This window comes from Nocardia sp. NPDC058058 (genome assembly GCF_042885355.1).
In the GTDB taxonomy this organism is placed as follows: Bacteria; Actinomycetota; Actinomycetes; order Mycobacteriales; family Mycobacteriaceae; genus Nocardia.
Genome location: NZ_JBHVSA010000002.1, coordinates 1,707,276 through 1,764,946, shown reverse-complemented (window position 1 = coordinate 1,764,946; position 57,671 = coordinate 1,707,276). Strand labels below are relative to the sequence as shown.

The 57,671-nt window shown below is 67.4% G+C and carries 47 protein-coding genes, 1 tRNA gene and 2 pseudogenes (1 of these 50 only partly in view); 23 read left to right on the top strand and 27 right to left on the bottom strand.

Annotated elements, in window-relative coordinates; all coding sequences use genetic code 11:
- Positions 1-383 precede the first annotated feature (383 nt).
- From ACFVUS_RS22770 to ACFVUS_RS22760, 3 genes and pseudogenes are all read right to left on the bottom strand, one after another.
- A pseudogene (locus ACFVUS_RS22770) lies at positions 384-1,652 on the bottom strand (YibE/F family protein); the annotation flags it as partial.
- A 403-nt stretch (positions 1,653-2,055) separates the two neighbouring features.
- A complete protein-coding gene (locus ACFVUS_RS22765; RefSeq protein ID WP_387770141.1) occupies positions 2,056-3,315 on the bottom strand; it encodes a pyridoxal phosphate-dependent aminotransferase in 1,260 nt (419 codons plus the stop codon).
- A 28-nt stretch (positions 3,316-3,343) separates the two neighbouring features.
- Positions 3,344-4,300: an XRE family transcriptional regulator gene (locus tag ACFVUS_RS22760; protein WP_387769457.1), complete on the bottom strand. Its 957-nt coding sequence runs from the start codon at positions 4,298-4,300 to the stop codon at positions 3,344-3,346.
- Positions 4,301-4,934: 634 nt separating this feature from the next.
- On the opposite strand from ACFVUS_RS22760, the gene ACFVUS_RS22755 reads away from it, so the two are divergent.
- Positions 4,935-5,384, top strand: coding sequence for a hypothetical protein (locus ACFVUS_RS22755; protein WP_387769454.1), 450 nt, complete (start codon positions 4,935-4,937; stop codon positions 5,382-5,384).
- A gap of 272 nt (positions 5,385-5,656) precedes the next feature.
- On the opposite strand, the gene ACFVUS_RS22750 is transcribed toward ACFVUS_RS22755, so the two are convergent.
- From ACFVUS_RS22750 to ctaD, 3 genes are all read right to left on the bottom strand, one after another.
- Entirely contained in the window at positions 5,657-6,997 is a 1,341-nt protein-coding gene (locus tag ACFVUS_RS22750) for an Hsp70 family protein (RefSeq protein WP_387769451.1), read from the bottom strand.
- A gap of 142 nt (positions 6,998-7,139) precedes the next feature.
- Positions 7,140-7,709, bottom strand: coding sequence for a dCTP deaminase (gene dcd / locus ACFVUS_RS22745; protein WP_387769449.1), 570 nt, complete (start codon positions 7,707-7,709; stop codon positions 7,140-7,142).
- Positions 7,710-7,718: 9 nt separating this feature from the next.
- On the bottom strand, positions 7,719-9,482 hold the full coding sequence (gene ctaD, locus ACFVUS_RS22740) for a cytochrome c oxidase subunit I (protein ID WP_387769446.1): 1,764 nt from the start codon (positions 9,480-9,482) through the stop codon (positions 7,719-7,721).
- Positions 9,483-9,716: 234 nt separating this feature from the next.
- Between ctaD and ACFVUS_RS22735 the strand changes: the two genes are divergently transcribed.
- Together ACFVUS_RS22735 and ACFVUS_RS22730 are read left to right on the top strand one after the other, a co-directional pair.
- Positions 9,717-9,787, top strand: a tRNA-Gly gene (locus tag ACFVUS_RS22735).
- A gap of 63 nt (positions 9,788-9,850) precedes the next feature.
- Positions 9,851-10,342: an NUDIX hydrolase gene (locus ACFVUS_RS22730; protein WP_387769443.1), complete on the top strand. Its 492-nt coding sequence runs from the start codon at positions 9,851-9,853 to the stop codon at positions 10,340-10,342.
- 20 nt (positions 10,343-10,362) lie between these two features.
- Here the strand turns inward: ACFVUS_RS22730 and ACFVUS_RS22725 are convergent, their stop codons facing one another.
- The 4 genes from ACFVUS_RS22725 to ACFVUS_RS22710 form a co-directional block, all read right to left on the bottom strand.
- Positions 10,363-10,812 carry a hypothetical protein gene (locus ACFVUS_RS22725; RefSeq protein ID WP_387769440.1) on the bottom strand — a complete coding sequence of 150 codons (450 nt, stop codon included), beginning with the start codon at positions 10,810-10,812 and terminating at the stop codon, positions 10,363-10,365.
- 97 nt (positions 10,813-10,909) lie between these two features.
- Positions 10,910-11,239 (bottom strand): hypothetical protein, encoded by a 330-nt coding sequence (locus tag ACFVUS_RS22720; RefSeq protein ID WP_387769437.1) that lies wholly within the window; start codon positions 11,237-11,239, stop codon positions 10,910-10,912.
- Positions 11,240-11,288: 49 nt separating this feature from the next.
- Positions 11,289-11,585, bottom strand: coding sequence for a hypothetical protein (locus ACFVUS_RS22715; RefSeq protein WP_387769434.1), 297 nt, complete (start codon positions 11,583-11,585; stop codon positions 11,289-11,291).
- The gene (locus tag ACFVUS_RS22710; protein WP_364636354.1) at positions 11,572-11,796 is read right to left on the bottom strand and encodes a hypothetical protein; all 225 of its coding nucleotides are present in this window, start codon (positions 11,794-11,796) and stop codon (positions 11,572-11,574) included. Before ACFVUS_RS22710 ends, ACFVUS_RS22715 begins: the two co-directional genes overlap by 14 nt.
- Positions 11,797-11,893: 97 nt before the next feature.
- Between ACFVUS_RS22710 and ACFVUS_RS22705 the strand changes: the two genes are divergently transcribed.
- Positions 11,894-12,673 (top strand): alpha/beta fold hydrolase, encoded by a 780-nt coding sequence (locus ACFVUS_RS22705; protein ID WP_387769431.1) that lies wholly within the window; start codon positions 11,894-11,896, stop codon positions 12,671-12,673.
- A 27-nt stretch (positions 12,674-12,700) separates the two neighbouring features.
- Positions 12,701-13,459, top strand: coding sequence for a crotonase/enoyl-CoA hydratase family protein (locus ACFVUS_RS22700; RefSeq protein WP_387769428.1), 759 nt, complete (start codon positions 12,701-12,703; stop codon positions 13,457-13,459).
- 4 nt (positions 13,460-13,463) lie between these two features.
- Here the strand turns inward: ACFVUS_RS22700 and ACFVUS_RS22695 are convergent, their stop codons facing one another.
- Positions 13,464-14,387: an NAD-dependent epimerase/dehydratase family protein gene (locus ACFVUS_RS22695; protein WP_387769425.1), complete on the bottom strand. Its 924-nt coding sequence runs from the start codon at positions 14,385-14,387 to the stop codon at positions 13,464-13,466.
- 109 nt (positions 14,388-14,496) lie between these two features.
- On the opposite strand from ACFVUS_RS22695, the gene ACFVUS_RS22690 reads away from it, so the two are divergent.
- The 3 genes from ACFVUS_RS22690 to ACFVUS_RS22680 all read left to right on the top strand — a co-directional run bounded on the left by ACFVUS_RS22690 (position 14,497) and on the right by ACFVUS_RS22680 (position 17,608).
- Positions 14,497-15,441: a GlxA family transcriptional regulator gene (locus tag ACFVUS_RS22690; RefSeq protein WP_387769422.1), complete on the top strand. Its 945-nt coding sequence runs from the start codon at positions 14,497-14,499 to the stop codon at positions 15,439-15,441.
- 226 nt (positions 15,442-15,667) lie between these two features.
- A complete protein-coding gene (locus tag ACFVUS_RS22685) occupies positions 15,668-16,777 on the top strand; it encodes a DUF4185 domain-containing protein (protein WP_387769419.1) in 1,110 nt (369 codons plus the stop codon).
- Between the two features lie 84 nt (positions 16,778-16,861).
- The gene (locus tag ACFVUS_RS22680) at positions 16,862-17,608 is read left to right on the top strand and encodes a class I SAM-dependent methyltransferase (RefSeq protein WP_387769416.1); all 747 of its coding nucleotides are present in this window, start codon (positions 16,862-16,864) and stop codon (positions 17,606-17,608) included.
- A 102-nt stretch (positions 17,609-17,710) separates the two neighbouring features.
- On the opposite strand, the gene ACFVUS_RS22675 is transcribed toward ACFVUS_RS22680, so the two are convergent.
- Positions 17,711-18,313, bottom strand: coding sequence for an alpha/beta family hydrolase (locus ACFVUS_RS22675; RefSeq protein WP_387769413.1), 603 nt, complete (start codon positions 18,311-18,313; stop codon positions 17,711-17,713).
- Positions 18,314-18,597: 284 nt separating this feature from the next.
- Here ACFVUS_RS22675 and ACFVUS_RS22670 point away from each other — a divergent pair, with 284 nt between their 5' ends.
- Entirely contained in the window at positions 18,598-20,424 is a 1,827-nt protein-coding gene (locus tag ACFVUS_RS22670) for an acyl-CoA dehydrogenase (protein ID WP_387770138.1), read from the top strand.
- 186 nt (positions 20,425-20,610) lie between these two features.
- Here the strand turns inward: ACFVUS_RS22670 and ACFVUS_RS22665 are convergent, their stop codons facing one another.
- Positions 20,611-22,359, bottom strand: a complete 1,749-nt coding sequence (locus ACFVUS_RS22665; protein WP_387769410.1) for a VanW family protein — start codon at positions 22,357-22,359, stop codon at positions 20,611-20,613.
- A 340-nt stretch (positions 22,360-22,699) separates the two neighbouring features.
- Here ACFVUS_RS22665 and gnd point away from each other — a divergent pair, with 340 nt between their 5' ends.
- Positions 22,700-23,728, top strand: coding sequence for a phosphogluconate dehydrogenase (NAD(+)-dependent, decarboxylating) (gnd, locus tag ACFVUS_RS22660; RefSeq protein ID WP_387769407.1), 1,029 nt, complete (start codon positions 22,700-22,702; stop codon positions 23,726-23,728).
- A 126-nt stretch (positions 23,729-23,854) separates the two neighbouring features.
- On the opposite strand, the gene ACFVUS_RS22655 is transcribed toward gnd, so the two are convergent.
- Positions 23,855-25,204: a lipase family protein gene (locus ACFVUS_RS22655; RefSeq protein ID WP_387769404.1), complete on the bottom strand. Its 1,350-nt coding sequence runs from the start codon at positions 25,202-25,204 to the stop codon at positions 23,855-23,857.
- Between the two features lie 3 nt (positions 25,205-25,207).
- Positions 25,208-26,497, bottom strand: a complete 1,290-nt coding sequence (locus tag ACFVUS_RS22650; RefSeq protein ID WP_387769401.1) for a hypothetical protein — start codon at positions 26,495-26,497, stop codon at positions 25,208-25,210.
- Between the two features lie 342 nt (positions 26,498-26,839).
- Between ACFVUS_RS22650 and ACFVUS_RS22645 the strand changes: the two genes are divergently transcribed.
- From ACFVUS_RS22645 to ACFVUS_RS22635, 3 genes are all read left to right on the top strand, one after another.
- Positions 26,840-28,003 carry a glycoside hydrolase family 3 N-terminal domain-containing protein gene (locus tag ACFVUS_RS22645; RefSeq protein ID WP_387769398.1) on the top strand — a complete coding sequence of 388 codons (1,164 nt, stop codon included), beginning with the start codon at positions 26,840-26,842 and terminating at the stop codon, positions 28,001-28,003.
- Between the two features lie 87 nt (positions 28,004-28,090).
- A complete protein-coding gene (locus ACFVUS_RS22640; protein WP_387769396.1) occupies positions 28,091-28,699 on the top strand; it encodes a TetR/AcrR family transcriptional regulator in 609 nt (202 codons plus the stop codon).
- 119 nt (positions 28,700-28,818) lie between these two features.
- Entirely contained in the window at positions 28,819-30,096 is a 1,278-nt protein-coding gene (locus ACFVUS_RS22635; protein ID WP_387769393.1) for a DUF5685 family protein, read from the top strand.
- 289 nt (positions 30,097-30,385) lie between these two features.
- Here ACFVUS_RS22635 and ACFVUS_RS22630 read toward each other — a convergent pair whose 3' ends face one another.
- The gene (locus ACFVUS_RS22630; protein ID WP_387769389.1) at positions 30,386-31,252 is read right to left on the bottom strand and encodes a MaoC/PaaZ C-terminal domain-containing protein; all 867 of its coding nucleotides are present in this window, start codon (positions 31,250-31,252) and stop codon (positions 30,386-30,388) included.
- Positions 31,252-32,658 carry a 3-oxoacyl-ACP reductase gene (locus tag ACFVUS_RS22625; protein WP_387769386.1) on the bottom strand — a complete coding sequence of 469 codons (1,407 nt, stop codon included), beginning with the start codon at positions 32,656-32,658 and terminating at the stop codon, positions 31,252-31,254. Before ACFVUS_RS22625 ends, ACFVUS_RS22630 begins: the two co-directional genes overlap by 1 nt.
- Positions 32,659-32,781: 123 nt before the next feature.
- Here ACFVUS_RS22625 and ACFVUS_RS22620 point away from each other — a divergent pair, with 123 nt between their 5' ends.
- Positions 32,782-34,104, top strand: coding sequence for an acetyl-CoA C-acetyltransferase (locus ACFVUS_RS22620; RefSeq protein WP_387769383.1), 1,323 nt, complete (start codon positions 32,782-32,784; stop codon positions 34,102-34,104).
- A gap of 132 nt (positions 34,105-34,236) precedes the next feature.
- Here ACFVUS_RS22620 and ACFVUS_RS22615 read toward each other — a convergent pair whose 3' ends face one another.
- Positions 34,237-35,448 carry an ADP-ribosylglycohydrolase family protein gene (locus ACFVUS_RS22615; RefSeq protein ID WP_387769380.1) on the bottom strand — a complete coding sequence of 404 codons (1,212 nt, stop codon included), beginning with the start codon at positions 35,446-35,448 and terminating at the stop codon, positions 34,237-34,239.
- 4 nt (positions 35,449-35,452) lie between these two features.
- Positions 35,453-35,893: a hypothetical protein gene (locus tag ACFVUS_RS22610; RefSeq protein WP_387769377.1), complete on the bottom strand. Its 441-nt coding sequence runs from the start codon at positions 35,891-35,893 to the stop codon at positions 35,453-35,455.
- A 260-nt stretch (positions 35,894-36,153) separates the two neighbouring features.
- Here ACFVUS_RS22610 and ACFVUS_RS22605 point away from each other — a divergent pair, with 260 nt between their 5' ends.
- From ACFVUS_RS22605 to ACFVUS_RS22590, 4 genes and pseudogenes are all read left to right on the top strand, one after another.
- Positions 36,154-36,627, top strand: coding sequence for a universal stress protein (locus tag ACFVUS_RS22605; RefSeq protein ID WP_387769374.1), 474 nt, complete (start codon positions 36,154-36,156; stop codon positions 36,625-36,627).
- Positions 36,628-36,745: 118 nt separating this feature from the next.
- Positions 36,746-37,837, top strand: coding sequence for an isochorismate synthase MenF (locus ACFVUS_RS22600; protein WP_387769371.1), 1,092 nt, complete (start codon positions 36,746-36,748; stop codon positions 37,835-37,837).
- Between the two features lie 208 nt (positions 37,838-38,045).
- Complete coding sequence (locus ACFVUS_RS22595) at positions 38,046-38,216, top strand: DUF2613 domain-containing protein (protein WP_364636404.1); 171 nt, start codon at positions 38,046-38,048, stop codon at positions 38,214-38,216.
- Between the two features lie 34 nt (positions 38,217-38,250).
- Positions 38,251-42,770 (top strand): annotated as a pseudogene (locus ACFVUS_RS22590) (alpha-(1->3)-arabinofuranosyltransferase).
- Here the strand turns inward: ACFVUS_RS22590 and ACFVUS_RS22585 are convergent.
- Complete coding sequence (locus ACFVUS_RS22585) at positions 42,671-43,732, bottom strand: acyltransferase family protein (RefSeq protein WP_387770134.1); 1,062 nt, start codon at positions 43,730-43,732, stop codon at positions 42,671-42,673. The pseudogene ACFVUS_RS22590 and the gene ACFVUS_RS22585 overlap by 100 nt on opposite strands.
- Before the next feature lie 312 nt (positions 43,733-44,044).
- Between ACFVUS_RS22585 and ACFVUS_RS22580 the strand changes: the two genes are divergently transcribed.
- Positions 44,045-45,223 carry a DUF3068 domain-containing protein gene (locus tag ACFVUS_RS22580; protein WP_387769367.1) on the top strand — a complete coding sequence of 393 codons (1,179 nt, stop codon included), beginning with the start codon at positions 44,045-44,047 and terminating at the stop codon, positions 45,221-45,223.
- A gap of 70 nt (positions 45,224-45,293) precedes the next feature.
- Here the strand turns inward: ACFVUS_RS22580 and ACFVUS_RS22575 are convergent, their stop codons facing one another.
- On the bottom strand, positions 45,294-45,707 hold the full coding sequence (locus ACFVUS_RS22575) for a nuclear transport factor 2 family protein (RefSeq protein WP_387769364.1): 414 nt from the start codon (positions 45,705-45,707) through the stop codon (positions 45,294-45,296).
- Positions 45,708-45,955: 248 nt separating this feature from the next.
- On the opposite strand from ACFVUS_RS22575, the gene ACFVUS_RS22570 reads away from it, so the two are divergent.
- Together ACFVUS_RS22570 and ACFVUS_RS22565 are read left to right on the top strand one after the other, a co-directional pair.
- Positions 45,956-47,233 (top strand): polysaccharide biosynthesis protein, encoded by a 1,278-nt coding sequence (locus tag ACFVUS_RS22570; RefSeq protein WP_387770131.1) that lies wholly within the window; start codon positions 45,956-45,958, stop codon positions 47,231-47,233.
- Positions 47,234-47,242: 9 nt separating this feature from the next.
- Complete coding sequence (locus tag ACFVUS_RS22565; RefSeq protein WP_387769361.1) at positions 47,243-49,024, top strand: hypothetical protein; 1,782 nt, start codon at positions 47,243-47,245, stop codon at positions 49,022-49,024.
- Between the two features lie 33 nt (positions 49,025-49,057).
- Here ACFVUS_RS22565 and ACFVUS_RS22560 read toward each other — a convergent pair whose 3' ends face one another.
- Positions 49,058-50,230 (bottom strand): glycosyltransferase family 4 protein, encoded by a 1,173-nt coding sequence (locus ACFVUS_RS22560; protein WP_387769358.1) that lies wholly within the window; start codon positions 50,228-50,230, stop codon positions 49,058-49,060.
- A gap of 260 nt (positions 50,231-50,490) precedes the next feature.
- Here ACFVUS_RS22560 and ACFVUS_RS22555 point away from each other — a divergent pair, with 260 nt between their 5' ends.
- Entirely contained in the window at positions 50,491-51,348 is an 858-nt protein-coding gene (locus ACFVUS_RS22555) for a methyltransferase domain-containing protein (protein ID WP_387769355.1), read from the top strand.
- Here the strand turns inward: ACFVUS_RS22555 and ACFVUS_RS22550 are convergent.
- Both ACFVUS_RS22550 and ACFVUS_RS22545 read right to left on the bottom strand, forming a co-directional pair.
- A complete protein-coding gene (locus tag ACFVUS_RS22550) occupies positions 51,310-51,609 on the bottom strand; it encodes a hypothetical protein (RefSeq protein ID WP_067571935.1) in 300 nt (99 codons plus the stop codon). The two genes, ACFVUS_RS22555 and ACFVUS_RS22550, sit on opposite strands and share 39 nt — an antisense overlap.
- A 158-nt stretch (positions 51,610-51,767) precedes the next feature.
- Positions 51,768-51,971 (bottom strand): hypothetical protein, encoded by a 204-nt coding sequence (locus ACFVUS_RS22545; RefSeq protein ID WP_387769352.1) that lies wholly within the window; start codon positions 51,969-51,971, stop codon positions 51,768-51,770.
- 287 nt (positions 51,972-52,258) lie between these two features.
- Between ACFVUS_RS22545 and ACFVUS_RS22540 the strand changes: the two genes are divergently transcribed.
- Entirely contained in the window at positions 52,259-53,698 is a 1,440-nt protein-coding gene (locus tag ACFVUS_RS22540) for an aldehyde dehydrogenase (protein ID WP_387769350.1), read from the top strand.
- 78 nt (positions 53,699-53,776) lie between these two features.
- Here ACFVUS_RS22540 and ACFVUS_RS22535 read toward each other — a convergent pair whose 3' ends face one another.
- From ACFVUS_RS22535 to ACFVUS_RS22525, 3 genes are all read right to left on the bottom strand, one after another.
- Complete coding sequence (locus ACFVUS_RS22535; protein WP_387769347.1) at positions 53,777-55,603, bottom strand: phosphoenolpyruvate carboxykinase (GTP); 1,827 nt, start codon at positions 55,601-55,603, stop codon at positions 53,777-53,779.
- A gap of 222 nt (positions 55,604-55,825) precedes the next feature.
- On the bottom strand, positions 55,826-57,283 hold the full coding sequence (locus tag ACFVUS_RS22530; RefSeq protein WP_387769345.1) for a hypothetical protein: 1,458 nt from the start codon (positions 57,281-57,283) through the stop codon (positions 55,826-55,828).
- A 150-nt stretch (positions 57,284-57,433) separates the two neighbouring features.
- Positions 57,434-57,671: the end of a hypothetical protein gene (locus tag ACFVUS_RS22525; RefSeq protein ID WP_387769342.1), read on the bottom strand. It continues 473 nt past the right edge of the window; only the last 238 of its 711 coding nucleotides appear in the window; its start codon lies off the right edge, out of view — the gene reads right to left on this strand; the stop codon is at positions 57,434-57,436.

The window sequence follows — 57,671 nt, the reverse complement described above, 5'->3', positions numbered from 1 at the left end:
CCGGTGCAGCTCCAGCAGAAGCTGTGGATCCCGGCCAAAAGCGCGCCGGGATGACGGGATCAGGGCTTGGAGTGACGACCTCCGCGCGGCGGATTCTGCGGCTTCGAGGGCGGGCGCGGCAGCGACGGATCCGTATCGCCGTAGGGCGAATCCTGTTGTTCCGAAGCGGCTCTCAGCGACCAGGGGGCGGGTGGCGCGTCCGGCCAGGGCTGTTGGTGCTGTTGCGGCGGCGGCGCATCCTGCCGCTGCGGTGGTGCGTCCTGCCTGCCCGGCGAGCTCACCGTCGGCGCCTGGCGCGGTCCGCGCGGCGGCGAGACCGGTTGTGCGGCATCACCTGTCGCGGTGGGACGGGGTCCGGCCGGGCGGGCGGCACGCTTGGCGGGGCGCGGGCGGTTGGCTCCGGTTCGCGCCGCCACCGGGGGCTTATGCCCGAACGGGCGGGCCAGGATGACCGCGATGGCGGTGGTCAGCGGCACCGAAAGGGCAAGGGCGATACCGCCGACCGCGGAGCGCGCGATCTCGATGCCGACCGCGTCACCGGTGAGCACATCGCGCATGGAGCGCCCCGCGACGCTGAACAGCAGCAGCAGTGGCAGCGCGCCACCGGCGTAGGCGAGCACCAGGGTGTAGACGGTACTGGCGATATGGTCCCGCCCGACCCGCATGGCGGCGGCGAAAATGCCGCGGCGGGAAGCCTTCTCGTCCAGGGCGGCCAGTTCGAAGGCGGCGGACGCCTGCGTGATGGTGACGTCGTTGAGCACACCGAGCGAGCCGATGATGAAGCCCGCCAACAACAATCCGGTGATGCTCACATGCTGGAGATAGGTCGCCACATTGGTGTTCTGCTCTTCGGACAGGCCCGTCAGATGCGTCATCTTCAGTGCGACCCAGGACAATACGGCCGCCAGCACCATGGAGGTGAGCGTGCCGAGCAGCGCCGAACTGGTGCGCAGATTCACCCCGTGCGCCAGATACAGCACCGAGTACAGGATCAGCGAGCCCGCGACCAGCGCCACCGGAATGGCCGGTTTCCCGTCCAGCAGCGCGGGCAGCATGAACCCCACCAGCACGACGAACGCGAAGCCGAGCCCGATCAGCGCCCGCAGTCCGCGCCAGCGCGCCACCACGATGATCACCAGCGCGAACGCTCCGACGATGAGGCTCAGCGGCAGCCCGCGCGCATAGTCGTCGAACGAGTACACGGTGGCGCCGTTGGTATCGCTCTGCCGCACGATGCGCAGGCTGTCGCCGACGCGCAGATCGGGTTGTCCCGGCCCGGGCGCGATCTCGAAGAGCGTCTTCTTGCCCTTGTCCGCTCCCGAGTCGATGGTGACGATGCTGCGCTGGCAGTTGTACGCATTGCTGCGCGGCGCCTGCGGCTTGTCCTCGAACGGCTTTCCCAGCGAAGGACTTCCGCACGGTCCGAGGTCCTGGCTGATCACCGTTCCGGCCTCGGTCACCAGTGCTCCGCCGCCGCCGTTCTGCATGGGCAGCGGAATGTCCACGTGCTGGCTGCTGGGCCAGAGCCAGATCGCCCCTCCCACCACCAGCACCCCGATGAAGGAGAGCAGTCCGATGACCACCCACTTGGCGGTGGCGCCGATGGCGATGGGTCCGGAGTGGTCATGATGGTGGTGATGGTGATCGCTCACTCAGGGAGCCTAAACGAAAACGGTTCCCGAAGCTGCCACCGCACCCTTGCTGGGAAAACACTGTGTGTCACCGGGTGCGGGCATGGAAAAAGGCCCGACGCGAAGATCGGGCCTTGATCAATTCCTGGAGGGGCGGCGGAGAGCAGGGGGATGTCTCCGCCGCCCGGGACGGCGGCCCAGGGGGGGTAGGCCAGCCAATCCAGGGCCAGACGTCCCAGGGGGGGTAGGAGGTCTGGCCGGGCACCTGAGTGCCAAGGACCACTGTACACAAAAGTCAGTTCTTTGCGCTAGCTAAGTCTCTAAAAACCGAACTTTTTCGTACTAGCGGTTTGTTTTTGGCTTTGTCGCAACCCAGACACTGGACAAACGCCCAGTTCACCGGACGTATGTCCCAATCCCCTACCTACTGACGGTAACTCGACAAAAAGTTGCCGAACCGCTCGATCGCCACCGACAGGTCCCGCGCCCACGGCAGCGTCACGATCCGGAGGTGGTCGTGGTGCGGCCAGTTGAACCCGGTCCCCTGCACCATGAGGATCTTCTCCTGCAGCAGCAGATCCAGCACCAGCTTCGAATCATCGTGGATCTCATGGACTTCCGGGTCCAGCCGCGGGAACGCGTACAGCGCGCCCTGCGGCTTCACGCAGGAGACGCCCGGAATCGTATTGAGCTTCTCCCACGCCACATCGCGCTGTTCGAGTAGTCGCCCGCCCGGCAGAATCAGATCCTCGATGCTCTGATGCCCGCCGAGCGCCACCTGAATGGCATGCTGCGCGGGCACATTCGGGCACAGCCGCGAGGACGCCAGCAGCGAGATGCCCTCCAGGAACCCCTCGGCATGCTCCTTGGGCCCGGTGATCACCAGCCAGCCGGAGCGGTACCCCGCCACCCGGTACGCCTTGGACAGCCCGTTGAAGGTCAGGCACAGCAGATCCGGCGCGAGCGAGGCCAGCGAGATGTGCTTGGCGTCGTCGTACAGGATCTTGTCGTAGATCTCATCGGCCAGGAGCAGCAGTTGATGCTTGCGCGCCAGATCCACGATCTGCTGCAGCACCTCGGTCGAATAGACCGCACCCGTCGGATTGTTCGGGTTGATCACGACAATGGCCTTGGTCTTGTCGGTGATCTTGGATTCCATATCGGCGATATCCGGCTGCCAGCCATTGGACTCATCGCACAGGTAGTGCACCGGGGTGCCGCCCGCGAGGCTGGTCATGGCCGTCCACAGCGGATAGTCCGGCGCGGGCAACAGCACCTCGTCGCCATTGTTCAACAGCGCCTGCATGGTGATGGTGATCAGCTCGGAGACGCCGTTGCCCAGGTAGACATCGTCCACATCGAACTTCGGGAAGCCCGGCACCACCTCGTAGCGGGTCACGATGGCCCGGCGCGCGGGCAGGATGCCCTTGGACTCGGAGTAGCCCTGCGCGTACGGCAGCGCGGCGATCATGTCGCGCATGATCACATCCGGGGCGTCGAAACCGAACGGCGCCGGATTGCCGATATTGAGCTTGAGGATGCGGTGGCCCTCGGATTCCAGTCGTGCCGCGTGTGCGTGCACCGGCCCCCGGATCTCGTAGACCACGTTCTGGAGTTTGGTGGACTGCTCCAGGACGCGCGGGGACCGATGCGGTAGGTGACTGGAAGGACTCACCCGTCCAATGGTGCCATCCGCCCGCAACCAGCTTTTTTCACCGCACGGAATCGGGCGGCAACATGCCCTTGGCGGCCGTGGTGCCGCAGAACTCCTCGATCCGCTCGTCCAGTTGCCGCGCCTCGACGGCCTCGCGGAACCCGGGCCGGATCAGGCGCTGCCGCAGCCCGCCGAGCCGCTCCTCCAATTGCGCGATGCGCTTGTCCTCATCGAGTTGCAGCACCGGTTGCAGGGCTTCGGCGGCCCCGTCCAGGCTGCCGTTGATCAGGTGCGCGGCCGCGCTGTCCACCCGCGCCAGCGATTCCGCGCCGTACGAGCGCTGTTCGATGGGCCCGTTCGAGTACAGCTCGATGGCGCGCCGGGTCGCCTCCAGCGCGGGCTCGGCCTGACCGAGATGGATGTAGGTCGCGCCCGCGTAGTACTGCGCCTTGGGCTGGTTGAAACCGAAGACGCCGCCGACCTCGTCGTGCAGCGTGTCACTGGAATTGCCGTCGCGGGCGTCGTCGGCGGCGTGGATACAGCGTTCGGTATCGGCGGGTGCGCCCAGCCGGGACCAGATGCGCGCCTCGATATTGTGCAACCGCACCTGCGAGGTCGCCGATTCCGCGTACTGCTGTCCGCTCTGCGCCAGCAGCACCGCGCGGCGCGGGCGGTCGGACCAGTATTCGATCAGCGCCTGCATACCGCGTGTCCAGGCCCGTAAACCGTTGTGCCCACACAACTCCGCGTAAGCCCAAGCGGCCCTTGCCTGTTCGCCCGCGGCGTCGACATAACCGAGATCGGTGCTGGCATTGGCCAACAATCCGGACAAAGTTCCCGCGAGCAGGTAGAGGTGACCGGTATCGGCCGGGCGCTGATGCCCCTCCAGCAGGCGGTAGACGCGGCGGCGCACCCGCAGCATCTCCACCATCATGGGCACCGGCGGGACATGCACGTAATCATTGGCGATTCGCGTGACATCGGCATCGAGCTGCTCCAACGTGGTGGCACCCACATTGGAACTCTCCGCCCTCCCGGCGTGCTCGCTTGCTTCATGGGCAGCCGCCATGATCAGATCCCTCTCCGAAATAGCCGCTAACGCATCGCCCCTCATCGCACCCGTATCGACGAGTGCCAGCAGTTCCGCGTCGCTGGAATAACTGGCCTGCGCCGGAACATCCTGGCGCGCATCGAAACCCGGTGCGGGACGGTCGATCAGTGGCTGGTCGATCAAAGCCGCGAACCGGGCCCGCACAATATCGTCGGACCTGGCGAGAGAGGTATCGAGAGCGGCCTGATTGACGGGGCGGGGGTGGACGCGATCGCCACCGGCCTCCCACTTGGAAACCAGACGTTCGTGAACGCCCAAATGCGCCGCGAACTCTCGGATACTCATCCGTTTGGCATCGCGGAGGGCACGGGCCTCTTTACCTGACCACTGCCGGACCACGACGTCATCCTTCCGAACGAACTCCGATGTCCAGGGTACGAGCGCATCGTGACCACGGCCACAGCCGAAACATAGCTGGTATGACCAAATTACGCGCGAGTAGCAGTGGCAGTGCTTGGGCAGCGCAAGGAGGGCATGCGGGCATTACGACACGGGCCGCCCGGTCGCACCCTGGAATCGGGAGGCAAGGAGTCGGGTGGTGAACACGGACAAGCTTCGGACGGTGCAGGACTGGGTGTCCTTCTACCGGCACGAATTCGGACTACCGGTGGCCGAACGGGGCGGCTTCGTCATGCTTCCGGTCACCGGCAAGGTCGGCGTGCTGCACCTGCCCGTGGCGCGCGCCGAAATGGTCCGCGATGCCCTGCGACAGCAGCGGCGCAGCGGTCCCATGCTGGCACGGCAGATTCGCTGGAGCTTTCTCGTCGAACCCGATTCCCGTCCGGGCGAACAGATCTTGACCGCGCTCAATCGCCTGGACATCGGCATACCCGCGATCGGCAGCGCCGTCATGCTGCCCACCGGCCTCGGCCGCTGGACGCGCGAGGGCTGTCACTGGGTGGTGCCACCCGCCCGCGAACTCCAACTCCCACCCCTGTCGATGCTCGTGACGACGGCGCTGGCGGTGGGAAATATGAGCGAGGACTGAACGCAGCCGGCCCTCGCATCCGGCGCGGAGCGCGCCGGGCCCACCGGGTCCGCCCCTTTTCCGGCAGTCGACGGGGCGGACCCGGCGGGTGGGAGCGCGGCGTCAGTGGCAGCGGAATGGCTGTGCAACGCCGAGGATTTCCGACATTTCAGACCGAGTTCGATCCGGACACAACCGCTTTCCTGCCCGATTCGACCGAATCCGTGCAGGTGCGGGGCAATTCGACCCCGCGCTGGTGCGAATAATTCAGCCGCCGCGCGGGTACAGAGAACTCAGCCGCCGGGCGGCGGAAACAGCGGGGGCAGCGTGGGAACGATCACCGGCGGCAGGCCGGGAATGATCGTGATGGTGTTCGGGCCCGGCGGCGGCGGGGCCTCGGTGGTGGTGGTCGCCTCGCGGCGCGGCGGCGGCGCGGCCAGCGACTCATTGGTGGCATCGGTGGTGGTCGGCACGACCGTGGTGGTCTCGATCACCGGCTTCGTGGTGGTCGGCGCGGCCGACGTGGTCCCGGCATCCGAACTCTGCGAATCGTGTTCCAGTACTTGCGGACCCCAGCCCAGCGAGACGCCGATCGCGGCGACCACGACCAGTGCGCCCACCGCCACCCCGGCGATGCTGATCTCCCGGCGGCGGCTGAACTTCTCCGCACCGGCGCTCGATAGCAGTGGCGGCACCGATTCATGCTGCGGCGGAAGCGAATTCTCGAAGGCGGCGGTGAACGGCGCGGGCGCGGGCCGCTGCCGCACCGGTCGGGCCAGGATCGCGGCGCCTCTGGTGGCGACCGTCTCCGGGTTGGCGGGCACCAGTACCGGCACCCCCAGCCAGCGCCGCAAAACTCTTGCCACCAGCGGAATCTGGGCGCAGCCGCCGATCAGCGCGACCGCCTGCACCGGCTGCTCGGATCTCAGGATCACATCGCGCGCCATCCGCGCCGACGATTCCACCGCCAGCATGATCAGCGCTTCGAAGTTCTCCTGGGACAGCAGCACCAGGCCCTCGGTGGACGGTAGCGCGACCGCACTGCTCTCGGAGAGCTGTTCTTTCGCGGTGCGGCACAGCGCGTCCAGCGCGGCCAGCCCGGCCGCGTCCGGCGGATGCGCGATGCGCCCGGAGGCGATCTGCTGTTCGCGGATCAGCGAATCCAGATAATCGCCGCTGATATCGCTGGTGCGCTCGCTGTAACTCACCTGCCGGGTACCGGTGTCGACCACGGTCACCGAAAGTCCGGACGCACCCAGGTCATAGAGCGCGACGGTGCTGTAACCCTGCAGCTCACCGGAGAATTCGAGGAATTCCAGCGCGGCGGCCACATCGGGCACGAGTTCGTAATCGGTGAACTGGCGGCGAGCCAGCTCGGCCCGAATCGCGCGGGCGTGCTGTTCGTCCCGGAATGCGATGGCGGTGGCGGTGATCCGCTGATCGGAGTTCAGCACCGCGCCGATGGCGTCCGCGGCCAACTCCTCGACCCGGCGGTCATCGACCGGAACGGTCTGCACATCGAAGGCGTCGGCGGATTGCGGTTGAACGGTGCCGCGCCGGGCGGAATTCCCCGCGAGCGGGCGTGCGACGCGAACCGCGCCCGCCCCCACGGAAACTCCCAGTACCGAACTCATTCGCTGCCCATTCGTTGCCACACTGATCACGCTCGCGCACTGATGAAGTGCGAGCGGTGCATATTACGGTCGGGTCACTTTACCTGTCGCCGCCACCTTACGACGCCCGAAGCCGTACGTACACCCACAGAGCTCAGTTGCCTTATGGCGTTTGGAAGTTCAGGTAGGCGCGGGACGGGGTCGGACCGCGCTGACCCTGATATTTGGAGCCGACGGCGGCGCTGCCGTACGGATTCTCGGCGGGTGAACTCAATCGGAACAGACAGAGCTGACCGATTTTCATGCCCGGCCACAGGGTGATCGGCAGGTTCGCCACATTCGACAGTTCCAGGGTGATGTGACCGCTGAAACCCGGATCGATGAAACCCGCGGTGGAATGGGTGAGCAGGCCGAGGCGGCCCAGACTCGACTTGCCCTCCAGGCGGCCCGCCAGATCGTCGGGCAGGCTGCACACCTCGAGGGTGGAGCCCAGCACGAACTCACCCGGATGCAGCACGAACGGCTCGCCGGCGGTCGGTTCCACCAGCGAGGTCAGCTCGTCCTGCCGTTGCGCGGGATCGATATGGGTGTAACGGGTGTTGTTGAACACCCGGAACAGGCTGTCCAGCCGCACATCGATACTCGACGGCTGCACCAGCTTCTCGTCGTACGGGTCGAGCCCGAGACGCCCTTCGGCGATCTCCTTACGGATGTCGCGATCGGAAAGCAGCACGCCAAGAGACTAGTTGTCGCTGTCCCGCACCTCGTCCGTCGGGGTCTCGGCGAGTTCGACGACGTGCTGCCGGGCGGGTAGCGGCCAGCTCGAATGCGCCTCGGCCCGCATGCGCTCCACCATGTGCGGATAGTGCAGTTCGAAGGCGGGTCGTTCCGAGCGCACGCGCGGTAGTTCGTAGAAGTTGTGCCGGGGCGGCGGGCAGGTGGTCGCCCATTCCAGGGAATTGCCGTAGCCCCACGGATCATCGACGGTCGCCACCTCGCCGAAGCGATAGCTCTTGAAGACATTCCAGACGAACGTGATCATCGACAGCCCGAGGATGAAGGAGCCGATGGTCGAGATGGTGTTCAGCGTGGTGAAGCCGTCGCTCGGCAGATAGTCGGCGTAGCGGCGCGGCATGCCCTCGTTGCCCAGCCAGTGCTGCACCAGGAAGGTGGTATGGAAACCGATGAACGTGGTCCAGAAATGCAGTTTGCCCAGGCGCTCGTCCATCATGCGGCCGGTCATCTTCGGGAACCAGAAGTAGATACCCGCGAAGGTGGCGAACACGATGGTGCCGAACAGCACGTAATGGAAGTGCGCCACAACGAAATACGAGTCCGACACGTGGAAGTCCAGCGGCGGGCTGGCCAGCACGACACCCGACAGACCGCCGAACAGGAACGTCACCAGGAAGCCGATGGACCACAGCATGGGTGTCTCGAAGGTCAATTGCCCGCGCCACATGGTGCCGATCCAATTGAAGAACTTCACGCCCGTCGGCACCGCGATCAGGAAGGTCATCGCGGAGAAGAACGGCAGCAGCACCGATCCGGTCGCGTACATGTGATGCGCCCACACCGCCACCGACAGCGCCGCGATGGCCAGTGTCGCGTAAACCAGTGTGGTGTAACCGAACAGCGGTTTGCGGCTGAACACCGGGAAGATCTCGGTGACGATGCCGAAGAACGGCAGCGCGATGATGTACACCTCGGGATGGCCGAAGAACCAGAACAGGTGCTGCCACAGGATCGCACCGCCATTGGCCGGATCGTAGATGTGCGCACCCAGGTGCCGGTCCACCTCGAGCGCCATCAGCGCCGCGGTGAGAATCGGAAAGGCAAGCAGCACAAGCACACTCGTCACCAGAATGTTCCAGGTGAAGATGGGCATGCGAAACATGGTCATCCCCGGGCAGCGCAGGCAGACCACCGTGGTGATCATATTGACGCCGCCCAGAATGGTGCCGACACCCGAGACCGCCAGGCCCATGATCCACAGGTCCGCGCCGACGCCCGGCGCGTGCACGATGTCCGAGAGCGGCGTGTACGCCGTCCAGCCGAAGTCCGCCGCGCCGCCCGGGGTGATGAATCCGGCCGTCGCCATGGTCGCGCCGAACAGGTACAGCCAGTAGCTGAGCGCGTTCAACCGCGGGAACGCCACATCGGGCGCGCCGATCTGCAGCGGCAGCACCGCGTTCGCGAACCCGAACACGATCGGGGTCGCGTAGAACAGCAGCATGATGGTGCCGTGCATGGTGAACAGCTGGTTGAACTGTTCCGGCGAGAGGAATTGCAGTCCGGGCCGCGCCAGCTCCGCCCGCATCAGCAGCGCCATCACGCCCGCGATCAGGAAGAACGACATGGCCGAGAACAGATAGAGGATCCCGAGCACCTTGGGATCGGTGGTCGTGAGCGCTTTCCAGAGGAATGATCCCTTGGGCTCGCGCCGCCGGGTGGAAGGCCGCACGGCCTCCAGTTGCGAGATATCCCGCGATGGCACCGTGGTCATACGTCACCCCCATGGGAGCACGGACGCACGCGCCAGCAAACGTTCAGCGCAACCCAAAGTCACTGTGGTGGACAGGCTTTCGACCCTGCGAGACAGTCTACGACCGCCCCCGTACAAAACCCTGCGGTTCGCGCAAAACGATCACCCACCCCGGCGCGCCGCCCCCGGACACGGCCCCGACTCCCAGGGTTGGCTGTGGCCGGGAGGGGTCTGATAGAGTCGCGAAAGCATCATGCCGATGTAGTTCAATGGTAGAACTCCTGCTTCCCAAGCAGGTAGCGCGGGTTCGATTCCCGTCATCGGCTCAAATGAAGATCCCCCGCCGAAATCCTTTGGCGGGGGATCTTTCTCATTCCTAGGATCTGATCATGGGAATCCCACGGGCCACCGCGCGAGTCATCCTGCTCGATCCCGACGACCGGGTGCTGCTGTTCCGTTTCGCCCCACCCGAACCGTTCGAGGAGAAGGTCGGCTGGCTCACCCCCGGCGGCGGACTCGACCCGGGCGAATCGCTCCCCGACGGTGCGATTCGCGAACTGTTCGAGGAAACCGGGCAGCGCATCGACCCCACCCGCCTGAGCCCGGTGGTGGCGGTCTCCGCCGGACAGTGGACCTCGTCCGAGGGTGTGGTCTACGACGCCGTCGATTCCTATTTCCTGGTTCGCACCGCGTCCACCAGCGTGGACATCTCCGGACATCAGGAGGTCGAGCGCACCGCGCTGTCCGGGCACCGCTGGTGGCCGCTGGCCGAACTCGAACGGACCCCGGACCGAGTGTTCCCACTCGGTCTGGCGGCCCTGCTCACCCGGCTGCTGGCCGGGGACCTGCCCGGCGAACCCGTCGAACTGCCCTGGCGCTGAGGGTTATTCGCCGTTGACGACTACTTCACGCATTCGGTGGTGATGCGTTTGACGGCGGTGCCGGCCTTGCGGAAGTCCTCGGAGGTGAGGTTGAGGGTGGCCGGGTTGGTGTAGCCGTGGTCGATGAGTTTCTGGATGCCGCTGTCGGACAGGCCGGTATCGACGTAGACGCCGGCGATGCAGTCGGCGGTCTTGGTGTCCAGGCCGCCCTTGTCCTGCAGGGACTTCGAGATCTGCGCGGCGGTCAGGCCGGAGCCGCCGGGGGTGGCCGCACCCGAGGTGGTGGGCGCGCCCGACTTGGCGGGTGAGGTGGTCGCGGTGGTGCTGCCGCCGGGGGCCGCGGTGGTGGTCACCGCTGCCGCGGGGGCGGAGCTGGCGGTCACCAGATTGGCGGAGGTGCTGTCGTTGGTGCTGCACGCGGCGAGCAGGGGCAGCGCGAGCAGCGCTGCCGCGATTACGGATTTCCTCATCGCATTCCTCGATCTCTCGGGCGGCGGGGGGTTCGCCGTCACCCGAGAGTGCGCGCAGGCGCTTACGATCGGCTAGCGAAACGCCAAAAACGCAGGACTAGTTGCTCTTCAGGCACTCGCTGACGATTTTATTGGTGGCCGAGCGCGCCTTATCGGCGTCCGCGCCGGACATGCCGAGCGATTCCGGGTCGGTGCCGGTGGCGCTCTTACTGTCGCTCTTGATCATGAGCCGCAGACCGTCCTGCGAAATCCCCTCGTTCACAAAGAGTTTCGCCGCGCAGTCGGCCAGCTTGGCATCCTTGAGGCCGCCGTTCTGCAGCGACTTGGAGATGTCGTCCTGGGTGACTGCCGCAGGCTTGTCATCACTACCGCAGCCCGCCAGCAGCGGCAGGGCGACGAGCGCGGCGGCGATCAGGGAAATCCGCACGGGTTCCTCACTTCTCACGAATCAATGTGGTTGGACCGCAGGAACGATCTCACAGATCCATGGCGGCGCGCAGCGCTGTGTCGATTCGCTCGGCGGTCTCGGTATCCACGGCATCCACCCGCTGTTCCAGCCAGCCCCGGTAGATGCGACCGAGATTGCCCGCGTGCACCCAGCCGTACCCGGGAATCGGCACCGCGAGGATGTCGCGCGGGTCCTCGTCCATCACCTCGGCCGCGATCAGCCACGGCCGCGGCGATTCATTGATGCCGTCGCTGCTGATCAGCAGGATATTGCGAACTCGTTCGGAACCGTGCGGGTGATAAACCCAGAGTTCACCCCTGCGCACGCAGCTCCTTCTCGGCGGCGGCCAATTCCGCTTCGTCGTCGACGGCCTGCTGCACCGGATCGAAACCGGGACCGCAGCCGGTGCGCACGGCCTCCCGGCGCGCGGCGCGCGATATCCATGCGGAGGGCGATATACCCGCGCGGGCCGCGGCCTGCTCGGCATACGCCCAGGACGCCTCATCGAGTGAGAGGGTCACCTTACGGGTTGCCATACCTTTTATCGTACCGTCGCCCGACCGGGAAGGAAGGGCTGTTCGAGGGCCGAAAAGCTCAATTGGCACACGGTCAACGACTGTTAGGGTCGGGTGCATGACCAAGCTGAACCACCACCGCGCGGGCAGCGGCGACCCGCTGGTCCTCGTGCACGGCGTCGGCAGCCGCTGGCAGGTGTGGGAACCGATCATCGAGACCCTCGCGGAATCCTTCGATGTGATCGCGGTGGATCTGCCCGGATTCGGCGGCAGCGCACCGCTCGCGGACACCACGGTCTCCACCCTCGCCGACGCCCTGGTCGAATTCCTCGCCGCCGAAGGCATCGAAAACCCGCACCTGGCAGGCAATTCCATGGGCGGCGGCATCATTCTCGACCTGGCCGCGCGCGGACTGGCCCGCTCGGTCACCGCCTACTCCCCCATCGGATTCTGGGACACCGTCGGCCGCGTCTGGTGTCAGCAGGCGCTCGGTCGCGCCAAACAGCTCACCAAGGTGCTGGGTCCGGCGGTCCCGGCCCTGCTCGGCAATGCCGCGGGCCGGACCACCTTCCTGAGCCTGGTGTTCGGTAAGCCGTGGGCACTGGACCCGGCAATTGCCCTCGGCACCGTCGAGGGCCTGCTCGGCGCGGGCGGCTTCGACGCCGCGCTGGCCTCGTTCACCGATTTCCGGCTGCCCGACCGCACCCGGCTGGACAGCATCCCGGTCACCATCGCCTGGGGCAATCGTGACATTCTGCTCACGTACGCCACCCAGGCCCGGCGCGCCCGCGAGGTACTGCCGGGCGCGCGGCATGTCACGTTGCACGGCAGCGGACATACCCCGTTCTACGACGATCCGGCCGGCTGCGCCCGGCTCCTGCTGGATCAGCTGGACTGACCAACGAGCAGCCGAAGAGGAAAGACCATGAGCAACAACGTCTCCCTGCGTTTCGAAGGCGACCGCGCCTACGTCGCCCTGGACCGGCCGGACAAGCACAATGGCCTCACCATCGATATGCTCCGCGAACTCGCCCGCGTCGCCCGCACCATCGGCGGGCGCGAGGATATTCGCGCGGTCATCCTCTCCGGCAACGGCCCGAGCTTCTCCTCCGGTCTGGACGTCGCCAAGGCCATGAGCAATCCGCTGGAGGTGGTGCGCTCATTCGTACCGCTGCCGTGGACCGGCACCAATGACTTCCAGGAAGCCTGCTGGGCGTGGCGACGCCTGCCGCAGCCGGTCATCGCCGTCGTGCACGGCCGCTGCTACGGCGGCGGATTGCAGATCGCGCTGGCCGCCGACTTCCGTTTCGTCACACCGGATTCCGAGTTCTCGGTGATGGAGGCCAAGCACGGTCTCATCCCGGATATGACCGGTGCGGCCACCCTGTCCCGCCTGATCGGCATCGACAAGGCGCTGCTGCTCACCATGACCGCCGATCCGGTCGACGCCGCCTACGCCGAACGCATCGGCCTGGTCACCGAGGTGAGCGCGGATCCGCTGGCCGCCGCCGAGAAGCTCGCCGACCGCATCGCCACCCGCTCCCCGCACGCCGTCGCGAGCGCCAAGAAGCTCTTCGACCGCAGCTGGCAGTCCTCGGTGCGGCGCACCCTGGCCATCGAGCGCGCCACCCAGCTGCCCTTGATCATCCGCCAGGCCCTCGGCAGGAGCGGTAAGGCCGAATAGCGACTCAGGCGGCGATCGGCAGGGTGATCGTTTCGGCGATCACCGCCTCGATCGGGGTGACGGTGAGCCCCAGCGCGCGCTCCGTCACCGTCGCGTCCAGTACGTCGGGATGTTCCAGGGCGTAATACATCTCGATCATCTCGGCGACGATCGGATTCTCCAGCCCGGCCCAGGCCAGCTCGTGCCGGGTCATCGGCACGAATTCCGGGATTCCGGTCCCGGCCGCCGCGGCGATCCGAGTGGTCAACTCGCGCACCGATATCCGGTTGGACGGCACATGCCAGGCCCGACCCCAGGCGATCTCGGAACGAGCGGCCGCGGCCAGCGTCCGGGCCACATCCCCCACGTACGACCAGGATTTCGCGACATCGAGATCGCCGGGGTACGAAACCGGCTCACCGGCAAGCAGTTTCGGCACCACGAACATGTTGTACACCGAGGTGGCGGCCTCGCGGCCCAGGAACGCGGCCGCCCGCACCTCGGTCACCCGCGCCCGGCCCGCCGCGTGCGCGTCCAGTGCGTCCAGCCACATCCGCGCTCGCACAGCGCCTTTCACCGCGATCGGGGCCATCGGCAGGTCCTCGGTGAACGGGCCGTCCACCCGCCCGTAGCCGTAGGTGTTGCTCAGTGCCACATAACCCGCGCCGGTCCGCTCGGCGGCGGTGAGCAGCGCCGCGCCGATCGGCGGGAATTCGGCGGGCCAGCGATCGTAGGCGGGCCAGGTGGTGTTGATCAGACTCACCGCGCCCGTGGCCAATTCGGTCATCCGGTCCGCGTCGGTGGTGTCGCCCACCGCCAATTCGATGCGCGGATGCGCCGGTCCGAGGCCGCGGCGGCTCACCAGCCGGACCCGTTCCCCCGCCGCGGCGAGTTCCAGCGCGGTACGGCCTCCGGTACCCCCGGCACCTGCGACGACATGCAGTGACATCGGAATTCCTCTCCCGTCGGCCACCCGTGCGGCGGCCCGGAATCCACTGTGCCGAGCCGGATCCGGGTACGGTAGTGGCCGGAATGCCAGATATCCCAAGGATCGAGCCATGCACAGGATCGCGGTTCTCGCCGTACCCCCGGTGACCACTTTCGACCTGTCGATTCCGGAAGTGGTCTTCCCCGCCACCGTGATCGACGGCGCGCCCGGATACGAGGTGACGCTGTGCACGCCCGATCCGGGCATTGTGCCCGGCTACAACGGCACACCCGTGGTGATCGAGCGGGGATTGGACGCGGCGGCGACGGCGGACACCCTCATCGTGACCGGGACCGGAGCCCGCGCCGAAGGCGATCCGCGCGTCCTGGAAGTGCTCGGAACCGCTGCGCGCCAAGGCAAACGCATCGCCTCCATCTGCACGGGCGCGTTCGTGCTGGCCCAGGCCGGACTGCTGGACGGCCGCCCCGCCACCACCTACTGGCTGTTCTCCGATGAGCTGCGCGAACGCTTTCCCGCGGTGGATCTGCGACCCGATGTGCTGTTCGTCGACGACGGCCTGATCCTCACCTCCGCCGGACTCGCCGCCGGAATCGACCTGTGCCTGCACATGATTCGCGCCGACTACGGTGCGGTCGCCGCCAACGCGGTCGCCCGGCTCGCCGTGACGGCGCCCTTCCGGCCGGGTGGCCAAGCCCAATTCATCGAGACGCCACTGCCGCCCGAGACCGGCACTTCCCTTGCCGCGACCCGGGAATGGGCGCTGGGGCGATTGGAGCAGCGGCTCGCGCTGCGCGACCTCGCGGCGCACGCGAATGTCAGCACCCGCACCCTCACCCGGCGGTTCCGGGAGGAGACCGGCGCGAGCCCATTGCAGTGGCTGCTGCACCAGCGGGTGGATCGTGCCAGAGAGTTGCTGGAGGCGACCGGGCTGTCCATCGAGGAGGTCGCACGGCAGTCCGGGCTCGGCACGGCCGAGTCGTTGCGCCAACATTTGCTCCGCCGGAATGGGCTGACACCGAGCGGCTATCGCGTTGCGTTCAGCCGCAATCGGTAGCTGCGACGACGCGCCGGTATCCACATCTGCGCAGTTCAAACCCAAATCGATGCTCTAATCAAGACTGGTAAGCCAATTCACGGCAAACAATCCCGATAGCTGTCCCGCAAGCCCCAGTTCCGCTGTTAGCATTTTCACACTTTGCCAGCGAGCCGAACAACTTGTGCGGTCCGTCACATATCGTGTGGTCGCGCATGATTTTCGGCGAGAACCGGAGGACCACGCATTGACCAAGTCCGCCTCCGTGCTGCTGTCCGCGATAGCAGGTGCTTCGGCCTTGCTCCTGACCGTGACCGGCCCGGCCGCAGCCAATCCCAATGCCATCAATCCGATTCCGGTGCTCAACGGCACCAATGGGCTACCCCAGCTGCCGGGCCGGACCAAAGCGGTCTTCCAGGTCACCGGTATGCAGAGCCCCAACAACACCCAGTCCTACAACGTGCTCGGCACCGACCTCGGCATCATGTGGGACAACGGCGGCGGCGAAATGCTCACCACCTTCGGTGACACCGCCGGGCTCGGCTTCCCCAATCTGCTGGTCGGCAGCACCTGGGCCTGGCGCTCCAATATTCTGGTCCGCTCGCATACGCAGAATCCCGCGAACGGCATCTACTTCGACAGCGTCGTGCGCGATATCTTCGGCCAGGCACGCGATCTCATCCCCAGCCCGAAGATCCCGTTCCTGGAGATCAGCCGCATCCCCACCGCCGCGATCTCGGTCGGCGGCACCCAGTTCATGAGCCTGATGTCCGTGCAGAGCTGGGACGACGTCGGCCAGTGGACCACCAACTTCTCCGGTCTCGCGGTCTCCGGCGACAACGGCGAGAACTGGGTGGAACTGCCCGCCACCCGCCGCCCGGACGATCACGGCAACGCCAACTTCCAGATGAACTCGTTCGTCAAGAACGGCGGCTTCGTCTACGAATACGGCACCGCGTCGGGTCGCAATAATCCGGCATTCGTGGCACGCGTGCCCGAGGCGGCCATCGGCGACCTCGGCGCATACGAATACTGGGTCGGCGACCAGTGGAAGCGCGGTGACGTCGACGGGGCCACGCCGGTCATCGGCGGCGGCATCGCCGAGATGTCGGTGCAGTGGAACGACTATCTCGGGCAATACATCATGCTCACCACGGACCCGTGGAATTCGGTGGTCATGTACCGGGCGCCGAATCCGGAAGGCCCGTGGAGCGGACCCGAGATCCTGATCGACACCCGCGAACTCCCCACCGCGTACGCGCCGTCGATCTTCCCGTACCAAACCGGGCGCGATCTCTACTTCCTCACCACCGTGCACAGCCAGTACAACGTGATCCTCATGCACACCACCCTCTAGCGAGGGGCAGCTGAAAACTCGGCCGCGAACACAGCAGTGTTCGCGGCCGAGGTGTGTTTCGGGTCAGCTTCTAGACTCTGGGGCATGGATGCCGACGGCTGGGACAGGCACTACTCGACCACCGAGTTGGTGTGGGGCGCACCGCCGAACGACACCGTGGTCGAGCAGGTGTTCGGGCTGGAACGGCGACTGCCGCTGACCGGATTCGGGGTCGGCGAGCCGCGGCCCGAACTGCCCCGGGTGCTGGACCTGGGCTGTGGCGAGGGGCGCAACGCGCTGTGGCTGGCCACGCACGGGTGGCAGGTCGACGCCGTCGATTTCGCGCAGGCAGGAATCGACAAGGGGCGCACGGTGGCCTCGCGACTTTCGCGCTCGGTGCGCGGGCGTATCGCCTGGCATTTCGCCGATGTGACCGAACTCCGCGCCGCCGGACTCACCGGACCGTACGAGCTGATCCTGCTGGCCTTCGTGCACCTGCCCGCCGCCGACCGCCGCGCCCTGCTGCTGAGCGCCGCCGACCTGCTCTCCCCCGGCGGCACGCTGCTCGTACTCGGCAATGACACCCTCAACCTCACCGAAGGCTATGGCGGCGAGCAGGATCCGGCCCTGACCTTCACCCCGAACGATATCGTCGACGATCTCGCCCCCACCGCCGACGAACTGCGCATCCGGGTGGCGGACCGCGTGCACCGCCCCACCGAGGAACGCGACGCCATCGACGCCCTGGTGGTGGCCACCAAACCCATTCCGGAAGAACCGGCCCCGGCCCTGTCCGCCGATGGGGTCGCGGAAACACTCGCGCTCGAAGCGCCTACACCGGCCGACGACTGACCTTCTCCGTCATTCCGGCGTGCTTTTGGCCGGAATCCACTGAACTGGCTGCGGCAACCCCGAGTGTGGATCCCGGCCAAAAACATGCCGGGATGACTGGGGCTATGCGGTCCAGCGCAGCAGCCACGGGGTGACTGTACCGGCGATTTCGTCGAAGCCCGCGCGGTAGGAATGCGCCTGTCCGGGAATCACTTTCACCTCGGTGGCATCGGCGGGATCGGGGATGCCGAAGGGGTCGCGGGCTCCATTGACGACCACCACCGGGATATTGCCGACGTCGAGGAGTTCCTCGCGGCGGGACTTCTCCGGCTTACCGGGTGGGTGCAGCGGAAATGACAGTGCGACAACGCCCTTGGCCTTCGCCTCGCGGGCGGTGCGGCAGGCGACGCGCGCACCATTGCTGCGGCCGCCCTGGATCAGCGGGACGCCGCGGAACTTCTTGCGCACCGCGGCGATGATTTCCAGCCAGGCGGTGTCCTGTACTTCGGCCTTGCCCGGGGCGCGTCGGCCCGCCACCCGATAGGGCTGGGTCACCAGCACCACCGCGCCATTCGCCTCCAGAGCCGAATCACGCACGGCAAGGAGGTCTTTCGCGTCGACGCCGCCGCCGGAGCCGTGCGTCAGCACCAGCAGGAACACGGGCGGTTTCCGCGCGGGTCGCGCGATGTCGATCTCGGCGGGACCGGCACTGGTTTCGATGCGCACCGCCTCACGCTAGCGATTCGGCGGCTGTGAATTCGCGCGGCGCTCCGGGCGCTGATCAGCGGGTTCGGCTGTACCGCCGGTTCGGCCGGGATGCGGCCCCTGAGCGGCGCGGGTGCCTTTCATCACATTGGCCTCGATCGTCTTGAGACGCCCCTTACCGATGGGTAACATGGCGCTTAAGTTACCCGTCAGTAGCGCTAGCTTTACGGTGTCTACTCGGTGGACCAACGGGCGGGAACGGCATAACCGAACCGCACCCATCTCAATGGAGAGTGAGTACGACCATGGGTCACTACAAGAGCAATGTCCGCGACCTCGAGTTCAACCTCTTCGAGGTGCTCGGCCTCGGTTCCCTCCTGGACGGCGGCGCCTACGGCGACCTCGACACCGAGACCGCCAAGGAAATGCTGAACGAGGTCCGTCGCCTGGCCGAGGGCCCGCTCGCCGACTCCTTCGAGGACGGCGACCGCAACCCGCCGACCTTCGACCCGGCCACCCACACGGTCACTCTCCCCGAATCCTTCAAGAAGTCCTACCGCGCCCTCGAGGACGGCGGCTGGGCCAAGGTCGGCGTCCGCGAGGAGCTCGGTGGCCTCGGCGCCCCGTCCGCCCTCACCTGGGCGCTCGGCGAAATGATCCTCGGCGCCAACCCCCCGGCCCAGATGTACGCCGCCGGTGCGGGTTTCGCGCAGGTCTTCTACAACAACGGCACCGATGAGCAGAAGAAGTGGGCTCAGGCGATCGCCGACCGCAACTGGGGCGCCACCATGGTGCTCACCGAGCCGGACGCCGGTTCCGATGTCGGCGCGGGCCGCACCAAGGCCGTCAAGCAGGAAGACGGCACCTGGCACATCGAGGGCGTGAAGCGCTTCATCACCTCGGGCGACTCCGACGACCTGTTCGAGAACATCATGCACCTGGTGCTGGCTCGCCCCGAGGGCGCCGGACCGGGCACCAAGGGCCTGTCCCTGTTCTACGTACCGAAGTTCCACTTCGACTTCGAGACCGAGACCCTCGGCGAGCGCAACGGCGTCTTCGTGACGAACGTCGAGCACAAGATGGGCATCAAGGTTTCGGCCACCTGTGAGGTCACCTTCGGCGGCCACGGCGTGCCCGCCAAGGGCTGGCTGGTCGGCGAGGTGCACAACGGCATCGCGCAGATGTTCGACGTCATCGAGAACGCTCGAATGATGGTGGGCACCAAGGCCATCGCGACCCTGTCGACCGGTTACCTGAACGCGCTGGACTACGCCAAGATCCGCGTCCAGGGCGCCGACCTGACCCAGATGACCGATAAGGCCGCGCCCCGCGTGACCATCACCCACCACCCGGACGTGCGTCGCTCGCTGGCCATGCAGAAGGCGTACGCCGAGGGCCTGCGCGCCATCTACCTGTACACCGCCGCGCACCAGAACGCCGATGTGGCCGAACTGGTTTCGGGCGCGGACAAGGATCTGGCGTTCCGCGTCAACGATCTGCTGCTGCCGATCGTCAAGGGTGTCGGTTCCGAGCGCGCCTACCAGTACCTGACCGATTCGCTGCAGACCTTCGGTGGCTCCGGCTTCCTGCAGGACTACCCGATCGAGCAGTACATCCGCGACGCCAAGATCGACTCGCTGTACGAGGGCACCACCGCCATCCAGGCGCAGGACTTCTTCTTCCGCAAGATCGCCCGCGACCGCGGTGTGGCGCTGGCCCACGTGGCCGGCCAGGTGCAGAAGTTCATCGAGCGCGAGGGCGGCAACGGCCGGCTCAAGGCCGAGCGCAAGCTGCTCGCCACCGCCCTCGAGGATGTGCAGGCCATGGCCGCCACCCTGACCGGGCACCTGATGGGCGCCCAGCAGGACCCGAAGGAGCTGTACAAGGTCGGCCTGGGTTCGGTCCGCTTCCTGATGGCCGTCGGCGATCTGCTCATCGGCTGGCAGCTGCTGCACCACGCCGAGGTCGCCATCAAGGCCCTGGACAACGGTTCCACCGAGGCGTTCTACACCGGCAAGGTCGCCACCGCGCAGTTCTTCGCGCGCAACGTGCTGCCGGAGCTGACCGCCACCCGCGCCATCCTGTCGAACCTGGACAACGACATCATGGAGCTGGACGAGGCCGCGTTCTGATCTGAGCCCGCGGCTCGATAGCAACCGGTGCGCCCCTGGGATATCCCCCAGGGGCGCACCGCTGTCTGTGGATAAAGGTTGGGGCCCGGAGGATTCCGGGCCCCAACTCCTGTTTGTGATCTATCCCAAGTCATCCCAAGGGTTATCCACAGGCGGTGGATAACCTGTGTGCGAAGGGATCTCGGATCACTCGCACTTCACGACGGGGATGGGGTCGTACTTCACCGTGCGGGTGTGGCGGTAGGTTTCCTTGCCGGACTTGGCATCCCGGATGATTCGGGTATCCGAGGTGGTGAAACCGGGTGCGCCGTCCGAGGCGATGCAGTTCTTGCCCTTGGGGAGGGTGACCGTATTCGGTTCGGTCGGCTTCACCCGATCACCGGTGATCGATTCCACCTCAACGGTTTTGGTACTCCACAGCCGGACCGTCAGCTCCGAGTCGCCGCCGACGGTTTCGATGTAGATGCCGTACGGGGTGTTGTTGCGGAACTTCAGATCGATCGCGCCGTCGAAGACCGTGGCCTCGCGGGCGGCGGGGTACCGGGAGATGTAGTAGCTGTGCTCGGTGTGGTCGACATCTTCCAGCCCCGCGAAGTAGGCCGCGTTGTAGAGCGTGGTCGCGAACTGGCTGATACCGCCGCCGACCGCGGTGCTGGGACGGCCGTGGTCGATGATGCCGGACTCGACATAACCCTCCGCCACGCCTCGGGTACCGGTGAAGTCGTTGAGCGAGAACACATCCCCGGGCCGGATCACCGCACCGTCCACCTTGCGCGCCACGGTGCGGATATTCACGCCGGACGGACCGCTGAAACCGCCGGTGGTGAAGGAACCGACGGGCTGCACGACACCGAACTTCTCGGCGTCGGCGGTGGTCAGCTTGGGTTGCACCTGCTCGTAGACAACGGCTTTGACGTGGTCGCCCGGTGAAACCAGCAGGGCCGGAAGACCTTCGAAGGTCTTGTCCCAGTTGACGGCGTCGCCGACCACCGCGGGCACCAGGGTGGCGCGGCTGCCGGACAGCGTCCAGGTGGCATCCTTGGGTTCCACCACGGTGGGCTTCAACTGTGGTTCCAGCGCCGCGATCAGCGCATCCCGGTTGTACGAGAGTTCCAGTGCGCCTTGTTCGTTCGGCTGGAAGACGAGTGCGCCCGCGAGCTGCGCGGGATCGAGCGCGGCATTGCCGCCCTTACCGGTGAAGGTGATCGGCACCCGCACCGCGGGCTGGGCGATCTCGCGCAGCGCCCTGTCCACCGCCGCGGAGCTGACCTTCGCCTGCTTCTCGACGGCGGGCAGATCCAGCACCGAACCGTCGGCCCAGTGATCGGTGAGCTGTGCGCGCGCGGCGACCACATCGAGCACTCGCCCGGGCACCGGCCGCACCGGCACCGGTCTGCCCTGATCGAAGACGATGCCGCCCTCGACCGGCTGGCGGTCGTTGGCGCGCAGCGCGTCGAGCTGCTTGGTCATGGCGGTCTCGTCGACCAGGCTCGCGGGTTCCACCCGCCGGGTCGCGAACAGCGACCACACCCGGGTGAAGGGGTTCAACGGCTGACCGCCGATGCGGTCCCAGGTGCCGTCCCAATCCACCGACAGGCCCGCCGTGCGCGGCACCAGATCGGCGCGCACATCGCCGATCTCGACCGTGAGCGGTTGTGCGACACGCTTATCGAGTTCCAGCTCCAGCCGGGTCTGCGCCTGGGCGCGCTGCAACCCGCCGATATCGATGCCCGCTACCTGCACGCCGCGTGGCGTCTGCCCGGACGAGAGCGTCCAGTCCACCGCGAAAGCGATACCGCCCGCGGCCATCAGCACACCCGCCGCGATCCCGGCCCGGCGGGCCATGGCCGAGTTCAGGAACTGGCGTCCGGGCGTCGGTGGTTCGGCCGGGGCCTGCCGCGCACGCGCGTGCCGCCCGGGACTTCCGCTGGTCACGAACCATCCTCCCAAATGGTTGAATCCGGACTCGCGCACGCGAGCCCGCCACCCACCATAGTGGGCGGCTCCGACACGGGGGTTTGTCCAGGCTCGCAGCAACTTCTGCGCAATACGGCACCGGAAACGAAGAGAGGCTCCGTGCGGTTGCCGGGTCGGGGGTCTGGCAACAGCACGGAGCCACCCCTTTATCGACACCCGCTCGGGGGCGTTACACACCTTCCCGAGGAGACCGGAAAAAACTTCCGGCAACCGGAACTGGGACAATCAAGACGATCGCACCGGAACAGTCAGTAGAACCCGGGGCCGCCCGTGGTTCGGGACGACTCGAGGAGATGACATGCAGCTCGGAATGATCGGCCTGGGCCGGATGGGCGCCAATATCGTGCGGCGCATCGTCCGGGACGGGCACACCGCCGTCGGCTTCGAACGCAAGAGCTCGCATATCGACGAACTCACCGCCGAACTCGGCGACAGCTTCTCCGGCAGCACCGAACTGAGCAAGTTCGTCGCCATGCTGGAGACGCCCCGGGTGGTGTGGGTGATGATTCCGGCGGGCGCGACCGGCGCGGTCATCGATCAGGTCGCCGAACTGCTGGAACCCGGTGACATCATCATCGACGGCGGCAACAGCCGCTACCACGAGGACATCAAGCGTGCGAAGGCGCTGACGCCCAAGGGCATTCATTACCTCGACATCGGAACATCCGGCGGCGTCTTCGGTTTGGAACGCGGCTTCTGCCTGATGATCGGCGGCGAGACCGAGACGGTCGCACATGTCGAACCGCTGCTGAAATCCATTGCCCCGGGCGTGGATACGGCACCGCGCACGCCCGGGCGCACGGGCACGCCGTCCACCGCGGAGGAGGGTTACCTGCACTGCGGGCCCGCGGGCGCGGGACACTTCGTGAAGATGGTGCACAACGGCATCGAATACGGTGCCATGGCAGCGTATTCCGAGGGGATGAACATCCTGCACAGGGCGAATGTCGGCAATGCGCAGGACACCGAGCATTCGGCCGAGGTCACGCCGCTGGAGAATCCGGAGCTCTACCGCTACGACATCGATGTCCCCGAGGTCACCGAGGTGTGGCGGCGCGGCTCGGTGGTGGCGTCCTGGCTGCTCGATCTCACCGCGGCCGCGCTCTACGCCGATCCGAACCTGGATTCGTTCGGCGGCAATGTCTCGGACTCCGGTGAGGGCCGCTGGACGCTGGACGCCGCCATCGACGAGGGCGTGCCCGCGCCGGTGCTGTCCGCGGCCCTGTTCCAGCGTTTCTCCTCACGCGGTGAATCGCTGTACGCCGACAAGGTGCTGTCGGCCATGCGCCAGGCCTTCGGCGGCCACCACGAGCTACCGAAGGCCTAGCGCATCGGATATCAGAGGCCCAGCGCCTGCGCGAGCATCTTCGCGACCGCGAGCGGTCCGAAGGTGAGCAGGTAAACCACACCGTCCACGATGGCCATCATCGGGCGGCTCCTTTCGATAGTGCTGTCATTCGAAGTTGCCGTCGATCCAGTCGATGGTCTGCATGCCGAAAAGGTCGACGCCCCAGCCGTACATATCGGTGATGAAGCGTTCCATGCTGCAATCGGTCGGGGCGTAGGTGACGTCGGCGCCCTGACCGCGATAGGTCTCGGCGAGATTCCTGGCGTCCGCGGCGGGCACCAGCGACATCGGCGAATCATCCTTGGCGCACGAGGAGATCATGATCTTCGACGTCGGAGTTCCATTGCGCCCCAGCACATTGTTCGCGAACGCGCGCTGGAAATCCGGCTCGTCGGCCGGATTGCGGCCCGAGGTGAACAGCGCCTCCATCGGCACGAACGGCAGCCCGAAATAGGCGGGCACCTGGCACTGCGTGCGATAGAAGTTCGCCAGCGCCTGTCCGGCGGGATTGAGCTTGTCGTTCACCCGCATCTCCGGGTACCAGGGCTCCAATCCGAGCAGCGTCGCGAGCGCGAAGCCCGAACCGATCGAACCGCTGGTGACGCGCATGAAATTGGCGGGATCGACGACCATGCCCTCCAGCAGCGTGGACTTGATGTCCAGCTCCGGTGCGTACGTCGGAGCCATTTCCGCCGAGAAGGCCGCTCCCACACCGCCGCCCGCGATACCGAACAGGGCGATCTGGGTGTCATTGCTCAACCCCGACTCCGGAAGCCGCAATGCCGCACGCGCGCCGTCCAATTGGGCGTGCCCGGAGTAGGTGCCGACGAAGACGCCGTGCGGATCACGATCCGCGTCATTGCCGACGTCGGAGATCATCACCGCGTAGCCCTTGTCGAACATGAGCGCCAGCGGGCCGAGCGCGGACCAGGACGAACCGTCCAGGGGCGCACCACCGGTCCACTGCGTGCTCGGATGGCACGACCAGCCGACGCTGTCGTTCGCCTCCTGATACGAGATGAGGCGGCGTTCGGCGGCGGGCTTGCCGTCCTTGGGGATCATCAGGATGCCGGTGCTGATGACCGGGGTGACGCCGTCGGGGGCGGTGGTGACGTACATCAGCTTGTGCGCGTCGACGGTGGTCGGCTTCACGCCCAGGAACATCACGTCGACCGGCTTGGATTTCAGTACGGTGCCGGGCTTCTCGGAACCGGTGAGCGCAGGCTCCTCGTAGAAGGGGTCATTCGCGAGCAGTGCCTCGAATTTCTCTTCCGGCGAGGCGTTTTCGGCGGTGTTCAGCGTGCCGATGACGAATCCGTTGAAGACCCGGTCGATTCCGGGCACCGGATTCACCGGGGCCACCGGGGTCACCGGCTCCGGTGCGGCGGTCGCCACGGCGGTGCCCGACAGCAGCACGGCCGCGGCGAACAGTACGGCGGGAAGGGTGCGTCGCATGATTTATCGCACCGCCATTTCCGTACCCGCGGTGACCGGGCTCGCGGGAGTCACCTGTAGTTGGCGCACAGCGGAATCCAGCAGCTGCGGAATGTTCAGCAGCGGGCGTTTCGATTCCATCTGCACCTCGTAGGGCGTGCGCATGGTGGCCTCCAGCGCGGGCCAGTTGTTCTCGACCTGATCGCGGTACTTGGGCAGCAGTTCGTCGGTGATGTACTCCCAGCGCGAGTCCAGCACCGACCAATTCCATTCCGGCAGCGGCAGAGTCAGCAGTGCGGGGGTGCCGTCGGCCGCGGTGAAAGAGATCCGGATGGGATGGAACTGGCGGGGCGGCACCACACCCGCGACCGACGGGGAACCCGCCGCGCCACTGAGATAGGTGATGGCCTCGCCGACATCGCCCTTGTACGAACGCACTTCGTCCCACTGCCGGGCGATGGCCCACTGCTGTTCGCGGCGCAGCAGGGCGCGATTGCCGGCGGCGACGCGTGCACCGTTCCCGGAGGCGACATCGCGCCACGCGGCCATGATGTCGTCGCCGAAGAGTCCGGCGGCCTGGAATTCCTGAAGTGCTGGCAGCCCGCCGGTGACATACGCGTCGTGCATGGGCATGAGGTCGGAGAAGATGTTCTTCTGCATCACCAGGATCGCGGCGATGACGTGGTCGACGTCCTCGGGGGTGATGCGCGGGGCGGCCGCGGCGAGGGCGCGCAGACCGGCGGGCAGGCGTTCCACGGCCTGCGGTCCGGCGGCCCGCTGTACGGCCGCGAGCACCGCTCCGGCCGACTCCGAAAGTCCGGGCAGCCCATAGAGATCGGAGCCCATCAGCTCGAAATCGATGAGTCCACCGCCGAAGTCGGCGCCGACCTGGCCGCCCATTCCGGCCCACTGCAATTCGCGGTGCGCGAGTTGCAGGTCTTCGTAGTAGCGGTATGACCTGATGAGGTTGTCGCGATTGGCGCGCACCCCGTCGCGCGGATTCCAGGCCCGCAGGTCGATGCCCGCCTTGCCGGTGGCGTCGACCAGCCAGTACTGGTAGAGCAGGGCGGCGTAGCGCTGCGGCGGAACGTCCTGTGCGCGAGCCTGTTCGAGCAGTCTGCCGAGTTCGGGGCCGTCGTACGGCAGGTCCGGGTGGACACCACCGGGACCGGCGGCCGCGTCCCGGTTGATCAGCGGCAGATCGAGATAGCGGTCCACTTCACTCGCCGAGGCCGGTGCCGCGGCGGCCATTCCCACTCCCACCGCGGCGGCGACTCCCAGGGCGGCCGTGCGCAGCATTGCGCCGATTCGCATATGTCAGTCCTCCATCAGGTTCGTCCCATAGAACCGGCCCGGCAGGTTTGCCACAACACTGCCGATGGCCGATCTGAGACAACTTCCCCTTGGCGCACATCCGCCGGGTTCGACTCGATTCCCCCGCGCGAATCCGCAGATGTGCGTATTTATGCAGCTAGATCTGTTATCCAGCACGCGAACGAGACCTTACTGGACGTATGTCCGAGTCACTTAATTGCCTCATGTGTCGATCGCCACACGTTTGCCAAATCCGCTCGTACAGCGGTCGGGCTACAAACGGGACCGAAACACCGGTGTCCGAATAGGCGCGAACCCCGGCGGCGGCTACCGTCGGATGCCATGCGCAACGCTCCTGGGATCGTGATCGCACTCACCGCCCTCGTATTGGCCGGCTGCTCCGGCAGCGGGTCCGATCAGTCGACCCAATCGACCACCAGCACAACGGGATCCAGCGAAACCACGCCGCCGCCGAGCAGCTCCGCACCGCAACAGGACTGCGCGGCCGGATATTTGGCGAACTTCACGCTGCGACAGAAGCTGGCGCAATTGCTCACCGTCGGCGTCACCGGCGAGGCCGATGCCGAGAACGTGGTGAAGACCGAGCAGATCGGCGGCATCTTCGTCGGCAGCTGGACCGATAAGGCGATGCTGGCCCAGCATCAGATCGACAAGGTGCAGGCCGCGTCCCGCACCCCGCTCATGGTCACCATCGACGAAGAAGGCGGCCGGGTATCGCGGGCCAAGGACCTGATCGGGGTCGCGCCGTCCGCGCGCGCCACCGTCGGCCAGATGAGCCCGGACGAGTTCTACACCTTCACCCTGGATCGCTCCAAGAAGCTGAAGGCACTCGGCGTCACCGTCGATTTCGCGCCGGATGTGGATGTGAGCAGCCAGCCCGACGATTCGGTGATCGGCGACCGCTCCTTCTCCGATGATCCGAATGTGGTGGTGCAGTACGCCGATGCCTACATTCGCGCCGCGCACGATGCCGGTCTGGGCACCGTCATGAAGCACTTCCCGGGCCACGGTTCGGGTTCGGGCGATTCGCACACCGGCGCGGTGAAGACCCCGCCGCTGGAGCAGTTGCAGACCTCGGATCTGGTCCCGTATCGCAAGCTCGTCGATTCCGGTTCGGCCGTCATGGTCGGACACCTGGACGTGCCCGGACTGACCGAACCGGGTAAGCCCGCCAGCATCAGCAAGGAAGCCATGGATTTGCTGCGGCAGGGCACCGGCTATAACGCGGCCCCGTTCGACGGCGTGATCTTCACCGATGACCTCGGCGGTATGGCCGCCATCACCGCACGCATGAGCATCGAGGACGCGGTCGAGGCCGCCCTGGTCGCGGGTGCCGACAATGCGCTGTGGATTACCACGGACGCGGTCCCGCAGGTGCTGGACCGGCTGGTACAGGCCGTGCAGGCCAACCGCCTACCGGGAAGCCAGGTAGATGCCTCGGTCCTTCGGATGGCAAAGTACAAGGGCACCGCTCCACACTGCTGACGCCCGATGGCGAATCACCGGCAATTCGCACTCGCGGAACTTACCTTGGAGTAAGATAGGGGCTTCGATATGTCCTAGGAGATGTGGATGGCAGGCGGAACGAAACGACTTCCCCGCGCGGTGCGCGAGCAGCAGATGCTCGACGCCGCGGTGGAGGTCTTCTCGCGCAAGGGTTATCACGACACCTCCATGGATGCCATCGCCGCCGAGGCGAAGATCTCCAAACCCATGCTCTACCTGTACTACGGCTCCAAGGACGAACTGTTCCGCGCCTGTATCCATCGCGAGAGCATGCGGTTCATCGAAGCCGTCGCGGTCGCGGGCAACCCCAAGCTCACCCCGCACGAACAGCTGCGGGCGGGCCTGGAGGCCTTCCTGTCCTATGTCGACCACAACCGGCTGTCCTGGCAGGTGCTCTATAGACAGGCACTCGGCCAGCAACCCTTCGCCTCGGAGATCTCCAACAGCCGGGACCGGGTCATAGAGCTCACCGCGAAACTGCTCGAATCCAGCGCCAAATACGCCGAACCCGGCACCAATTTCGAAGTGGTGTCGGTCGCGGTGATCGGCGCGGGCGAGGCCATCGCCGACCGGGTCGCCAGCGGCACCGTCGATATGGCCGAGGCCGTCGACCTGCTCGACAACCTCGCCTGGCGCGGTCTGTCCGGTAAGAAGAAGGAAATCGAACCCGCCTGACGGGACGAATCTCCCGCAGCGCTTGCCAGTCCCGTTAACGCCTGCCACAGTCGCTCGGATTGTGTTGTTGGACGGCCGGTGCGCACCGGCCCGGGAAACGGGGACTCGCATTGTTCGGAATGCTCAAGCCGTGCGCGCACAGTGCCGCCAAATACGGTATGGAAGCGACCGCCTGGCAAACCCAGCTGTGCGGACTCTGCCTCGGTCTGCGGGACGGGCACGGGCAGCTCGCGCGGGCCGCCACCAATACCGATGCCATCGTGCTGGGCGTACTCACCGAGGCACAGCAGACGCGCACCCTCGAACGCACCGCGGCGGGCCCCTGCCCACTGCGCGGTATGCGCACGGCCAGCGTCGCGCCCGCCGACTCCCCCGGCGTCCAATTGGCCGCCACCGCCTCACTGCTGCTGGGCGCGGCCAAGATTCGCGATCACATCGACGACGGTGACACCCGCCGCCTGAGCAAGCGGCCGATGGCGCACGTCGCCAACCGCTGGCACACCCGGGCGCGCGCGGCCGCCGCACCCATCGGCCTGGATATCGACCCCCTCATCACCGCGATCGAATCGCAAGTGGCGCTGGAGGAATCCGGTGCCACACTGGCCGAGCTGACCGCGCCAACCCAGCTGTGCGCGGCGGAGTTGTTCGCGCACACCGCGATTCTGGCCGGACGCCCCGAAAACGCCGACGCGCTACGGGAAGCGGGCTGGCATTTCGGCCGCATCGCCCATCTCGCCGACGCCATCGAGGACATCGACGAGGATCGCGAAGCGGGCCGCTTCAATCCGCTGACCGCCACCGGAACCAGCACCACCGACGCGCACGCCCTACTGCGCGAATCGAATTCGCTGCTCAAAGCCGCCCTGGTCACGGTGGGCCTGGACCGCACCGCCTCCATCCGCTGGATGCTGCTGGACCCACTGCACGGTGTCGTCCGCAAACTGGGCCGGGCCGCCGGAACCGTGCACGCCTGCGCCACGCACGCCTGCGGCACCGCCCGGCACAGCGCCGAAACCGTCATCCCCGCAGCGGATCTCCGTCATCCCGGCATGTTTGTGGCCGGGATTCACACGACGGCTGTGGATCCCGGCCAAAAGCGCGCCGGGATGACGGGGGATGGCACCGCGAACGGACCGCACGCGGTGTTCGGCACCGAACCGCCGCGCACACCGTTCCGCAGGCCCGGGTTCTGGGAGGGCGTCGGAATCGGGTTGTCCCAGTACTGCACCGGGTACGCCTGCTGCGCCGAGCACACCAGCCCGTGCAGCGGCGAGCGCAAGGACTCGTGGATCAATCGGGGATGCTGCGATTGCAGCGACTGCTGTGACTGCGGCGATTGCTGTAGCGGCTGCGACTGCTGCGATTGTGACTGCTGCGGCTGCGATTGCAACTGCTGAGCGCCGAAAACGTAAAAGCCGCACACCGATTACCCCTCCGGATGTCGAAACCCCTGCGTGGCGACATACGGTGTTGAATCGGTGCGCGGCTCTCGCCCCGCCCCTGCGGGGCCGACGCTGTCGGCGGCCCGACCATACCTGTGATGGCCGGACCCCGTGGTGGTTCGGAAACCACCGAATCGGCGTGACCCCGGGTCTTCGGATGAACTGTCACCAATTTGCCACACTCGGTGCGACATTGCTGGCTTCGGTGCGCCACGGTCTCAGCCGAGACCGTGGCAGAACCGACTCAGCGAATGGTGGCGGTCAGGTGGGGGTAACCCTTCTTCGGGTTCTTCAGGGCGAGATCCCAGCCGCCCTCGACCTTGTCGGCGTAGACGTTGATCGTCGACGGCAACAGGATCGGCTTCCCGAATTTGACCGCGTACGTGGTCTTTTCGGGAATGCGACCCTCGAGGTTGGACAGGATGTTGGCCGCGGACCACATACCGTGCGCGATCGGCTTCGGGAAACCGAAGGCCTTGGCGCCCAACGCCGAGGTGTGAATCGGGTTGTGGTCACCGGACGCGTTGGCGTACCGGCTGATGGTCTGCTGATCCACCCGCAGCGTGCGCAGCGGCGGCGGCGGAACCTCATCCGGCTTGGGCTCGGGCTTGGGACCGCCGGACAACGAGGTGCGCTGCTGGTGCAGGAAGGTGGTGACCTGACGCCACACCAGCTCCCGGCCCACGCTCACCTCGGTGATGGCGTCCACGAGCAGGCCCTTCGGGTGCTCGCGCAGATTCTCGATATGGGTGTCGAAATCCAGCGGTTCGGCGACCGAGATCTCCCGGGTCCGCTCGATCACGTTCTCCGCGTGCACCGCGCCGACCGCCACGAACGGGAAGTCGCGGGCGACGACCAGCTGCATGGCGAGCGGGAAGCTGAGCACGAACGGGTAGGTCAGCGGCAGGGCGTCGCTGAACCGCAGCCCGGTGGCGCGGCAGTACGCGGCCAGGTGATTCGGATCGACCTTGAAGCCTTCGAGCCGCACGGTGCGGTCCGGCAGCTTCGACGGGCGGTTCGACAGTCCGGGCACCGGCAGTGCGCCGAGCGCGGCCTTGACGAACAGGCCGGAGTTCTTCGGCACCTCGCCGAGCTTGATGGTCTGGCTCATCATGCTCCGATCAGGCTCTGGCCGCAGACGCGAACGATGTTGCCGGACACCGCGTTCGACGCCGGGGAGGCGAAGTAGGCGATGGTCTCGGCGACGTCGATGGTCTGACCGCCCTGCAGCAGCGAGCTCATCAGGCGACCGGCCTCACGGGTGGTCAGCGGGATGGCCGCGGTCATGGCGGTCTCGATGAAGCCCGGCGCGACGGCGTTGATGGTGATGCCCTTTTCGGCCAGCTTCGGCGCTTCGGCGTTGACCATGCCGATGACACCGGCCTTGGACGCGCCGTAGTTGGTCTGGCCGCGGTTGCCCGCGATACCGGCGATGGAGGACACGTCGATGACGCGGCCACCGGACTTGAGCGCACCGGCAGCGACCAGGCCCTCGGTAATGCGGTGCGGGGCAGCCAGGTTCACGTTGATGACCGAGTTCCAGCGACCCTCGTCCATGTTCGCGAGCAGCTTGTCGCGGGTGATGCCGGCGTTGTGCACGACGATGTCGACGCCACCGAAGCGCTCGGTCGCGAACGCGGCCAGCTTCTCGGCGGCATCGGCGGCGGTCACGTCCAGGGCGAGCGCGGTCGCGCCGACCTTGTTGGCGGTCTCGGACAGCGCCTCACCGGCGGCCGGGATATCGGCGACGATCACGGTGGCGCCGTCGCGAGCGAACACCTCCGCGATGGTCGCGCCGATACCGCGCGCCGCACCGGTCACCACCGCGACCTTGCCCGCGAGCGGCTTGTCCCAGCTGGCCGGGGCGGTGGAGTCATCCTTGCCGACGCGGAACACCTGGCCGTCGACGAAGGCCGACTTGCCCGAAAGGATGAAGCGCAGCGTGGATTCCAGGCCGGTGGCGGTGGCGGCGGCCTCCGGGTGCAGGTACACCAGGTTGCCGGTGGAGCCGCGCAGCAGTTCCTTGGCGACCGAGCGGCTGAAGCCCTCCAGCGCGCGCTGGGCGATCTGCTCGTCGACGGACGCGGTCAGCTCGGGGGTGGTGCCGATGACCAGGATGCGGCCGGACGCGGCGAGGCTGCGCATGGCGGGCTGGAAGAACTCGAACAGCTGCTGCAGCTCTTCGATGGTGCGAATGCCGGTGGCGTCGAAGACCAGCGCGCCGAGCTTGGTGCCCGGGGTGACCGAATCCACAAAGCTGTAGTCGGACAGCAGGTTACGGGCGGCATCGGCGACCCGGCCCTTACCGCCGAGCAGCACCGGACCGGCGAGCGCGGGCTGACCGGCGACGTAGCGGCGCAGGTTCTCCGGCTGCGGCAGACCCAGCTTGCTCGCCAGGAACGCGCCCGGAGCAGAGTGGATGAAAGATCCGTACAGGTTGGGAGCGCCCTTGCTCTTGCTGGCTGCCACTGTTCCTACCTTCTCTTGTCTAGGCCCCGCGGGCGGTGTTGGGCACATTCGCGGGGTACGGTGTCGACAAATGAACTTACTCCAGAGTAAGTTTAATGTAAACCGACCAATGCCGGTCCCGCGGGACCGTGCGAGTACGGAAATCCACCCGACGAGACACTGGAGACTCGAGTGACCACCAAAGCCCGTTCGGCGAAGCCCGCGGCCAAGACCGCCAAGCAGGCCAAGCCTGTCGCGATCCTCGGCGGCAACCGGATTCCGTTCGCCCGCTCCGACGGCAAGTACGCGCACGCCTCCAACCAGGACATGTTCACCGCCGCGCTGAACGGTCTGGTCAGCCGCTTCGGGCTGCAGGGCGAACGCCTCGGCATGGTCGTCGGCGGCGCGGTCCTCAAGCGCGTCGGCGAGCACGGCATGATCCGCGAGAGCGTGCTCGGCTCCACCCTGTCCCCGTACACCCCGGCCCACGACCTGCAGCTCGCCTGCGGCACCGGCCTGCAGGCCATCCAGACCGTGGCCGACGGAATCGCGCTGGGCCGCTTCGAAGCCGGTATCGGCGGCGGTACGGACACCACCTCCGACGCGCCGATCGGCGTCAGCGAGTCGATGCGCGAGTGGATGCTCGACGCCAACCGCGCCAAGAACAACAAGGACTACGCCAAGCTGGTCGGCCGCCTGCGCCCGTCCATGGTCGGCATCGAGATCCCGCGCAATGCCGAACCGCGCACCGGACTCTCGATGGGCGAGCACGCCGCCATCACCGCCAAGGAATTCGGCGTCGCCCGCGAGGCCCAGGACGAGCTGGCCTACCTGTCGCACAAGAACATGGCGGCCGCCTACGACCGCGGTTTCTTCGACGACCTGATCACCCCGTTCCTCGGGCTGACCCGCGACGACAACCTGCGTCCGGGCTCGACCATCGAGAAGCTGGCCACCCTGAAGCCGGTCTTCGGCGTCAAGGCGGGCGACGCCACCATGACCGCGGGTAACTCCACCCCGCTCACCGACGGCGCGTCCACCGTGCTGCTGTCCACCGACGAGTGGGCCGCCGCGCACAACATCTCGCCGCTGGCCTACCTGGTCGATTCCGAGGTCGCCGCCGTCGATTACATCCACGGCCCGGACGGCCTGCTGATGGCCCCCACCTACGCGGTGCCGCGCCTGCTGGCCCGAAACGGCCTGACGCTGCAGGACTTCGACTACTACGAGATCCACGAGGCCTTCGCCTCCGTGGTGCTCGCCACCCTGCAGGGCTGGGAGTCGGACCAGTACTGCAAGGAGCGCCTGGGCCTGGACGGCGCGCTCGGTTCCATCGACCGCAGCAAGCTGAACGTGAACGGCTCCTCGCTCGCCGCGGGCCACCCGTTCGCCGCCACCGGTGGGCGCATCATCGCCTCCACCGCCAAGATGCTGGCCGAGAACGGCGGCGGGCGCGCGCTCGTCTCCATCTGTGCCGCGGGCGGCCAGGGCGTCGTCGCCATCGTGGAGCGCTAGGAATACTCCGCTAGCGCGAAAGCGAAATACCAAGGGCGGGGCCCGGTTCCGATGGAACCGGGCCCCGCTCTCGCATTGTCAGGGGCGCACCCACCCCGTCATCCCGGCGTGCTTTTGGCCGGGATCCACACCTCACGGCAGCAGCCGGTGGGTTCTGGTCGCCAGGTCGGAGATGCGCAGGGTGGGGTAGCCGGTGACGGCGCTGTGCAGGGTGTCGCCCAGCGAGTCGGTCCAGTGGGCGGGGATACGAGACGCGCCGATACAGATGCCCGCCACGGAACCAGCCGTCGCACAGTTCGATCGGGAATCCCAGCCCGCCCCGGCGGTCAAGCGCACGGTTTCGGTGAAATCGCCCGCGCCCCAGAGCAATCCGGCGGCGATGAGACAGCAGTTGCCGATCGAATGCAGGCGGTTGTAGTGCGAGTGCCGCTCATGGATCACGGCGCGTGCCCGCTCCCACCCCAGGTTGTCCGCGTGATCCGCGATGACCTCTGAAAGCGCCACCGCCAAACGGGAATTCGCGGGGATCACCCGCTGTGCCCGCTCCAGCGCCTCGCCCGGATTCGCGGCCGTGAATGCCGCCGCCACCAGCGCCGCGGCCCAGCGCGCCGCCCATAATCCATTGCCGGTGTGCGAGATCGAGGCATCCCGGGCGGCCAGTTCGGCCGCGCGGACCGGATCACCGGGATTGGTGTAGCCGTAGATATCCGCGCGGACCAGCGCACCCCGCCACTCCCGGTAGGGATTTCGGTAGCTGGCCGTATCCGGGGGCAGGAAACCGTCGATCAGATTGCGGTAGGCCACCCGCTCGGCGGTGGTGGTGCGCAGGAACGGTAATCGTTCCAGCCACAGGGCCGAGACATCGTCGGCGATGAAGTCGGCGCCGTACTGCTCGAGCAGATGCAGGCCGAGAATCGTGTAGTCGAGGTTTTCATCACGCGCACAGCCGATTACGGAGGAGACGCGCGGCCCGGACAGCGCACAACCCGCACATCTGCCCAGCCAGCCGCCATGGATGCGATCGAACAGTTCGGTGCGGGAGTAGTCGACCGGGGTGCGATATCCGGGCGAATCCCGGGCCACGCCAAGGCTGTTCGGATCACCGCCGGTCGCTGCCCATTCGAAGTAGCGCCAGTCCGGGTCCCGCCCCGCCGATTCGATGCGATCGAGTAGTCGCCAGCAGGCCGCGTCCATGGGCCGGTCGGCCCGCGACAACTCGTTCACATCCTCGGCGAAATCGGCTACCGCGTAACCGGATTCGAGACGCTGACACCATTCGTAGTAGAGCAGTGCCCGGGGATCTGCCTCATGATGGCCGAAAACGGCCGCTTCGATCGAGGACACCGGATCACAGCACCGCGATGGTGGCGTCGAGCAATTCCGATAGCAGGGGTAGCGATTCATCGCGCTGAGGTGCGCGCGCCCACCACCTGCCCTCATGGGTGTGCCGACCGAATCCGGTGGGCAGGATGACATTACTGCGATGCGGGCCGATGTCCACGCTGTTGCGCTCCAAGCGTTCGAGCCATTCGTCTGAAGGGTACCCGTCGAACACCGCCAGGAAGGTGCGGCGCGGCGGCCGATCGCGCACCAGCACGGGGCCGGGCAAGCCGCGCACCGTCAACTCGCCGAGTATCAAGGCGCCCAACGGTTCCGGGGTGTTCAATGCCGCGATGGTGTCCACCAGGGGTAACACCACGAAGCCGGGGGTGGTGACGTGCACATGCGGCAAACCGAACAGGGAGCGATACACGCTCGCCCATTCCTGCGGGGTAGTCAGCTCGTCCAACCGCACAATCCACCCCTCGTCCGGGCTCTGCTCCAACGACGGCGATGTCGATAAGTCGGCGGTAGGGCGTGCCGACACGTCGGTGAAAAACCGACTCTTGTCAGTGAAAACCGGAGTCGCGTATCCCACCACTGATTTGGGTGAATCGTTCGCAAACTGTGGACAACCCGCGACAGACAGAAATCGTCAAGTCGGCTTCCGGCGACCTTTCCGGGGTAACCTCGGGGGCAGAGACATGCGTTCCCATCAGGAGGTTCGTCATGCCGTGCGATTTGATGCTCATCGCTTACGACGGGTCCGAGAATGCGCGCCGCGCCGTCGAATACGCCGGACGGTTCCTGTCCGCGAACCGCGCCGTCGTCCTCACCGCCTGGGAGCCGATGGCGCGCCAGGCCGCGCGGCTGTCCGGACTCTCCGGTGTGATGCAACCGGAATGGATGCCCGACGACGAGATCGAGGACGTCGCGTACGTCGACGCCCGGACCATCAACTCCGAGGGCGTGCGCCTGGCCAAACTCGCCGGGCTCAATGCCGAGGCGAGCACCGTCGAATGCACCACCACCATCTGGAACGCCATTGTCGAGGTGGCCGACGATCTGGATGTGGACATCATCGTCGCGGGCACCCGCGGGGCGACCGGCATCCGCGCGCTCATGCACTCCAGCGTCGCGGACGCGGTGCTCAAACACTGCCACCGGCCGGTGCTCATGGTGCCGCCGGGCCGCGAGCGGTGAGTCTTTCAGGGCCGCAATGACACTGGGGACCTGCGCCGGAGCGGTGTGATCGGCGCGACAGAGACTTCCGTCGCTCCGGGGATTGCGCGCCGCGCGAGCGGACTATGGTCGGAAGACCATGGACGGATTTCTGCTGGCGTCACCCAATGGCGTGGTACGCACCAGAGGCGCCTGCATCAGCTTCGATGCGGCGGCCGACGCGGCGGCCGCGCTGCGCGCCGGAGACGCCGAGCTGATCACCGGTGCGCTGGCGTTCGATCCGCGCCGACCGGCCGCACTGTGCGCACCCGAACAGGCACTGCACACCGCCGGGCCGTGGCGGCCCGCCGCGCTGCCGGAACTGCCCGCCGTGCGCGTGGTATCCGAAATGCCCAGCGCCGCAGAACATGTGGCGCGCGTGACCAAACTGGTCGAACAACTCTCCGATCCGGAACAGCCGCTGCGCAAGGTGGTTGCGGCGCGCTCACTGCTCGCCGAGGCCGACGCGCCACTGGAACCGGAGGTGGTGGCCGCCCACCTGGTCACCCGGCATCCGCGCGCCAATGTGTACGCCGTCGACCTCACCCCGGCCGGACGGCCCGGCGAGACCCTGCTCGGCGCGACACCCGAGGTACTGGTGGCGCGACAGGGACGCACCGTCACCCTGCGGCCGCTCGCGGGCACGCTGCCCCGGCTGGCCGATCCGGACGCCGATGCGGCACAGGCGCGAGACCTGTTGTCCAGCAGCAAGAATCTCGAAGAACACGCGTACGTCGTGGAATGGATTCGCGACCAACTCGCGCCCGTCTGCGGCACGCTGAACATCCCCGACGGCCCGGAACTGCTGAGTACACCCGAGGTTTGGCATCTGGCCACCCCCATCACCGCCGAACTCGACGATCCGGCCGTCACCGCCCTGGACCTCGCCGTACTCCTGCACCCCACCCCCGCGATCTGCGGCACCCCGACCCCGCTCGCTCTCGACGCCATCTGCGACCTCGAAGGCGACCGCGGCTTCTACAGCGGCGCGGTCGGCTGGTGCGATTCCAGCGGCGACGGCGAATGGGTGGTCGCCATCCGCTGCGCCGAACTCTCCGCCGACGGCCGCTCCCTGCGCGCCTTCGGCGGCGGCGGCATAGTCGCGGCCTCCGACCCGCACACCGAACTCCTCGAAACCACCGCCAAACTCCGCACCTTCCTCGGCAGCCTGCACTGCGCGGTCCCCGAATAGCTCGGGTGCGAAGTACCCGGCGGGTGCACCCGTGTGCCCACTGCGCGCGGAATGCGGTGCGGATGCCCGGTCAACGGGCGGTTGAACTGTGCAGAATGCCTGGATCCGACCGCCGGGCGGAGCGAGCGGTACAGACCTATCCGCTTCCCGGGGTCAGACCTGCTAGGTTGGCTCGAGTTACGCATGCGTCGATGTATGGGAGTCCGCGATGAAGTTTGCCGTTCCTGGTGTAGCGAGCGCTGCCGGTGGGGCCCTGATCGGGCTGGCGGTGGTGCTGGGCATCACGATGGCGGCCTCGCAGGACAAGCGCCCGGAAATCGACCGGAGCGGCGACGCCTCCTCGTCGCTGCTCAACCACGTTGAGTACGGCGCACGCTGACCGGCTGACCTCCGATCCCGCCGCGACCGGTCCAATCGGAGACCGGTCGCCGAATACCGCACCGCTGGGCCGCCGCTGGCTGCTCGGCAGCGTCATCGCCGCGTTCCTGCTGACCTTCGCGCAGGCGCCCGGCCGCACCGTCGCGGACACCAAATACGATCTCGCGCAGAACCCGCTGGGCTTCCTGGCGCGCGCCTCGCATCTGTGGAGCAGTCAGGCCCCGATGGGGCAGGTGCAGAATCAGGCGTACGGCTACTTCTTCCCGCACGGGGCCTTCTTCTCGCTCGGACATATTCTCGGCCTGCCCGCCTGGGCCGTGCAGCGGATCTGGTGGGCGCTGCTGCTGCTCGCCGGATTCTGGGGCATCATCCGGCTCTGCGAAACCCTCGGGATAGGCAGTCGCGGTTCACGAATCATCGCTGCGGTCGCCTTCGCCCTCTCCCCGCGCGTACTGACGACCCTCGGCTCGATCTCCTCCGAGACGCTGCCGATGATGCTCGCACCCTGGGTATTACTGGCCCCGGCAGCGCTCGGCGTCGCGATGCGGCGGCCGGACGGTTCCGGCGATCGGAACCCATCCGGGGACGACGAGGGGACTCGGACGCGGACGGCCGGAAGATTGCGCGGAGTCGCGACACCGGCGGGCAGCGCAATGGCATTGGCGCTGATGGGATCGGTCAACGCGGTGGCCACAGCGGCGGCGTTCCTGCCCGCGGCGCTCTGGTGGATGTCGTATCGGCCGAATCGGGCCTGGTGGCGGTTCACCCGAGCCTGGATTCCGATGCTGGTGCTGGCCACGTTCTGGTGGGCGGTGCCACTGCTGTTGCTGGGCAAGGTGAGTCCGCCGTTCCTGGATTTCATCGAATCGTCCGGGGTCACCACGCAGTGGGCGTCCCTCGGGGAAGTGTTGCGCGGCACCGATAGTTGGACGCCGTTCGTCTCGCCGGAGCGCATCGCCGGAGCCGTGCTGGTCACCCAGCCCGCGGCCGTGCTGGCCACCGGCATGCTGGCGGCGGCGGGCATCGCCGGACTGGCCATGCGGTCCATGCCCGGACGCGGGCGGCTGGTGCTCATCCTGTGCGTCGGACTGGTCGGGATCTGCGCCGGATACGCGGGTGAACTGGGCGGGCCGTTCGCGGAGCAGGTGCGCACCTTCCTGGACTCCGGGGGCGCGCCGCTGCGCAATGTGCACAAGCTGGAACCGCTCATCCGATTGCCGCTGGTGCTGGGGCTCGCCCATCTGCTGAGCCGGGTGCCGCTGCCCGCATCGGTGCCGATGCCGGTGTGGCGCAGGGCTTTCGCGCATCCCGAACGCGACAGGATGGTGGCGGTGGGCGCGCTGATCCTGACGGCGCTGACGCTGTCCACCTCACTGGCGTGGACGGGCAAGCTCGCACCGCGCGGCGATTACGACCGGGTGCCCGACTACTGGCATCAGACGGCGGATTGGCTGGCGCACAACGCTTCCGACACCCGCGCCCTCATCGTGCCGGGTGCGCCGTTCGGCAGTCAGACCTGGGGACTGACGCGTGATGAACCCATTCAGGCGCTGGCGAGCACCCCGTGGGCGGTCCGCGATTCCGTGCCGTTGAATCCGCCCGGCGCGATTCGCGCCATGGATTCGGTGCAGCGACTCATCGCCGACGGACGGCCCTCCGCCGGAATGGCCGCGACCCTGCTCGACCAGGGCATCGGAATCCTGGTGCTGCGCAACGATCTCGACCCCGAGACCTCACGTTCGACCCGGCCGATGCTCGCGCACCAGGCCATCGAGGGCTCACCCGGACTGAGCAAGGTCGCGCAATTCGGCGATCCGATCGAGACCGGGAAACTGGAGGGGCTCGTCGCGGACGCGGATCTGCGGCCCTCGTATCCGGCGATCGAGATCTACCGGGTGCGACAGCCCGATACCACCACCGCACCGAACGACCTCGCAGCAAATCCCGGCACCGAGCTCGGATCGCGTGAAACCGCGCGCACCGCGGCCGATCTGCGCAGCGGCACCGGTGCGCCGGATTCGTTCCCGGGCGCTTACACGCTGCCGCTCGACGGCGTGCCCGTCGTCCAGGGCGGTCCGGAAGCGCTGGAACGCTTGCGCCGCAATCCCGCGACACCCTCCGGTCCGGCGTTGCTGGCGGCGGATGCCACGCGAGCGGGCCTGCCGGTGGACGGCGTCACGATCACCGACACGCCCATGGATCGCGAATCCGACTTCGGGCGGGTCGACAACCACAGTTCGGCGCTGCGCGGGACGGGTGATGCCCGGCGAACGCACAATCTGGTGCCGGACTATCCGGTCCCCGGTGCACAGCTGGTCGAGGGCGAATGGTCCGGCGCGCAGATCACCGTCTCCAGCTCGGCCGCCGACGCCACCCAGTTGGGCGGGGCCGCGCCCGGTAGTTCCACCGCCGCGCTGGTGGACGGCGATCCGTCCACGGCGTGGATCAGCAATGGCGTGGAATATGCGCTGGGGCAATGGATTCGACTGGATCTCGACAAGCCCGTCAGCTCGGCGGTGCTGCATCTGACCACCAGCGGCGCGGTCATCGGCAGTCCGGTGAAATGGGTGGAGGCCAAGACCGCCAAGGGCACCGTATCCGCGCGCATCACCGAACCCGGGAAACCGGTGTCGATCGCACTGCCGCCCGGTAAGACCGACTGGATCAAGATCACCGCCATCAGCACCGAAAACGGCAGTCTCGGTGGGCAATTCGGAGTCAGCGAGCTGAGTCTCGACGACTACGGCGACCGCGAGAACCCGGTGGCCGTCGATATCCGGCATCGCGCGGTGCTGCCGCCCACCCCGGCGGGCGCACAGGTGCGGGGCTGGCGACTCGGCCAGGAATTCCCCGGCCGCGGTGCGTGTTTCGAGTCCCCCGATCGGGTGCGCTGCAGTAAATCCATGGCGCTCACCGCCGAGGAGCCCGGGCTCTTCGAACGCACCCTGCAGGTCCCGGAACCGGTCAGCGTGACACCGGAACTGCTGGTGCGCGCCCGCCCCGGACCCGCCCTCGAGAATCTGCTCGCCGACCGCGACCGGCCCGTCGCCCGGGGACAGGCCGATGTGGCCGATCCGCGCGGCTCCGCGCTCGCCGCCACCGACGGCGACCCGCGCACCAGCTGGACCGCGCCGGAGACCACGGTCCACAACCCCACCGGCGCGAAACCCACGCTCACCCTTGATCTTCCGGAACCGACCCTGGTCACCGGGCTGGAACTGACACCGTCCCTGGGTGATCTGCCCGCCCACCCCACCTCGGTATCGGTGAATCTCGGTGACGGCCCGCAGGTCCGCGAGGTGGACCCGGCCGCCGGTGTCCCCACCCGCATCGAATTGCACCCCTACCTCACCGATCGCATCGAGTTGAGCATTCAGACCTGGGATGCCGTACTCGACCGCACCGCACTGGGTTTCGCCCAGGAACAACCGCCGGGCCTGGCCGAGGTGTCGGTCCTGGGACCGGACTATCCTGCACCGGCCGCGCCGGACCGCCTCATCACCATCGATTGCGCCGACGGCCCCACCCTCGCGGCGGCGGGCCGCACCCTGCATACCACCGTCACCGGCACCGCCGCCCAATTGCGTTCCGGCGCACCGCTGCCCGCGCGGGTGTGCGGCAGCGAGGAGACCCCCGGGGCCGGCGATCAGGCGACCGATGCCCCTGCCGCTTCAGCCGGCAGCGGATCCGGCGGCCAGGCCGGCGAGGGATCGGACGGCAGCGCAAGGTCATTCGACTTCCTGCCGGGCAGCATCGATGTCACCGTCGCGCCGACCGGACTGTTCAGCGTCGACGAACTGCGCCTCGACCGCACCGGGCTCCCGATGCCGAACGCGAGCGCCGCCGATGTGCGCGCACCGTCCGGCACCCGGGTGCTGGTACTGCCGCTGAGCACCAATGTGGGCTGGCGGGCCGTGACCGCCTACGGCCACGAATTGACACCGGTGGTGATCGACGGCTGGCAGCAGGCTTGGCTGCTGCCACCCGGTACGAAGGGCCCGATCACCGTCGAATTCCCGGCCGATCGCTGGTATCGGTACGCCATCTTCGGCGGTCTGCTGCTGTTGATTCCGCTTGCGGTGCTTGCCTTCCGGAGCGCACGCGCGCCGGTCCGGGATGAGGGACCCGCACCGCGCACCTGGCACAGCCGCACCCTCGGCGCGGCCGGGCTGGCCGCCGCGGCGGGCTTGATCGCCGGTCCGACCGGGCTGGTAATCACCGCGATCGGTCTGATCGCCGCGCGCCTGCGGCCGCCGCGCTGGTCCAACTGGCTGATCGCGATCGCCGGTACGGGAACCGCGATCTCGGCGGCGGCGCTGTCCACCGGACCTTGGCGCTCACCCGAGGGCTATATGGGCGGTTCGCTGTGGGTGCAGTTGCCCGCGCTGGTGGCGATCGTGGCCCTCGGCCTTTCGGCGTTGCCGCCGCGGCGCGACTGAGGACCGCACCCGCCGATCAGCCGAAACGGCGGCGCGTCCACTGTCGCACCGGCTCCTCGACGAGTGCGAAACTCGCGGCGGCCAGCGGCAGGGTGAAGGCGACGGTCAGCAGATAGACCTGCACGAAGTGACCCCGGAACGGGACGATGCCGAACACCGGGAAGACGATCGACAGCACCGCAAGATGCCAGATGAAGATGCCGTACGACCACCGGCCCAGGGTCGCGGCGGTGCGGCTCTCCAGCCATCGGTACCGGACCTCCGGGCGCAGTACCAGGGGCGCGAGCAGGCTGAATCCGATGATCGCGCCGAAGAATATCTTCAACATGTACTGCCACGGCTCGGCGTGCGTGAGCCCGGCCGGACCGGCGAACGGGGTGGCCGACAGCAGCATCGCGATCAGCGCCACCGGCCACATGATCCGGCGATCACCCGCTATGCGCCGCCAGCGCGGGACATTCCGATCGGAGAGTTCGGCCAGCAGCATTCCCATGGCGAACCACGGCAGGTAGGCGGGCAGCCAGTTATCGGAGTGAATGGCCTCGGGTGTGGGGACGGGCAGCAGATTCCAGGTCAGGAACAGCACCGCGATTCCCAGCACGGCGGGCACCCGCAGGTCCGCGCGCGGCCCGCGCAACCACACCAGCGCGGCCGCGATCAGCGGAAGCACAAGGTAGAAGGCGACTTCCACGGACAGACTCCACATCTGGGTGAGTCCGTCGGTGAGCGTGTACGACACGAAGACCTGCGTCAGAGCGAGATTCGAGAGCCACACCCGGAGTCCGGCGGTGTGCGCCGCGCCCGGGAGCAGGATCAGCACCGCGCACACCACCACCCAGTAGGCGGGCAGGATGCGCGCCGCGCGATGCAGCAGATAGCGGCCCGCCGACGGCGCGGATCCCAGTCCGCGCGCGGCCGCGGCGTGCGGCCGCCACAGCAGGAAGCCCGAGAGCGCGAAGAAGATGGCGACCGCCATATCGAAGCGTTCCAGCACCCGCCCGATGACGGGGTACGAGGTGGCCCCGGTCTGGAAGGCGACGTGCGTGACGACGACGCCGAGCGCGGCCATGGCCCGCATACCCTCCAGCGCCGGGACGAAGACTCCGGGGCGGCGAATCGACTGCCGATCGAGTTCCGCGTCCGGCGAGTCGGAACGGACCGGTTCGGCCGGTTCGGAGGGCGGGTGCAGCGTGGCGGTCATCGAGCATCAGTTTGCCTTGTTACTCACGCGTGTGAGCACCCTGTGTTTGACTTACGGGCGTTTCGTGATGTTTTCCTGCCTCGGCAGGACGTTGTGAGCCGATCGACTGTTAGTGTCGGGGCTCACGAGTGCTGTGCGGCGACCACAGCACTGATCGGAACGACCTGTTCGACGACGAGGAGAACCTGCATGGCACTGAGTGCCGGTACCCGAAGGACCGTGGCCTGCCTGCTCGTGGGGCTGGGTGCTTTGCTGCTCGTCGCCGCGATCATGATCCCCACATACACGGTGAGCCGTCTGGCGAAAACCCCGCTGGACCTGGAGATCACGACCGTCGCGACCAATGTCCAAGGGGCTCCCAGCGAAGTGCTGGACTCCAAGTCGCTCACCTCACCGACCGGTTCGGCGAAGGTGGACACCAACGTACCGCTGTTCTCACAGCGCTTCCTCACCGTCGAAGATCCGGCGAACGCCTCGGAAATGACCATCCAGGCCGGTCAGACGCTGCGGCGCACCGATAAGCAGGGCGATACCGGCCTGCTCACCGCCACCCTCGACCGGGTCACCATCGACCGCAAGGACGGCATGCCCGTCGATTCCGTCGACGGCGGCCCCAATGGCGCGGTCGGCGCGACCGTCGACAAGAAGGGCGACACGGTCATGGATCCGGTGCAGCACACCGGCCTGCAGTACCGTTTCCCGATCGGCACCGAGAAGAAGGCCTACCCCTACTTCGACCTGAACGTGCGCAAGACCTTCGACATCAACTTCGTCGAAGAGACCGAGATCAACGACATGAAGGTCTACCACTTCCAGCAGACCGTCCCCGTCACCGATCTCTCCACCGTGGTCAACTCCCCCACCAACAAGCTGGCGCTGCCGGCCGAGAAGTGGGGCGTCGAGGGCGGCGAAACGCCGGTCACCATGACCCGCTGGTACACCAACACCCGCGACGTGTGGGTCGAGCCCAAGACCGGCACGGTCATCAAGGGCGGCGAGCACGTCCAGCAGTTCTACGCGCGCAGCGCCGACAAGCCCGAGGTCACCGTCCTCAACGCGAGCCTGATCTTCGATGAGAACACCGTCGAATCGCAGATCTCGGTCGCCAAGGAGAACATCGACAAGCTGTCGCTCTTCGGCCGCACCGTCCCGATCGCCTTCGGCATCATCGGCGCCATCGCGCTGATCGCCGGCATCGCGTTCGGCGTGCTCGGCGGCGGCAACGGCAATGGCGGCACCCCGGTCCGCCGCGTCACCCCGGCTCCCGCCCCCGCGGGCGGCCCGCGCCCCGATCCGTTCGCGGACGCGCCGACGCAGCAGATCGACATCAGCAAGACCCAGCAGATCGACATGGACAAACGGCCCTGACCAAGCCCGGTCCCGAAGCGGCCCCGCACCTTTCGAAGGTGCGGGGCCGCTTTCGTTCCGGCGCGCGGAATCAATCCTTGCGAATCCACCGGAGCACGGTCCGGGTTTCCCGCAGCCGCCAACCCGCCTGCGTCCGGATCACCGTGGCGCCCAGGCGAATACCGCTGGACTGATGCGGTGCTTCGCCGTCCCGGTAGAAGTACACCAGTGAATTCGCCTGCGCCTCGGCCAGATCGCCGTCGACGGTGACGAGCAGATCGGTGGTGATGTGCTGGGTGTGTTCGCCCTCGACCTCGGCCTGCCGGATGTATTCGACGACCTGATCGATGCCCCGCAGCTCACCCGCCCGCGGCGAGGTCACCGCGATATCGGCCGCGAACACCGTGGCCGCGTGCTCCCAGTTCTTCTCGTCGAGCAGTCGTGCGAAGCGGCTGAACAGATCGGCGATCTCGATGCGGTCGGCGATGAGCGTGTCGGTGGACATCTCGCCCTCTTTCGTTGACGTGACCAATGTTGGTAGCACCAACTATATACATAACGTTGGCCAGACCAACAAATGTGGCGAATCCGCTATACCCGGACAACCTCGCGCCCGGCCTTCACGGACGCGTGACCCAGACGATTTCGGGGGTGCGGCGCGCGGTCGTACCAGCGGGTGGGAGCATTGCGGTCGTGTCCGTTGTACGTCGTCTACCCGTGGTGGCGGATCTGACGTTGGTGACGGCGGGCGCGATGACCGCCAATGTGGCGGGATACCTGCTGCAACTGCTGGCCAGTCGGTGGCTGGGCGTCGCGGGCTACAGCCCCTTCGCCAGCCTGCTCGCGGTACAGCTGCTCTGCGCGGTGCCCGCCTTGGCACTGCAGAACGTGGTCGCCCGAGAAGTGGTGCGCGGCGCGGATATCCCCGCCGCCCGCGGGCTGTCCCTGCGCTGCGCCGCCCTGGTGGCGGCCGTGGCGATTCCGCTCGTTCCCGTGGTCAGCGCGGTGCTCTCGGTGAGTTTGGTGGCCTCGGCCGCCGCGCTGTGCGCCGCGCCCGTGCTGGTGCTGCTCTCCGGAGAGCAGGGAATCCTGCAGGGCCGCAGCCGCTTCCGCGAGCTGGCGATCGTCCTCGGCGGCGCCGGAATCCTGCGCGTCACCCCCGCCGTAGTCGTGCTCGGCGCGGGGGGCGGCACCACCGCCGCACTCTGGGCAGCCGCCTTCGGCATCGCCCTCGCGGCACTCGGTGCCCGCCGCACGGTCGACGGCATCGATCGCGGCGACGAGCACACCGCACCCCCGCGCGAGTACACGGGCGGGGCCGGGGTGCTGCCGGTGTTCCGGGCGGTGCAGGTGCAGGCGGCGTTGATGGCGCTGTCGTCGGCGGATCTGATCGTGTCGCGAATCGTGCTGGACGAGAACGATGCCGGGCGATACGCGCTCGGGGCCATCGCCGCGAAGATCGCCTTCTGGCTCCCGCAGGCCGTCGGGGTGGTGCTGTATCCGCGCATGGCGCAGCCGCAGCACTCCGCGCGCGCGGTGCGCTCGGCGCTCGCCGTACTGACCGGAATCGGCGCGCTCGCCGTGGCCGCCGCGGCCGTCGCCGCACCGCTCGCGCCCCTGCTGGCCGGACAGGATTACGCGCCCGTACAGGGACTGCTGTGGGTATTCGCGCTCAACGGCGCACTCCTCGCGGTCCTGCAGGGCGCGCTACTGTCCGCGATCGCCGCCGACCGCACCGCACCGGCCGCGATCACCTGGCTCGGCCTCGCCATCGGCGTCGGCGCGATGCTCGGCTGGGCGCACTCGGTATCCACCCTGATCACCATCGCCACCACCACCTCAGCCCTCACCACCCTCGTGATCACCGCGCTGGCACTCCGCACCGCCCGCGAAACAACCTCCCCCGTCCCCCGCGTACGCGATTCCGCCGCCCCAGGCAAACGGGATTCGACCGGCACCGGCGAGCATGGTCCGGCCGCTCCGGGCGAAAGCGATTCCGGCGTCCCCGATTTCGGGCCGAGCGGCGCATAGGGTGCCGGTGTGAACAGTCAGGTGCGCGGCAACTGGACCAGGTTCGTGCCCGCCGGGTACAGCCTGGCGCTGTCCCTGCTCGTCCTGGGTCCCCTGCTGGGTCCGGGCTATCTCCTGCTCCGCGACGCGGTCAGCACCCCCCGCTCCTACCTGACCGATTCCGCCCTCGGCCTCGGCGACGCCGCGCCCCGCGCCGTCCCGCAGGACGCCCTCATCGCCACTCTCTCCCCGCTGATAGACGGCGGCCTGATCGTGAAAGCGATTCTGCTGGCAGCACTCTGGCTCGCAGGCTGGGGCGCGGCCACCCTCACCCGTTATCTCCTGCACGTCTCCACCGGCCCCCAACTGGTGGCCGTCACCCTCGCCATCTGGAACCCCTACGTAGCCGAACGCCTCCTGCAAGGCCATTGGAGCCTCCTCACCGCCTACGCCGCCCTCCCCTGGATAGCCCTGCAGGCCACCCGTTTACGCACCATCCCGGCACCTTTCGCTCGAACCTGGCCGGTATGGACGGCGCTCGGCGGCTGGCTGGCAGTGGCGGGCCTGACGCCCACCGGTTCCCTGCTGGCGGGAATCATGGCCTTCCTATTGGTCGGCCGCCGGAATCTGCTTGCGACGGTGGCTCTCTGGATCGCATCCTCCGCCCCTTGGCTGGCCGCCACCGTACTCGCGGGCTCGGGCGCGGCACCCTCGGATCCGGCGGGCGTAGCCGCCTTCGCCGCGCGAGCCGAACCACTGCTCGGAACCCTCGGCAGCCTGGCCGGATTGGGCGGTATCTGGAACAGCACCGCCGTCCCCGGCTCCCGCACAACATTTTTCGCCCTGATCGGCACCGCGATACTGCTGGCCTTGGTCGCCACCGGTATTCGTTCCACCCTCCGCCCCGGTGCCACGGCCCCGGGTACCCGGCAGGCGCTGGCGGGACTGGCGCTGGCGGCGATCGTGATTCCGGCACTCGGAGCTACCGGGTGGGGCCTCTCGATCGGAGAGTTCCTGGTGGCGCATGTGCCGGGAGCCGGATTGCTGCGGGACACACAGAAATTCGTGGCTCTGGCGATGCCTGCGTTCGTGCTGTGCGCGGCTGCCGGCTGCCGAGCGGTGGCGGAGTGGATCGCGAGGCGCGGCGAGGTGCGCCGGGGCAGTGGACCGATTGGGGCGGTGGCGGCGGTTTTCGTTGTGCTGGTGCTGATTTCGCTGCCGGATATGGCGTGGGGCGTGGGCGGGGAGTTGCGGCCGGTGAGGTATCCGGGCGGGTGGGAGCGGGTTGCCTCGAAGGTTGAGGGGCCGGGGGATGTGGCGGTGCTGCCCGGGGGGATGTTCCGGAAGTTCCGGTGGTCGGGGAGTGCGCCGGTGCTGGATCCCGCGCCGCGGATGCTGCCTCGGGATGTGTTGCAGACGGGGGAGCTTCCGGTGCAGGGGGCGACCGTATCCGGTGAAGGAATGCGGGCGGCGGAGGTCGAGCGACTGCTGTTGCGCGGTGGATCCGCGGCGGAACTGGCTCGGCTCGGCGTGGGATGGGTGCTGGTGGAGGGTGGTACGCCGGGGCCGGTCGGCGAATCGAAAATTACTCTGGGCCAGCTGAATTCGGTGTACGGCGATCGCGATCTACAGCTGTATCGGGTGCCGGGCGAGATCACCCCGCATGATGCCTCTGCCGCGGCGCGGCGGGTATCGGGTGCCGCGCATCTCGTGTGGGGCGTATTGCTCTGCGGTGGAATCGTTTCCGCGCTCGGCTGCTTCGTATCGCGGTCGCGGATCCGGCGTCGATCCGCGGCGCCCTCAGCCGCGTGATCGTGTGGCCGATTCGAGCGTAGTGCCGGCGGTTCAGGAAACCGTTGCTCCCGCAACGAGTCCGGAGACTCGTTCGCCGCGGGCTACGGCCGACAGGACGTCGAAGACGCCGTTTCCGGTTTGCTCCCAGGAGAATTCGCGGGCGCGAGCGCGGGCTTTCTCGCCGAGGACGGTGCGGGATTCCGGGTCGTCGAGGAGATCGCCCACGGCCGCGGTGAGCTGGGTGACGTCGTCCACCAGCACGCCCGTCACGCCGTCCACGATGGAGTCGGTGAGGCCGCGGGAGCTGCGGTAGCCGACCGTCGGGACGCCGTGCTGGGCCGCCTCGATGACGGCCAGGCCCCAGCCTTCCTTGCGGGAGGGCAGCACGTGCACCCAGGCGCGCGCCAGCAGGTCGTGTTTGCGGTCTTCGTCGACATGACCGTGGAAGGTGACCGCATCTGTGATGCCGAGTTCCTCCGCGTGCGCGCGCAGGTTTGCATCCCACCAGCCGCCGCCGATCACGTCCAGGTGCAGACCGGGGACGCGGCCGCGCAGCCCGGCGACAACCGCCATGGCGTCCTCGATCTGCTTGTGCGGCACCAGCCGCGACAGCACCACGATGCTCGGATGCGCGGTGCGGGTGCTGTGATCACCGGTCGGCGCCTGCGCCGGAATCGGCTCGGCCCCGTTGCGCACCACCGCGATTCGCGCCGCCTCGACACCGAGCGCGGTCAACTCCTCGGCCGAGGGCAGCGACACCGTCAGGTATTGGTTGCCGCGATGCACGCGCGGTGACAGCTGGGATTCGATCCACCAGCCGATGCGCCCGATCAATCGTCCCGCCACCGGCCACTGTTCGCGATGCCCGTGATGCACCAGCACCACGGTGGGCGCGGCCGCGGCGGTCCGCGCGAAGAAGGGGATTCCGTTCTGGGTGTCGATCACCGCGTCGGGTCGCAGCCCGCGCAGCGGCCCCACCCCGAGCCGTCCCAGCGCGATGGCGGCCAGCGCCCGCGGATACACCGTGTACCGCCCGCCGCCGCGACTGATCTCGATCCCGTCGAGCCGTTCGCGCCGCGCGGCTCCCGGGTACCGGGCGGTCCGCAGCGTCACCTTCACTCCGCGGGCGGCCAGTTGCGCGCCCACCTGTTCCAGGTAGCGCTCACTCCCACCGCCCTGCGGATGCCCGGTGTCGCGCCAGCACAGCAGCAGCACTTCACGCACGGACGATCTCCAGGGTCATTGATGGGGACGGCGAACAATGGGCTCCACCCTATAGCCCGGCTCGCCTCCCCGAGCCAACAGTGGTCAGCCGACCACCAACTGCTCAATCGCCCCGAAGGGCCGTCGTATTACCTCCCCGGCCGGGTACGGGCCGGATTCGGCATCGCATCGCGGCCATTTTCCTTGCGAAGAAGGCGTGTCGGGGTGCGAGGTTGTGGGTGGGAAGGGGTGGTGGCCGTAATTGTGCGAGACTGCTCGCCATGCTTCGAGCCGAGCAGAACCGTGCCGGGAGACGTCCGAGATTCGCGCGTCGGGCGACCCTGCGACGCTCGCTACGGCTGCTGGGCAGCTTCCGGTTCGAGCAGACCGATCCGGGCCTGTTCTACGGCGGGGTCGCCACCGATACGGCCGATATGGTGGCCGATTTCTACCGGGATCTGACGGGCCGCTCGCTGAGCGGCACGGTCGTGCTCGATGTGGGCGGCGGTCCCGGCTATTTCGCGGACGAGTTCACCCGCGCGGGCGCGCGCTATCTGCCGGTCGAACCGGATCCGTCGGAGATGCACGCCGCGGGCCTGCGGGTGGCGGGCGCGGTGCGCGGCTCGGGCATGGCACTGCCGTTCCGCGATGACGCGGTCGAGGTGTGCGTGTCCTCGAATGTGGCCGAACATGTGCCGCGCCCGTGGGTGATGGCGCGGGAAATGCTGCGGGTCACCAAACCCGGTGGGCTGATGGTGTTTTCGTACACGGTGTGGTTCGGGCCGTTCGGCGGGCATGAGACCGGCCCGTGGCACTACCTGGGCGGTGAGTACGCCGCGCGCAGATATCGCCGCACACAGGGCCGCGAACCGAAGAACCGTTTCGGCCGGTCATTGTTCGCCGTGAGTGCGCGGGACGGCGTGCGCTGGGCGAATACCGCACCCGACGATATCGAGATACTGGCCGTTTTCCCCCGGTATCACCCGCGCTGGGCGTGGTGGGTGGTGCGGGTGCCGATCGTGCGCGAGTTGCTGACCAGCAATCTGGTCGTGGTCGCCACCAAACGCCCGGCCGCGAGAACGGCTGCCGCCGAAGCGGATTCAGCGCTCGAGTCGGCCGCGGCGCCAGAAGCGCCGTAGCCCACCGCATTCGGGTTCGCCCCAGGGTGACTCCTGGGTTGCGAGGCCGACGGTCTCCATCGCCGTGAGCCCGACCTGTCCGGCGAAGGCGTTCACCGCAGCTACCGCCTCGGCGGCTTGCAGTGCGGCCGTTGCCTGTTCGGTGGTGAGGGTGCGGCCGGGCAGAAATGACACCACCCAACCGCCCACGCCAACGCTTTTCGCCTGATGAGGCGTGAGATCGCTTGTCATGAGCGACCGATCGACCACTTGCACCGCCATGACCCGGACTCCCCTGTGCGATAACGGTTCACGTTATGAGCGAGCTATCCACGATAGCTATAAAGCATGCTCGCTACGCCTTCCGAATGCAATAGTGCGTTTCACGAAAAGCGAACCGACAGGTTGGAATTCGATCTTCGCGAGTGCTACGCGATAGCTCAGAGATCGCCCATCACCAATCGCAGCACCGGCTGGCCCACCCGCGCGGCCCCCTGCGAACTCTCCACGACATCGACCTGCCAGCCGGGCGGCAACACCTTCTGCAACTGACTCGCGGCCCGCTGCATGGGAGTGCTCGCGTACAGCGCGGGAATCTCGGTCAACTCGGGGAGAACGAAAGCGTCGGGATGCACCTGGGTCATACGATTCGCCTGCCTTTCGCGTAATCGAACGAGTAGCCGGCCGAAGGGCTGGAAATTCGAAAAGGGGGCGCGGCAACCGAAGTACCAATGGCTAATTTATAGCAACAGACCGGATCGGTCATGTGGTGGAGCCACGGGAGAGCATAAGCCACCGATGGTCGAACCGAATTGCGAACCGCCACGGAAGAATGGACTTCGCGCGCGCACCCGAATTCATCCCACTGACCGGGACAGATGTCCGGTCTTCACTACAGACAGCCCTCGGGCCAAAACTGTAACGTGTTCTCATGGATTACCAGAGTCTGTTCATCGGCGGCAGCTGGACCGCGCCCGCGGGTTCGGAAACCGTTCAGGTCGTCTCCCCCGCCACCCTCGAAACCGTCGGCAGCGTGCCCGACCCCACCCGCGCCGACGTCGACGCCGCGGTCGCCGCCGCCCGCCGCTCCTTCGATCACGGACCCTGGCGCACCACCCCGCCCGAGGAGCGCGCCGCACTGCTGGCCCGCGCCGTGGCACTGCTCGACCAGAAGTCGGGTGACTTCGCCGCGGCCCTGTCCGCCGAGATGGGCGCGCCGACCATGACCGCCACCACCCTCAACTACATCCCCGCCCGCGGCACCCTCGACTTCTACGCCGGACTCGGAAAGTCCTTCCCCTGGACCGAATCCCGCACCGGCCTGTTCGGCACCACCCGGGTCTCGCGCGAGGCGGTCGGCGTCGTCGCCGCGGTCATCGCCTGGAACGTGCCGATCTTTCTGGCCGTCAACAAGCTGGCCCCCGCACTGCTGGCGGGCTGTTCGGTGGTGCTCAAGCCGGCCCCGCTGACCCCGCTGTCGGCGAACCTGCTCGCCGATCTGTTCGCCGAGGCCGGACTCCCCGAGGGCGTGCTGTCGGTACTGCCCGCCGGACCCGAGGTCTCCGAATACCTGATCTCGCATCCGGATGTGGACAAGGTGACCTTCACCGGCAGCACCGCGGTCGGCCGCAAGATCGCCTCGATCGCGGGCAGCCAGCTCAAGCGCTGCTCCCTCGAACTGGGTGGCAAATCCGCGGCAATCCTGCTGCCGGACATGGATATCGCCGATATGCCCAAGCTCGCCTTCTCCGGATTGATGAACAGCGGCCAGGCCTGCGTCGCGCAGACCCGCATTCTGGCCCCGCGCTCGCGCTATGACGAAATCGTCGACGCCCTCACCGAATCCGTGCGACTGTTCCCGCTCGGCCTACCCGATGACCCCAATGCCCAACTCGGCCCGCTGATCTCGCAGACCCAGCGCGAACGCGTCGAGGGCTACATCGCCAAGGGCAAGGATGAGGGCGCGCGCCTGATCCAGGGCGGCGGCCGCCCGTCCGATCTGCCCGGCTGGTACGTGGAGCCGACCGTCTTCGCAGATGTCGCAAACTCGATGACCATCGCCCGCGAGGAGATCTTCGGCCCGGTGCTGTCGGTGCTGCCGTACGACACCGAGCAGGAGGCGATCGCCATCGCCAACGACTCGGACTACGGCCTCGCCGGTTCGGTCTACACCACCGATATCGAGCACGGCGCGGAGGTCGCGAGCCAGATCCGCACCGGCACCTACGCCATCAACTGGTACGCCTTCGACGCCAGCGCCCCCTTCGGCGGCTACAAAACCTCCGGCATCGGCCGCGAGAACGGCCCCGAGGGCCTGGACGCCTACTGCGAACTCAAGTCCGTCCTGATGCCCGCCGGCTACACGGGCTAGACCGCACGCCCCACCGAAAAGGCCGCCCGCGCTCCGAGGAGTGCGGGCGGCCTTTTCGTATTCAGCTTGCGGGGCGAATCAGCCCAGGCGCTCCTTGAGGGCTTCGAACTCGTCGCGCACGCCGGAGGGCAGCTTGTCGCCGATGAATTCGAACCACTCCTCGATGAGCGGAATCTCGCGCTTCCACTCCTCCGGATTGACCTTCAGCGCCTCGTCGACGTCGGCGGCCACCACGTCCAGGCCCTCGAGGTCGAGGTTGGCCGCGACCGGCACATTGCCGATCGGGGTGGCGGTGGCCTCGGCGGTGCCTTCGATGCGGCCGATGATCCACTCCAGCACGCGGGAGTTCTCACCGAATCCGGGCCACAGGAAGCGGCCGTCATCGCCACGACGGAACCAGTTGACGTAGAAGATCTTCGGCAGCTTGTTCGCGTCCGCGTTCTTGCCCAGGTTCACCCAGTGGCCCAGGTAGTCGCCCACGTGGTAGCCCAGGAACGGGATCATGGCCATCGGGTCGCGGCGCACGGTGCCGACCTTGCCCTCGGCGGCGGCGGTCTGCTCCGAGGACAGCGTCGCGCCCATGAACACGCCGTGCTGCCAGTCGAAGGATTCGGTCACCAGCGGGACGGTGGTCTTGCGGCGTCCGCCGAACAGGATGGCCGAGATCGGCACGCCCTGCGGGTCGTCCCATTCGGGAGCCAGGGTGGGGCACTGCGACATCGGGGTGCAGTAGCGCGAATTCGGGTGCGCGGCGAGGGTTTCGGACTCGCGCTCGTACCAGTCGTTGCCCTTCCAGTCGATCAGGTGATCGGGCTGGCCCTCCAGGCCCTCCCACCACACGTCGCCGTCATCGGTGAGCGCCACGTTGGTGTAGACCGTGTTGCCCGCGTCGATGGTGGCCATCGCGTTGGGGTTGGAGGAGTGGTTGGTGCCGGGCGCGACACCGAAGAAACCGAATTCCGGGTTGACCGCGTATAGCTGCCCGTCCTTGCCGAAGCGCATCCAGGCGATGTCGTCGCCGAGGGTTTCGGCGCGCCAGCCCGGGACGGTCGGCTGGATCATGGCGAGGTTGGTCTTACCGCAGGCCGACGGGAACGCGGCGGCCACGTAGTAGGACTTGTTCTCCGGCGAGATCAGCTTGAGGATCAGCATGTGCTCGGCCAGCCAGCCCTCGTCGTGCGCCATCGCGGAGGCGATGCGCAGCGAGTAGCACTTCTTGCCCAGCAGCGCGTTGCCGCCGTAACCCGAACCGTAGGACCAGATCTCGCGGTCCTCGGGGAAGTGGGTGATGTACTTGGTGTCGTTGCACGGCCACGGCACATCGGCCTGGCCCTCGGCCAGCGGCGCGCCGACCGAGTGCAGCGCCTTCACGAACGGGCGATCGGTGCCGAGCTTCTCCAGCGCGGCGGAACCGGCGCGGGTCATCACGCGCATCGACACCACGACGTATTCGGAGTCAGTGAGCTCGACGCCCAGCTTGGGGTCTTCCGCGCCGAGGGGGCCCATGCAGAAGGGCACCACGTACATGGTGCGGCCCTTCATGGAGCCGCGGTACAGCTCGGTCATGGTGGCGCGCATCTCGGACGGGTCGACCCAGTTGTTGGTCGGGCCGGCGTCGGATTCATTGCGCGAACAGATGTAGGTGCGAGATTCGACGCGCGCGACGTCGGAGGGATCGGAGAGGGCGAGGTAGGAGTTCGGCTTCTTGGCCTCGTTCAACTTCTTGAACGTGCCGGCCGCGACGAGCTGCTCGGAGAGCCGCACCGCCTCTTCCTCGGAGCCGTCCACCCAGACCACGCGCTCCGGCTGGGTGAGTTCTGCGACCTCCTGTACCCAGGCAAGCAGTTCCTTGTGCTCGGTGGGCGCGGTGCCATCGTGAAGACCAGGAATGGTCGCTGAGGTCATGAAACAACTCTCCTGAGATGGGTGGCCCGGGGTGCTCGCGACACCGAGTGCCACCATTGCGGCAAGGCACCCGCCTCGCCTTGCAGGTAGCTCGTCCCGGCTGGACGGCGTACAAGGACCAAGCGGACGCCCAGGTTCCTGCCATAGAGGTTAACGCCATATATCCCGGCGTATGGAATCGGGTTGTCCAGTCGGTACCGGGTCGAAACCTCCGACCAGCGATTATGCGAAATCGAGTGCGCTCAGGTCACGTTCACATGCCGTCAACAATGCGGGTCGCCGTTGCGCCGCCTGCCGCAGTTGCGCCTCCAATTCCCCTACCCTGCGGTCTGTTTCGACCATGCGCGCGGTACTGGTCCACAGCACGTATTCGGTGAGCCGCTCCTCCGCCTCCACCAGTGCGGTAGCAACCCGCTGCTCCAGCTGCGCCTTCACGTTGACCAGCGCGTCTGCCACCCACTGCCGTAAATGAGCGCGCTCAGCGAGCTGTCGGCGCGCCCGCACCACCCACCCCGCGGCGGCCATTCCGAGCACCAAACCGACCGGCACGATGGCGTATTCGACCGCCTCCCACCACGCCAGCGGGATCACCGCCAGCCGCCCGACACCGAACCCTGCCGAGCCCCCTAACGCGATCATCAGATGATCTTCGACACCCCGGCACCTGGGTTCAGGATCCGGACCCACCCCGGGCCGCCGCTCCCGCCGGCCGCGGGCGCTCCCGGCGGGCAGATCGGGCGGCGCCGAATCCGGAGCGCGCACCGCCTCGGCGAGTAGCCGATCCAATTCGGCGAGGCGGCCGTGCGTATCGCGGTCGATATCCCGGGTGATCTTTTCCACCGAATCCTGCAACCGCTGTGGATAACCGGCGTGCGCCCCGCGCGGCAACCGCTCGATCTCGGCGCGGGCCGCGGCGTTCACACCGCGAATCCGGACACCCGCCTCGTGCAGCAGATCCACCCGCGCCAAATGCAGCCGATTCCGGATCATCACCATGGCCGTTCCGCGACCACCGTCGTTCACCGCCAGCAATGTCGCCCGCTCCGCCCGCAGTGCCGCCACATCACCGCCGGTGCGCAATTTCGCGAGCTCGCCTTCGATCCGCGCGCGTGTCTCCGCGACCACCCGTTCACACACGATCCCGGCTTGATCCCGCACGGCCCCGGCACCGACGGCCGCCACCAGCCGGGCATGCAATTCCCCGATGCCGGAGCGATCCCCCAGTCCCGCATCCCCGTTCATGCGCGCCACCACCGCCATGCGGGCCGAAATCGGGACCATCTCGACCGGCTCGTGCTCCGACAGCAACTCGATGTCCCGTTCCCACACCTCCCGCCATTCGGGGTGGGCATGGAATCCGGCCAGCGCGAACACGATCCGAGTGCCCTCATCGCGCAACCGTTGCACCATCCCCACCATCGCCCGCCCGATCGGCGCTCCCGCGTCGAGCACCACGCAGGCCACCACCGCCGGTCGGCGCGGTTCGTGACGCTCCGCATCGGCCGCGAGCAGCTCCACACGCGGTGTGTGACCGGCCAATTCGGCCCGTAGCAGCGGGATATGCACATCGTCATCCCCAACCAGCGCCACCGCCCCTTGGGAGACCTGTGCACAACTTCGCATTGCCAATAGCAATGCCATGCCGTGCGGATTCCAGCGCGTCACAATCGCTTCCGCCATCGCCGAGAGACCCGTCGGCCGCACCTCGGACACCCGAGCTGCGGATAGCGGTTCGGGTGGTGGCAGCGTTCTCTCGACCGGCGGCAGATCCAGTGCGAAAGGGAGCGGGGCCATTCCGTTCAGGGGTTCGGGTTCACGATCCAACGCTCGTTATTCGTTGCGAGGGGCGGACCGGGTGGGGATGTCGGCGACCGCACCCGCGATTTCCGCCGCCGCCCGTTCATAAAGGCGATGGAGCGCCCGATAGATAAGGTCTATTCCGCTGGCGGAGTGCAGGATCTGCAGTAACGGTTGCGGGGCCAGATCGGGGGCGTGCCGCAGCGCGGCGAGGGCGCAGGCGACACCGTGCAGCTCCCAGCGCTCCAGTAATTCCACGCGGGCCGGGGCA

Bases quoted from the DNA above. Each gene is read 5' to 3' on its own strand.
- ACFVUS_RS22680 (WP_387769416.1), top strand. From the start codon at position 16,862: ATGGATGCCGACGGCTGGGACAGGCACTACTCGACCACCGAGTTGGTG.
- ACFVUS_RS22580 (WP_387769367.1), top strand. From the start codon at position 44,045: ATGGCACTGAGTGCCGGTACCCGAAGGACCGTGGCCTGCCTGCTCGTG.
- ACFVUS_RS22670 (WP_387770138.1), top strand. From the start codon at position 18,598: ATGGGTCACTACAAGAGCAATGTCCGCGACCTCGAGTTCAACCTCTTC.
- ACFVUS_RS22705 (WP_387769431.1), top strand. From the start codon at position 11,894: ATGACCAAGCTGAACCACCACCGCGCGGGCAGCGGCGACCCGCTGGTC.
- ACFVUS_RS22750 (WP_387769451.1), bottom strand. From the start codon at position 6,997: ATGAGTTCGGTACTGGGAGTTTCCGTGGGGGCGGGCGCGGTTCGCGTC.
- ACFVUS_RS22710 (WP_364636354.1), bottom strand. From the start codon at position 11,796: ATGGCAACCCGTAAGGTGACCCTCTCACTCGATGAGGCGTCCTGGGCG.
- ACFVUS_RS22545 (WP_387769352.1), bottom strand. From the start codon at position 51,971: ATGACCCAGGTGCATCCCGACGCTTTCGTTCTCCCCGAGTTGACCGAG.
- ACFVUS_RS22645 (WP_387769398.1), top strand. From the start codon at position 26,840: ATGCGCAACGCTCCTGGGATCGTGATCGCACTCACCGCCCTCGTATTG.
- ctaD (WP_387769446.1), bottom strand. From the start codon at position 9,482: ATGACCACGGTGCCATCGCGGGATATCTCGCAACTGGAGGCCGTGCGG.
- ACFVUS_RS22600 (WP_387769371.1), top strand. From the start codon at position 36,746: ATGGACGGATTTCTGCTGGCGTCACCCAATGGCGTGGTACGCACCAGA.
- ACFVUS_RS22695 (WP_387769425.1), bottom strand. From the start codon at position 14,387: ATGTCACTGCATGTCGTCGCAGGTGCCGGGGGTACCGGAGGCCGTACC.
- gnd (WP_387769407.1), top strand. From the start codon at position 22,700: ATGCAGCTCGGAATGATCGGCCTGGGCCGGATGGGCGCCAATATCGTG.
- ACFVUS_RS22575 (WP_387769364.1), bottom strand. From the start codon at position 45,707: ATGTCCACCGACACGCTCATCGCCGACCGCATCGAGATCGCCGATCTG.
- ACFVUS_RS22555 (WP_387769355.1), top strand. From the start codon at position 50,491: ATGCTTCGAGCCGAGCAGAACCGTGCCGGGAGACGTCCGAGATTCGCG.
- ACFVUS_RS22540 (WP_387769350.1), top strand. From the start codon at position 52,259: ATGGATTACCAGAGTCTGTTCATCGGCGGCAGCTGGACCGCGCCCGCG.
- ACFVUS_RS22570 (WP_387770131.1), top strand. From the start codon at position 45,956: ATGACCGCCAATGTGGCGGGATACCTGCTGCAACTGCTGGCCAGTCGG.
- ACFVUS_RS22550 (WP_067571935.1), bottom strand. From the start codon at position 51,609: ATGGCGGTGCAAGTGGTCGATCGGTCGCTCATGACAAGCGATCTCACG.
- ACFVUS_RS22640 (WP_387769396.1), top strand. From the start codon at position 28,091: ATGGCAGGCGGAACGAAACGACTTCCCCGCGCGGTGCGCGAGCAGCAG.
- ACFVUS_RS22635 (WP_387769393.1), top strand. From the start codon at position 28,819: ATGCTCAAGCCGTGCGCGCACAGTGCCGCCAAATACGGTATGGAAGCG.
- ACFVUS_RS22630 (WP_387769389.1), bottom strand. From the start codon at position 31,252: ATGAGCCAGACCATCAAGCTCGGCGAGGTGCCGAAGAACTCCGGCCTG.
- ACFVUS_RS22730 (WP_387769443.1), top strand. From the start codon at position 9,851: ATGGGAATCCCACGGGCCACCGCGCGAGTCATCCTGCTCGATCCCGAC.
- ACFVUS_RS22725 (WP_387769440.1), bottom strand. From the start codon at position 10,812: ATGAGGAAATCCGTAATCGCGGCAGCGCTGCTCGCGCTGCCCCTGCTC.
- ACFVUS_RS22690 (WP_387769422.1), top strand. From the start codon at position 14,497: ATGCACAGGATCGCGGTTCTCGCCGTACCCCCGGTGACCACTTTCGAC.
- ACFVUS_RS22650 (WP_387769401.1), bottom strand. From the start codon at position 26,497: ATGCGAATCGGCGCAATGCTGCGCACGGCCGCCCTGGGAGTCGCCGCC.
- ACFVUS_RS22605 (WP_387769374.1), top strand. From the start codon at position 36,154: ATGCCGTGCGATTTGATGCTCATCGCTTACGACGGGTCCGAGAATGCG.
- ACFVUS_RS22585 (WP_387770134.1), bottom strand. From the start codon at position 43,732: ATGCGGGCCATGGCCGCGCTCGGCGTCGTCGTCACGCACGTCGCCTTC.
- ACFVUS_RS22595 (WP_364636404.1), top strand. From the start codon at position 38,046: ATGAAGTTTGCCGTTCCTGGTGTAGCGAGCGCTGCCGGTGGGGCCCTG.
- ACFVUS_RS22530 (WP_387769345.1), bottom strand. From the start codon at position 57,283: ATGGCGGAAGCGATTGTGACGCGCTGGAATCCGCACGGCATGGCATTG.
- ACFVUS_RS22655 (WP_387769404.1), bottom strand. From the start codon at position 25,204: ATGCGACGCACCCTTCCCGCCGTACTGTTCGCCGCGGCCGTGCTGCTG.
- ACFVUS_RS22625 (WP_387769386.1), bottom strand. From the start codon at position 32,658: ATGTGCCCAACACCGCCCGCGGGGCCTAGACAAGAGAAGGTAGGAACA.
- ACFVUS_RS22535 (WP_387769347.1), bottom strand. From the start codon at position 55,603: ATGACCTCAGCGACCATTCCTGGTCTTCACGATGGCACCGCGCCCACC.
- ACFVUS_RS22700 (WP_387769428.1), top strand. From the start codon at position 12,701: ATGAGCAACAACGTCTCCCTGCGTTTCGAAGGCGACCGCGCCTACGTC.